Below are 57,671 nucleotides of genomic sequence, written 5' to 3' on the forward strand. Positions count from 1 at the left end.
TTCGTCATCCTGAATAAGGATGGGGCCTGTTTCACAGGCATGACGGAATGCCTTAGCACGCAGCAAGATGGTCGGCATCCCTGGGTTTGCTTTGACAACTTCGGTAACGGCGAGCGCACGGTAGATGGAGACGCTAGGACGCATCGTGAGATAGTTATTCCGTAGACGTTGCATTCGCGGCGTCAACCCCTCCATCACTGGCATATCGGCACTGGCGGCGAATGGGACTGCAGAGACGTGCTGCACTCCGCGAAAGAGGCGTACCGGCAGTTTGAGGGTGCTCAGGTTTTGTTGGGCGCAGAGGAACATCTCGGAGAGCGGGTTGATGCTCGCCTGCTCCAGGCTGGTGCCGTGTAGTAGGGCATCAAACATGGGGTAGCCGTCGAGGGCGCAGGTGGCGCGCACTTCACTCAGCTCTGCCAGCTTGAACCAGAGGCACTCGACGATTTCGTACGCCTGTTGTTCGGTGAGAGCGCCGTTGGTGATATCGCGCTGAAAGTAGGGCAACAGCGCTTTGTCGGCACCTTCCGGGTTAACCGCATAGCTGCCGTTATCGAGCTGGAGCGCCAGCTGGAACAGGTAGAAAGATTGACAAGCCTCTTTGAAGTTGCGTGCCGGGTGTGCCGGTACATGGTGCAAAATGGCGGCGCTGTCGCGCAGCTCGGCCTGGCGGAACGGGTTGGTTTCTGCGGCGGCCAAGGTTTCGGCGCTGTTGGCCAGGTTTTGTGCCAGTGCCATCAGGGCATCGCAGGCGTAGATGGCTGCTCGGCAGCCGTTGACTTCGTCCATGCCGCTGCGGCTGACGGCACTGCCCAGCGCGCGGGTTTTTTCTTCCAGCTGCAGCTTGATGGCGAGCACGCCCTTCTCCACTACCAGCTTGTAGTCGGGGGAGTCGATGGCGTTGTTCAGATTCAGGAACTGAAAGGTGGACGGACGCTGCCCAGCACTTTCATCGTGAAATATGGCGCCGTGGGGGGTACGGGTCTGGTTGCCGACAATCAGTTCGTCGGCACTGATAGTCAGCGGCAGTTGGCGCATCAGTTCGTAAAAACGGCGTGCCGGTTTGACTGCGGCGGGAATGCCCGCGATGTCACCGTCCAGCCTGCTCAGAATCGTTGCGTGTTCGCTGCACAAGGTGCTGCTGTGCGCTAATAAACGTTCAGCCAGCACGTTTACGCGCGGTGTTAAGCTGTAGTGTGCCATGAGGTAAGTTCTCCTGTTCTTGTTCTTAGTGGCTGGGGGCTGTGTTGCCATGCCATGCCTTACGATAGAGTTCGGTTAATGCCCACTCATCCGGTGTGCGCGGGTTGGTTGGGGTACAGTTGTCGCGCAGCGCCTGACTGACCATCTCCGACAGCCGCAAGTCGAAATCGGCAGCGAGGAGGCCGGTATCGCCAATGCTGGCCGGCATCTTCATCTCGTCTTTGAGTGCCTGGATGGCCACCAGCAGGCTGTTTACCCCCTCGCGCGGCGTATTGGCTGGCAGGTCCAGCAGGTGGGCCAGGCGAGCATATTTGTGGGCTGCCGGGGTATCACACTGCCCCTCATAGTCGGCGTTCCATGCCACGACCTGCGCCATCAGGAGCGCGTTGGCTCGTCCGTGCGGGACGCGGAACACGCCGCCGAGGGCATGAGCCAGGCTGTGGGTGATGCCGAGCGAGGCGTTAGTGAAGGCCATGCCAGCCATGCAGGAGGCGTTGTGCATCTTCTCCCGTGCCAGCAGATCGTGACCGTTGCGCCAGCAAGCGGGCAGGTAGCGAAAGACCTGTTGCACCACCTTCTCCGCCAATGCGTCGGAAAAATCGCTGGCCGCCCGGGAGACATAGGCCTCCAGCGCATGGCACAGCACGTCCATCCCAGTGTCGGCGGTGATGGCTGGCGGTACCGATGCAACCAGCGAGGGATCGAGAATGGCGATATCCGGCAGCAATGACGGGTCGACCAGCACCAGCTTCTCGCTGCGGGCCTTGACCACCGAGAAGCTGGTCACTTCCGAACCGGTGCCGCTGGTAGTCGGGATGGCCACGAAGCAGGGGCGCTCGCGCCCCAGATTCGGGCGAGTTTGCGCCAGAGCGAACATGACCGCTTTGGCTGCATCAATCACCGAACCGCCACCCAGGGCGATCACCAGATCCGGATAGCAGCTGTCCATGAGTTTCATGCCGCGCACTACCGTTGTTATGTCCGGATCAGCCACAACATCGTCCCAGAGCTGGAATGCGATGCCGCGTTGGCGCAGGATCTGCGTCACCCGGTCGGCCAGGCCAACTTGCACCATCACCTGATCGGTGACCAGCAGCGCCTGGCGGGCCGGCTGTTCGGCTAGGGCAGACAATGCGTCCTGACCGAAGCGGATCCGGGGTTTCAGCAAAAATTCACTCATTGGGTCATTTACTCCTCAAGCGTCCCGAAACACCTTCTCGACAATGGCGACCACCGACATGGCCTTGTAGCGGTCTCTGTTGAGCGCGAGGTACTCCTCGGCCAGAACGATGTCGTGCATGCCTGCGCCGACACTATCGATGGCGACCCAAGAGCGGTCCTTCATCGGTTGTTGCTGATCGTCCAGCTGGGTGATCAACAGCAGGTTGCTGCCGCGCAGCTCATCGCACTTCTGCGTGGCGACGACATGTCCGGTTACCTTTGCGAGAATCATGGTTTTTATCGCCTTATCTCAATGGGTTACTTGCCAAGACGCTCAAGCACCTGACGGATGACCCGCTCCACGTTCTGCTCGCTGATCTCGCCGCCGACCTCGGCGGTGGCGCCGGCAAAGCGGTTGTCGGCGCTGTGGCAGGTTGGCGTCAGGGCACTGAAGCGAGCGTCGTCTAGGATGCTGCAGTGCTGGGGCGCTGCCGGGGCGGAGCTTGCGGGCTGCACCGCAACCGGTTGAATGGGGGCTCGCAGCTCTTCGATGGTGCGTACGCCGTAACCCACCTTGCGGATGTTGAGCAGGTTCATCGGGCCGACGTTGTCGGAGCTGGAGCCTCCGCCAACGGCTCCGCAGCCGAGGGTCAGTGCTGGCGTTAGGTTGGTAGTGGCCCCAATGCCACCGAGGGCGGCTGGGGTGTTGATCAGGATTCGGTGGACCGGTTTTTCTAGGCTGAACTGGCGGATCACATCCTGGTTGCGGGTATGGATCACCAGGGTGTGGCCAAGGCCTTCGTTGGTCAGCAGCTCAACCACCCGATGACAGGCGGCTCTCCACTCCTCTTCCACGTAGAGGCCGAGCACCGGGCACAGCTTTTCACGGGAGTAGGGGTTACTGTGGGAGACGGTGGTCTGCTCGGCCACCAGCACGCGGGTGCTGGGTGGTACGCTGAAACCGGCCAGCTGGCTGAGATGAAATGCGGTCTTGCCCACAACTTTCGGGTTGATGGTGCCGTTCGGGCGCAGCAGCAGGGCGGCCATCTTGGCGGCCTCGTCTTCGTTCATGAAGTAGGCGCCCTGGGCTGCCAGCTCGCGATGAACCTCGTCGTAGATACAGCGTTCGACGATGATCGACTGTTCGGAGGCGCAAATCACGCCGTTGTCGAAGGTCTTGCTGGTGATGATGTCCTTCACCGCTTGGTGAATGTCGGCACTGCGTTCGATAAAGGCCGGGCCGTTGCCCGGGCCGCCGCTGATGGTCGGAGTGCCGGAGGCATAGGCCGCGCGCACCATGCCTTCGCCACCGGTTGCAAGGATCAGTGATACGTCCTTGCTATGCATCAGCTCGGAGGTCGCCTCCAGGGTCAGCTGGGTGACGCCGTCCACGATACCCGCCGGAGCCCCGGCGGCTTCGGCGGCACGCTTGACGATTTCAATGGCTTTCCAGCTGCACTGGCGTGCGCCCGGATGCGGCGAAAATATGATGGCATTGCCTGCCTTGAGGGCGATCAGTGTTTTGTAGAAGATGGTGGAAGTCGGGTTGGTGGAGGGTACCAGCGCACATATCACGCCCAGCGGCACGCCCACGTCCATCACTTTTTTCACCTGATCGTCATGAATGATCCCGACGGTCTTCATCTCTTTGATGGCATCGTAAACGTGTAGCGAAGCGAACCGGTTTTTCAACACCTTGTCCTGCCAGTTGCCAAAGCCTGTTTCTTCTGCGGCCATTTTTGCCAGCGTTTCGGCATGGCGCGCGGCTTCTTCGGCCACGTTCTTCACGATGGCGTCGATTTTCTGCTGCGAAAAGGTGGCCATAATCACCTGTGCCTGCTTGGCGTTGCGCACCAGTTCTCTCGCGTTCTGGCGGGAGAGCAAATCGGTATCGAGTTCAATCATGAATCTATCCTTCATCAGACTAAAAAAGTGCGGGCGGGGCGTGCCCTCTCAGGTTATGCCTTGTGCTGCGCCGCTATTTTTTCGATGTCGTTGTGCGGGCGGGCGATTACGCGAGAGGTGACCACTTCGCCAATGCGTTTCGCCGCTTCCACACCGGAATCCACCGCCGCATTGACCGCGCCGACGTCGCCTTTCACCATGGCGGTGACCAGGCCTGAGCCGACGTTCTCATAGCCGATCAGCTCGACGTTGGCGGCCTTGCACATGGCATCAGCCGCTTCAATGCAGGCCACCAGACCTTTGGTCTCAATCAGACCAAGTGCTTCTTTCATCATGTTCTCTCCCGTTATTCGGAAATTTTGTAGTGGGCGACAATCTTACTGATGTCGTTGTGCGGACGGGCGATGACCAGCGAGGTCACCACTTCACCGATGCGCTGTGCGGATTCCACGCCGGAGTCCACCGCGGCTTTCACGGCCCCCACGTCGCCTTTCACCATGGCGGTGACCAGACCAGAGCCGACGTTCTCATAGCCGATCAGCTCGACGTTGGCGGCTTTGCACATGGCATCCGCCGCTTCAATGCAGGCCACCAGGCCCTTGGTTTCAATCAAACCCAATGCATCACCCATTTGCGATCTCCCGGCCTCAAGCCTTGTGTTTAATGACGATTTTGTTGATGTCGTTGTGCGGACGGGCGATGACCAGCGAGGTCACCACTTCACCGATGCGCTGTGCCGACTCCACGCCGGAATCCACCGCCGCTTTCACTGCGCCGACATCCCCCTTCACCATGACAGTGACCAGGCCGGAGCCGATGTTTTCATAGCTGATCAGCTCCACGTTGGCGGATTTGCACATGGCATCCGCGGCTTCAATGCAAGCCACCAGACCTTTGGTTTCGATAAGCCCCAATGCATCACCCATGGTGATCTCCTCAGAACAGATATGTGTGGTGTGGTTAAGGAACTCCGTCCGTGTCACGGCGTTGAGCCACGGTTGCGGTGTTCAATCGCCACTATAGGTACTGGCGGTATTTGTGGAATTTGAATCTGTAAAAATGAAATATTTAGTTTGTTGTTCTGAATCTATTGTTTTTATAAGCCGCATTTATCTATTTATGCTGCGGCCACGAGACTGTTTTATGCCTTGCATAAGGCCGAATTCAGGCCCGGGAAAAGATCGTTGGCTGATGTTAATGGGTTGTTGTGTTATGGGGGCCGAGAGGTAATTTGGCCGGCAGCTAACTGTGGCGGAGCTCATGTTTTGCCGGCGACGCTAAATGTAAAAAGTGAGCCGGGTGTGACGGGAAGGAGAGATAAAGGTAGTGACGGCGGGCCAGACGGGGGAGGTTGCATTGAGAGCGGGCGCGAGTCATGTGGATGCCGGCGTGAGGGGGGATGGTACGGGCTGGAAAAGTAGCGGGAACCGGTCCTGCCTGGTGATGCGCAAGGGGCGTCTTGTCGGCACGGATGTGTAGTCGGGGGAAGGGGGGCCGGCAGTCACCACGGCACTGCCTTTAGGGCAAACAGGCGGACAGGTCGCATTGGGGTGGCGTCATAGGGGCTTGCGCGGGTCAGCTTGTGGGGCAGGGCGATATGTGCGCGTCGTCGACGCTTGGGTCGGGATTGCCGCCGTATTGCCGGAACTAGTTCAGTTTGCTGCCGGATTTGAGGGTGCAGATCCAGAGCGGCGAGTTGATGGAGCTCAGCAGTATGGCCTGCTGATTGAGCCGCTGGGCACTCAGAAACAGCCCATCGTGACTGTCGGACATCTCGCGCATGAAGTAGTCGAAGATCACGTCCGGCGACTGATCGATGGAGGAGGCGCTCGCTTCCCATTTGTTGATGCGGTATTGACGCTCGGTGGAGGAGACCCGGTTGCTGCTGTAGGTAAACGTGACGTAGCGCTGGAGGTAGAGCCAGCCTGCGGCCGAATCGGTATAGCCTTCAACCACCATGGAGCCTTTCCCCTGGCGGCCGAAATTGAAGTGGATGTTGCCGTTGACGTTCTCTTTGTTCATGTCCTCAAAGCGCATGATGCCTTTGGTGGCGCAGCTCATGATGCCATCATTTTCGGTCGGCAGCTGGTAGCAGGCATAGAGTGCCGCAGCGAGGAACAGGGTGCAGGAGAAGAGAAAAAAGGGACGCGGCGCAAGTCTCATCACGGCTTCCAGGAGTAGTAGAAATAGTTGTCGCAGTAGCTGAACGGGTTGTCTTCGTGCATGGCGCAGTGGGCCAGAAATACCCGGCCCAGGCCGTTGGTTTCCAGTCTGTCCCCGTAGAAAAACAAAAAACGCTCGCCGGGTTTGCAACTGATGTTCAAACGCTGGCGCACCTGCTCGAAATGCTTACCGTAGGTCGTGGCGCTGACCGATCGCAGCATCTCGTCGCTGGCCAGCAATTCGCACTGGTTATTGGGGATCTGTGTCATTGAAAGGGGGCGGGGCTCACGGTCATTCAACAGACCGAATGCCACCAGTAGTAGGGCAAAAACGAGCATGCAGCCACCAGCGATATACCAGCATATTCCTCGGGAGTGTGGAGTGAGGGGAAGTTGCCACTCTGCAGGCTCAATTACCGGTTCGGCGGTTGCCACCATGGCTGGCGGGGTCGCTATTTCATTGGGTGGCGCGGGAGCATCATCGATAGGTTCAATTATGACGTCTGGATTCAGCTGCAAATAACCGCGCGATACCGTGATGATGATATTGTCTATATCGTACTGGCGAAAAGCCTTGCGCAATATGCTCAGGTATTGGTTGAGATTGCTGTTCGATGAAGTTAATCCGTTATCATCCCAGACTTTTTTAAGCACCTCGTCTCGGCTCACGATCCCTGTATTTCGTAAGAAAAAATAAAAAAGCGCATTGGCGGTAATGGATAATTGACTGTCCGGCTCAACACTTTCCCGCTGAGTCAAGGAACCATCTGTCGCATCATAAATGAAGCGGGCATTGATGAAGTAGCGCATCTCGGCCTCAATCCATGTGCTTTATATGGGGAGCGTCATATTATGCAAAGTTTCAACCAGCGCCTGACGGTGCGTTGCAATCATGGTGCGCCCTTCGGTTAACTCCGATAGCCAAATACCGTCCGCGGCATAACGTACCAGCGTACCAGTATGGCTATTGTCCAACTCATCACCTTGCTCTAGATGTGCCTGCATCCAGTCACGCCAACATTTTCGCAACACTGGTTCATCCGGCATGGCCAATGAAAGTACCATTAACTGGCGACTCTCCTGGGTGTCCGTTAATTCAGGGGCAGAAAGATAGTGCAGGTAAGCACGAGTAAAACGGCCATATTCAGTCTTGTCAGCAGCCATCAGTGCTGAGATAGCCTCTTCCATAATTGCCAGTAGACGAGCAAAGAGAGCAAAGATCAGTGATTGCTTATTAGGGAAATGGTGTAGTAATCCACCTTTGCTTACACCGGCTTCAGTGGCTACGGCATTCAAAGACAGAGCTGCGATGCCGTCTCGAGCAGCGATTGTGGCTGCTGACTCCAGCAGTTGTTCCTGCAAACGGACAGGATCTTTTTTACGGTGTGCTGTTTCCATGTTCATTACTGAATCATACCGACCAGACGGTATGATTTTGTTTGATCGCTATCAACTCAGAAGATGTGTTCCAAGACGAGATGCCATTCTTGTGTATTAGGTCACATTTACCCATGTGCCTTGAGGCCGGCTATCAGCTCACAAGTCCAGATAATGATTAGCGACTGCGGTAGGGCAGATTGCCAGGTAAGGGGAAGTCGATGAGGGCCTATGTGCTGGATGAAAGAGTATTGGGTGATGAAGGAGATGACGTAGGGGGTGAATAACCCCAGTGAGCAGGAACCAAGGGCCACGGGTATGCCATTTCGGCGTTGTTAATGAAAGAAGCAAAAATGGTGGCTACAGTGGCGACAAAAAGGGGCTGTAGCCACCCAGTAAGAGGCGTGTAGCCACGTGTAGCCACCACTTTTTTGAGTAGTGGCTACACGACAAACACAGCAATGGCGCGCTCTAGAAGGGAGTTGTAGCCGCGTAGCCACTGTAGCCACCGATTTTTCATATATACAATGCAATCAGTCGATCGAGATCACACGTTTGTCGTTGGAGGCGCATTACTGGGCAAGAAGATGTGAGTCACTTTGATGACTGGCCCTGTATAGGATGATGAGTCAAATGACGACAACCAGTAAGCAATGGCCTAACGAGAGTTCCTCTTGTTTCCTGCTGCTTTTTAAGTGTGGTCTTTATCATTTGATTAATGTGGCACGCCCCGAATCATGTAGTTCAACCGTGGTCAGCTTAACTCCGTGGGAGAGAAGGAGTTCTTCTGCTGCCAAGGGTAAATTCTTATCAGTGATAACTTGGTCGATCACCTCCCAGCTAGCTACATTAAATGTCCCCACTTTGCCATATTTTGATGAGTCGCAAACGAGAACCCTCTTGGCTGCAGCATCTATTACTGCACGCTTAACAGGCACTTTCTGTTCACTTGGTGTAGAGATGCCTGTTGCATCCCATGAGGAGGTTGAGAGGAAAGCAATATCAAGATGCAGGTTTCGCAAAAAATGAGCAGTGGCTTCACCGGCACAAGACTGATTGTCACGGACTACTAATCCACCTGTGTGATATAGACGATTGCACATTCCAAACTCAATCAGATAGCCGCATACCATGAAATCATTGGTCACAATCATCAGGTCATCACGCGAGGCCAGCAGACGAGCGAGCTCAAGGGAAGTGGTACCTGCATCGAGATAGACAGAACTTCCATGCTCGATAAGTTCAACAGCCGCGTGTGCTATCGCGACTTTAGCATCTTGCATTAACGTTCGTTTGTCCGCATGAGAGGGCTCGCTTCGAATACGCTGAGTCAGACTTACTCCACCAGAAACAGACAGAACCCTGCCTTGTTCCTCAAGCTTCTGAATATCCCGCCTTACGGTCATATGGGAGACCTGAAGCCACTCAGTGAGCTCCGTAATACTAACTGCCCCACGTTCTGCCAGTAGATGCAGAATTCGTTGCTGCCGCTCTATCGGGATCATGGATATCTCCAGTTCAAAATACTGGAGCCATCTTAGCCCAGGTGAATGGGAAAAAATGGTAAAAACTCTTAAAAAGCATCAGGAATCACATTTATTCACAATGAGAATCGATGTTTAGTGAGATGGAAATCCTACAAACTTGATTAATCACAAATATTAACATCAAAAAGTTAATTTATGTGATGGATGGTTGATATTTGATCGCCTCAAGCCCCTATCATGGCCTCATCCGTAGTTATTGAGGAACTAACAGATGAGCAAACCATATCACGTTGCCGTCATAGGCCTAGGGGCCATGGGTATGGGTGCAGCTCGCTCCTGCCTGCGGGCCGGGCTTGTCACCTATGGCATTGACCTTTGCGAGAATGCTCGAGAGCAACTGCAGGCCGCCGGGGCTGCTGCTGTTATGGCCGACGCCCGCCCCTTAGCAGAGACGTTGGACGCAGTCCTACTGCTAGTGGTCAACGCAACCCAAGTACGCAGAATCCTGTTTGGCGAGAACGGTTTGGCCGCTCATCTCAAACAGGGAACGGGCGTAATGATTTCCTCCACTATCTCAGCAGATGAGGCTGCCACTTTTGCTCGCGAGTTGGCAGGGTTCGGACTATTGATGCTGGACGCCCCAGTCTCAGGCGGTGCAATTAAAGCCGATGCGGGTGAGATGACTGTAATGGCGGCTGGTGCCGACGCTGCCTTTGCACACTTGCGGCCGGTTCTCGATGCTGTGGCTGGAAAGGTCTACCGGATCGGCAGCGAGCCAGGACAAGGCAGCACAGTCAAGATTATCCACCAGTTGCTGGCAGGTGTGCACATTGCGGCCGCCGCCGAGGCCATGGCACTCGCAAGCCGTGCCGGCGTCTCACTGGACCTGATGTATGACGTTGTGACCCATTCCGCCGGTAACTCCTGGATGTTCGAAAACCGCATGGCCAGGGTACTGACCGGTGACTATCAGGCTCGCTCGGCAGTCGACATCTTCGTCAAGGACCTCAATCTGGTTGCTGATACAGCCAAGGCGCTGAACTTCCCGCTGCCGCTGGCTAGCACTGCTCTCAATATGTTTCTCACGGCTAGCAATGCCGGTCATGGGAAGGAGGACGACAGCGCTGTCATCAAGATCTTCAACGGCATAATCCTGCCGGAACAGGAGGGCGCAGCATGAAACTTGGTGTTATTGCAGACGATTTTACCGGCGCAACCGATATCGCAGGTTTTCTAGTGGAAAACGGCCTCGCCACAATCCAGTTCTCCGGTATCCCTGCAACGGTGGACCTGACGGGAGTTGATGCTGTGGTGATAAGCCTCAAGAGCCGTTCCTGCCCGACTGACGAGGCGGTGCGCGATACCTTGGCTGCCCTAGACTGGCTCAAGGCGCTCGGTTGTCCACGCATCTACCAGAAATATTGCTCTACCTTCGACAGCACGGCAGCCGGCAATATCGGTCCGGTCACTGACGCTCTGCTGGGGGCGTTGGAAAGCAGGTTCACGCTTATCTGCCCAGCGCTGCCGATAAACGGGCGTACCGTCTATCAAGGAAACCTCTTTGTTGGTGCCCAGCCGCTCGCTGAATCTGGTATGCGACACCACCCCATCACTCCTATGACAGACAGCAATTTGCTGCGACTGATGGAGGCACAGGCCGCGGGGCGTGCCGGACTGGTGCCGTTCGCCATCATCGAGCAGGGCCCTCGTGCCATTACTGACGCTTTTGAACAACTTAAACAAGATGGTGTGCGTTACGCCGTGGTAGATACCCTTACCGAGCAGCATTTGTTGGACATTGCCGAGGCCGCTATCGATATGCCGTTGGTCACTGGTGGTTCCGGACTCGCCATCGGTTTGGCCCGGTTGCTCGGCAGCGGTAATCTGGCCGCTGCCCGCGAGGCAGGACGGCCAGTCGGTACCCGCGCTGTTGTGCTGTCGGGCTCCTGCTCCGAAATGACCAACCGCCAGGTCGCACACTATCGATCTGTTGCGCCGGCACTGGCCCTTGATGTGGCTGCTTGCCTGACACAAGCAGACTATCCGGCCGAGCTGGCCCGTTGGGTCCTGAACCAACCGGTTTCTCCTGCCCCTATGATCCACGCTACGACCAGCCCGAACGAGCTAGCTGTCATTCAGGAACGCCATGGCCGTGACGCGGCAAGTAAAGCGGTGGAGCAATGCTTTGCACAAGTGGCCGTGCTGCTGAAAGAGGCCGGCGTGGATAACTTCATCATCGCTGGCGGCGAAACCTCAAGCGGCATTACCCAGGCATTGGGCATCTCCGCTTTCCACATAGGCCCCCAGATTGCTCCCGGCGTGCCATGGGTTCGAGCTACCGACGCACCGCTTTCGCTGGCGCTTAAATCGGGCAACTTTGGTGACGACACCTTCTTCAGCCGGGCACAGGAGTTTTTCCATGACTGAACAGGCTCTGCGCAACACCATGGTGATGCTGGGCGCATCTCTTTTCGAACGGGGTTATGCCACAGGCGGTGCTGGCAATCTCTCGGCCAAACTACCGGATGGCACGTTGCTTGCCACCCCAACCGGCTCCAGCCTTGGCAGGCTCGATCCGACTCGTCTCTCAACCGTGAGCATGAGCGGTGAACACCTCGGGGGGGACCGCCCTTCCAAGGAGGTAGCTTTCCACCTCGCTATCTACCACAACAATCCGGACTGTCAGGCAGTGGTACATCTGCACTGCACCCATCTAACCGCCCTCTCTTGTCTAGAGGGGTTGGATCCGACCAATGTGATACGTCCCTTTACCCCTTATTACGTGATGCGAGTTGGCCAGCTGCCGCTCATTCCCTACTACAAGCCTGGGGATGTACGCATAGCTGAGGAACTTGGTCGCCGTGCTCCTGATGGCAACGCCTTCCTGCTGGCTAACCATGGTCCCGTGGTCACTGGCAAGGATCTGGTCGAGGCGGTCAACAACATGGAGGAACTGGAAGAGACGGCTCGCCTGGCCCTGCTGCTGCAAGGCAGGCAGATCCGCTATCTGAACGAACCAGAAATCAAGGAATTAAGGAGTCTGAAACCATGAGCAAATTTGCCGCCAATCTCACCATGCTGTTTACCGAGTTACCGTTTCTGGAACGTTTCGCTGCGGCCCGTGAGGCTGGCTTCGAAGCGGTGGAGTTCCTGTTCCCCTACGAGTGGCCCGCCGCCGAGCTCGCCCGCCAGTTACAGCAGTTCGGCTTGACGCAAGCGCTGTTCAACATGCCGCCGGGAAACTGGGCGATGGGGGAGCGCGGCATGGCTGCCATCCCCGGCAGAGAAGCCGAGTTTCGCAGCCACCTATCAACAGTGCGTGACTACGCCTTGGCGCTTGGGTGTCGCAAGGTACACGCCATGAGCGGCATCGTAGATCCGGCCCACAGCTTTGCCGCCCATCGCCAGACCTTGATAGAAAACATCCGCTTCGCCGCCGACTTTTTGGCAGAAGACGGCATCAAGGTGCTGCTGGAGCCGCTGAACGATCGGGACGTGCCCGGCTATTTTCTGGCTCACCAGCTCTACGCATTGGCGCTAGTAGATGAGATAGACAGACCGAACGTAGGGGTACAGCTTGACCTCTATCACGCTCAGATCATGGACGGGGATCTCACCCGTCTCATCGGCAAGCTGGGCTCGGCTATTGGCCACGTCCAGATCGCCTCAGTGCCGGATCGCCACGAGCCGGACGAAGGGGAAATCGCCTACCCGCACCTGTTCAAGGTACTGGAGGAGGTGGGCTACCACGACTGGATCGGCTGTGAATACAACCCCAGAGGCAATACCCGGCAAGGACTGACCTGGCTGACAAAGCAATAACGACCCTATACACGAATGAGTCTGAGGATAACGATATGCAGATAATTATCACCGGAGGCGGCGGCTTTTTGGGACAAAAGCTTGCTCGTGCCCTGTTGCAGAGTACAGTCTCTTTCAGCGAGTTACTGTTGGTAGACATTCAGGAGCCACAGCGCCTGCCCGATCCACGCGTACGCTGCCTGCAGGCAGACCTGACTACCCCAGGGGTGGCCGAATCTCTGATATGCGAACGCACTGCCATTGTCTATCACCTTGCTGCCATCGTCAGCAGCCACGCCGAGCAGGATTTTGATCTCGGCTGGAAGGTCAACCTGGACACCACCCGCAGCCTGCTGGAGGCATGCCGTCATGCCCATCCTAGCATCCGCTTTGTATTCACCAGCTCGCTGGCTGTCTATGGCGGTCCACTGCCTGAGATTGTGGACGACAGCACCGCGCTTACCCCGACTTCTTCTTATGGCGCGCAGAAGGCGATGGGGGAATTACTGGTCAACGATTACAGCCGCAAAGGTTATGTGGATGGGCTGGTTCTGCGGCTACCCACTATCTGCGTACGACCAGGCAAGCCGAATCGCGCCGCCTCATCATTTGTCAGCAGCATTATCCGCGAGCCTCTGCAAGGGGAGAGCGCCATCTGCCCGGTGAGCCCCGAGCTTCGTCTTTGGCTCTCAAGCCCCGCCACTGTAGTTGATAACTTCCTGCGGGCCGCCAGGCTTACCGCCACAGGCGATTTCCGCAGCATCAACCTGCCCGGCATCAGCGTTACCGTGGGCGAGATGATGGAAGCCCTCGCTCGAACGGGTGGTCAGGCTGCTCTGGATCGGGTGCAGTTTGCTGCCGATCCTGCCATCGAGCGCATCGTCGCCAGTTGGCCTGGACAGATTGACAACAGCCGGGCATTGGCATCCGGCTTCATGGCAGACAGGACGTTTGCTGAGATCATTGACAGCTTTATAGCCCATGACCTGCAGGAGGCATTATGAGCACCATTCCTACCCCTATCATTGGCCTTATCATTGCGGTTTTCGTATTGGTGTTTCTGGTTATCCGCACTCGGGTGCATGCCCTGATTGCCATGTTGGCGGCGGCCTGTATCGCCGGGATCACCGGAGGCATGAGCATCGACAAGACCCTTACCGTCATCACCCAGGGCTTTGGCTCCACCCTTGGCAGCATTGGTATCGTCATTGGCCTCGGTGTCATGATGGGCCGCCTATTGGAAGTGTCCGGAGCAGCAGAGCAGATCGCTTATAGCTTCATCAAATGGCTCGGCAAGCGTCGCGAGGAGTGGGCACTAGCCATTACCGGCTACATAGTCAGCATTCCTATCTTTGTCGATTCCGCCTTCGTCATCCTATACCCGGTTGCCAAGGCGCTGGCGAAAAGCGGCAAGCGCTCCCTGCTCACCCTGGGAGTTGCACTTGCTGGTGGCCTGGTAGTGACCCACCACACCGTGCCGCCAACACCGGGCCCACTCGGTGTTGCCGGTCTGTTTGACGTGGATATTGGCGCCATGCTTTTGATGGGCATGGCCCTGGCCATCCCCTGCGTGATAGGCATCGTCTTCTACGCTCAGTGGCTAGACCGCAAGTACCCCGAGTTTTCTCAGCAGGCGGAAAAAACGCCGGATGAGTTGCAGGTCACCTACGAACAGTATCTCAAGGAGAAGGAGGGCAAGCCCTTGCCAAGCCTGACCTTGTCGCTGCTGCCGATCTTGGTGCCCATCGTGCTTATCTTCCTGAAGGCCATCTTCACCACGCTCGCCACCCTGGATGGAATGAATGGTCTGATGGAGAACCCGTTGGTTCAGGGCGTCAACTTCATTGGCACACCGATAATCGCACTCGCTATCAGTGTGCTGCTGGCGGTCTATACCTTGGTGCCGCACATGGATAAGCACGCCACCGCTGAGCGCCTTGAAGAGGGGTTGCAATCGGCCGGTATCATCCTGCTGGTGACCGGTGCCGGGGGGGCGTTGGGGGCAGTTCTACGCGACAGCGGCGCTGGCCAGCAGCTTGCCGAGCAGATCGCTTTGCTGCCAATCTCCCCAATCCTGATCCCCTTCATCGTGGCAACCTTGGTACGCATCATCCAAGGTTCTGGCACAGTCGCCATGGTGACGGCAGCCTCCATTTCGGCACCAATCTTGGCGCAGATCCCCGGGGTCAACATGTTGCTGGCTGCCCAAGCTGCCACCATGGGCTCGCTGTTCTTCGGTTACTTCAACGACAGCTTGTTCTGGGTGGTTAACCGTATGATGGGGGTATCCGACGTGAAGCAGCAAATGGTGGTCTGGTCTATTCCTACCACTATCGCCTGGGCTATCGGCGGTACTTGCGTAGCCCTGCTCAACCTGCTGTTTGGCTCCGGTGGCACCTGGCTTGATCCTGTTCTGCCATTACTGGTACTGGCGCTTATTATCTGGATTGTTCGTCGTCAACCTGTTCCGGTTCTCAGTGACACTGTGACGGAAAATAAATAGCGACTAGCTCACATAGCTACACCGACGTTCACTGAGAGAGCCGCACTAACAGAGCGGCTCTCTTTCTGTTCCTGGCACTGAAGAACCAACCAGCCCTGACTCATTGATTAAAATCTCAACGTTCGGTAATTGCTCGTGTACTTTTTGAGACCTTTTGAGTCCTGATTCAAACAAATTGGAACGGTTTTATGGGATTATTACATCCCATGTCGTGTCGAACCCTGCTAATTCTCCATGAGTGACTCCATACCAAGCTATGAGCGCATGATGCCTGTGGTGCTCTCTGTACTGCAAAATGGCGAAAGCTTCCCATTGCGTCAGGTCTATCAGGCCGTCTGCGATCATTACGCTTTCACCCCTGAGCAATTGGCTCACACCCTGCCGAGCGGGCGGCAAACCACGGTTCGCTCCCGGGTCGGCTGGGCCAAGACCTATCTGGTCAAGGCAGGGCTCATCGAGCAACCCAAGCGGGGCGTCTGCCTTATTACCGAACGGGGTAAGGCTGCTTTGGCATCGGGTCAGAACATCGATAACCACTATCTGGCTCAGTTCAAGGAGTTCGTGACCTTTACTCTGGCGTCCAGTGAAAGCACAGGTAAGTTGACACAAGGCACAACCGATGCCGCGGACGAGCCACATAACGTGCAAGCCAGCACACCACAAGAGCAGATTGAGCAGGCGCTGGCTGCCATCAATCAGTCTCTTGCCGATGACCTGTTGACCGAAATCCTTGGCCTTTCCCCTCGCTTCTTTGAACAGCTGGTGGTCGATCTGATGGTGGCCATGGGCTATGGCGGCAGCCAGCAGGATGCGGCCCGCACCACTCGCTACAGCAGCGATGGCGGGATCGACGGCATCATCAAGGAAGACCGGCTGGGTCTCGACTCCATCTACCTGCAGGCCAAGCGCTACACCGATAAAACAGTTGGGCGTCCCGAGATCCAGTCTTTCGCGGGGGCACTGGATTTGCACAAGGCCCGCAAGGGGGTCTTTATCACAACCTCCAGCTTTAGCCGTGAGGCACGGGAGTATGTCGGACTGATTGAGAAGCGCATCGTGCTGATCGACGGCGCCCGACTCGCAGCCCTGATGGTCGAATATGGCGTCGGCGTCACCACCCGCCAGACCCTCACAATCAAGACCCTGGATTCGGATTACTTCACGGAAGAGTAACGATGGAACTGCAGAGCAACTTCGATTTTCTTGAATGCCACGATGAACTGCTGGTACGCCTAGCCAAGACTGCAGAGATCTGTTTCGTCCCTGACCCCAATACGACGCTAATCAAGATGCGTCAATTGGCCGAGGAGTTAGCCAAAACAATTGCATCTCGTGTCGGCGTTGATAGCGGCCCAGACATTAGGCAGGTTGATCTACTACGAGAACTGGATCAGGTATTGCGGCTCGACAAGCTGGTCAAGGATGCATTTCATACCCTGAGAAAACTCGGTAATGCAGCAACCCATGACGTATCTTCCTCCTCACACCGTGATGCATTAGTTGCCCTACGTATTGCTCATGCACTGGCTGGCTGGTTCCATATCACTTTTGGTGGCAGCAAGGCGAAAGAATTCAAACTTACCGCATTTATCGAGCCGCGCGACCCTTCGGAGAAATTGCGCCAGCTAGAAGAAGCCTTGCTGGAACAGCAAAAACTGGCTCGTTCCACTGAAGATCGTCTTTCCCATGCCGAAACATTACGCCAGATAGAAGCGCAAAGAGCCCAAGCCGAAAAGGAACGGGCGGATACGATGGCCTCGGAGAGTCAAGTATGGGAGCAATTGGCTACCGAACACGAAACCAAGCTTGCCGAATACCGAGCCAAGATGGATGCGGCAAATATCCTATACATTCAAAAGTTTGTCGGTTTGGGTAAAGAGCGTCAGGCTTCCGAGATTCGTCGCATCGAGAAAGCATCACTCGAGCTGAACGAGAAAGAGACCCGGCTTATCATAGATCAGCAGCTCACCGAAGCAGGATGGGAGGCTGACACAGTTAACCTGCGCTTTTCCAAAGGGGCTCGTCCACTCCCTAACACGAATAGAGCCATCGCTGAATGGCCAACCGCATCCGGCCCCGCTGATTATGTGCTCTTCTGCGGCCTCACCCCCGTTTCGGTCATCGAGGCCAAAAAGAGTGCCCGCAACGTCTATGGAGCCATCGATCAGGCCAAACGTTACGCCACAGACCTACAAGAACGAGGGGCTTTCCTCATTGAAACGACCTACGGAGCCTTCAAGGTTCCTCTGGTGTTTGCCACTAATGGGCGTCCCTACCTGAAACAGTTGGAACTAGAGAGCGGCATCTGGTTCCTTGATGTCCGGGATAATGCCAACCGTCGGCGCTGCTTAAAAGGCTGGTTTTCACCAGCAGAGTTGCAAACCTATCTTCGACAGACCACACAACAGGCTAATACAGAGTTGGAGCAGATGGGCTTCGACTACGAGCTAAAGCTGCGAGACTACCAGGTCAGCGCTATTCAATCCGTGGAAAAGGCCATCAAAGAGGGAAAATCATCGGCACTGATTGCCATGGCAACGGGCACCGGCAAAACCAAGACCGCGATAGCCATGGTCTATCGTCTGCTTAAAGCCGAACGCTTTCGACGCATACTGTTTCTGGTAGACAGGTCCGCTTTGGGAGTACAGGCCACGGATGACTTCACAGCGGTACGGCTGGAAAGCCTCAGTACCTTTGCCGACACCTTTGAGGTGTTGGGAATGGTGCAGAATAAACCGCCTGTTCCGGAGCCAGAGGATTCAACCAAGGTTCACATGACCACAGTCCAAGGGCTGGTCAAGCGTCTCCTTTATCCCGGCGATAACAGCAAACCGAGCATCGGCCAGTACGACTGCATCATCGTGGATGAATGTCATCGTGGTTATCTGCTGGATCGGGAACTCAGCGATACCGAAATCCTGTTTCGCGATCAGCAAGACTATCAATCCAAGTATCGTGCGGTGATCGACTATTTTGATGCCTTCAAGATCGGCCTTACCGCCACCCCAGCCTTGCACACCACCGAGATATTCGGTGCTCCGATCTTCACCTATAGCTATACCGAAGCTGTGCTGGATGGTTACCTAAATGATCACGAACCACCGATTCGATTGCATACCAAGCTGACAGAACAAGGGATCAACTACGCAATCAACGAAGAGGTCAAGGTCTACCACGAGACCGACAACAGTATTGAAACCTATCAGACGCCGGATGAACTCAATTTCGATGTCGGGGATTTCAATCGCAAGGTCATTGCCCCCGAGTTCACCAAGACAGTGACAAAATGGCTTATCGAGAGTGATTCCATCAATCCGTATTCTGATGCCAAGACGCTCGTATTCTGCGTCACGGACAAACACGCCGATGAGGTGGTAGAAGCCTTCAAGTCTGCTATCGAGGCCTATCACGGCGAGGTAGAGGATGATGCGGTGCAGAAAATCACGGGGGCAAGCGACAAGCCCATCGAGCGGATACGCCACTTCAAAAATGATCGCTTACCCAATATCGTCGTCACCGTAGATCTGCTGACTACAGGCGTAGATGTCCCCCGGATTTGTAATCTGGTATTCCTGCGCCGAGTCAACAGCCGCATCCTATTTGAACAGATGCTAGGGCGTGCCACTCGACTCTGTCCGGAGATCGGCAAAGGTCCGTTCCATATCTATGATGCGGTGGATATCTATAAGCAGCTCGAGTCGGTCAACACCATGAAGCCTGTCGTCACCCAGGTCGATATCAGCTTCACCGAGCTGGAGCAGGAGTTGCGCCAGGAACATGCGCCGGATCTCCTGCAACTGGCACGTAACCAGTTTATCGCGAAGCTGCAGGTCAAAAAGCAGCACCTCACGCCTGGCCAGCTGGATGCCTTTCAAACCATCGCCGGACAATCCCCCACCGAGTTGGCCAAATACCTCAAGCGCCTGCCGCTGGCCGAGGTGGCCGACTGGTTCCAGCATCATCCTGGGCTGGGAGCAATCCTGGATGCCAAGCTACAAGGCGGTGGTCGCCTGCGTCCAGGCCTCGTCATCCACGAGGGGGAAGATACCTTTATCAAAACCACCAAGGGCTATGGTGATGGCCAGAAACCGGAAGACTACCTCGGAGCCTTCAAGGCTTTTATCAACGCCAACAGCAACCGCCTGCCTGCGCTCCAGGTCATAGTGCAGCGCCCCTGGGAGCTGGACCGCCAAAGTCTCAAGGCCCTGGCCGTCGAACTGGAACGCCACCACTTCCGCGAAAAGGATCTGCAGACCGCCTGGCATGAAGTCACCCAGCAAGATATTGCGGCGCGCATTATCGGCTTCATCCGCCAATCTGCGCTTGGCGAGCCACTGGTTCCCTGGGAACAAAGGGTGGACAGGGCACTGGAAAAGCTATTGAATGACCGCCCATGGTCGACACCGCAAAAACAGTGGCTGGAGCTGATCGCCAAACAGGCCAAGGCTGCGACGCTGGTGGACGCGAACGCCCTCAATCAGGGGATCTTTAGCGCCCATGGGGGGAGCAAGCGGGCCGACAAGCTGTTCCAGCAACCGGTGACCAACATACTGGAAGAATTTAACCGTGCACTCTGGGCCTGAGCGGCCCTTTTTTCTCTGAGATCCTATGAGCACCCAAGACCTAATCGACAAACTCTGGAACCTATGTCACCTGCTGCGTGATGACGGTGTCACCTATCACGAGTACCTCAATGAACTGACCTTCCTTATTTTCCTGAAAATGGTGGAAGAGACCGGACAGGAGCAGCATCTGCCGGAGGGCTATCGTTGGCAGGATCTCAAAGCCAACAACGCGGCAGACATACTCACCGAATACAAGAAGCTGCTGCTGCATCTGGGCGGTCACGGCTCCCTCATCACCCGCTCCATCTTTCTCAATGCCAGCACCGTGATTCGCAAACCAGTGACTCTGAACAAGCTAGTCAGCGAGATCGATAAGCTCGACTGGTACAGCGCCAGGGAGGAAGGGCTCGGCAACATGTACGAGGGGCTGTTGCAGGTCAACGCCGAAGAGAAGAAATCCGGCGCCGGCCAGTACTTCACCCCTCGCGTGCTGATCAATGTCATGGTCGATTTGATGAAGCCAAGCTTGGACGATGTGGTGGTGGACCCCACGGCCGGTACCGGCGGGTTTCTGATAAGCGCCCACCACTACCTCAAGCAGCACCATGATATCGCCAGCCTGGACCCAGTCGCCTACAACCGCTATCAGCACGAACTCTTCTTCGGCATGGAGCTGGTTCCCGATACCCGCCGTCTGGCCATGATGAACCTGATGCTACACGATCTGGCCATCGATGACCAAAATGCCGGCATTCTCTACGGCGATACCCTGACCGAAGAGGGCCAACAGCTCCCCAAGGCCACTCTGATCCTGGCCAACCCGCCCTTTGGCACCAAGAAAGGCGGCGGCGTGCCCACCCGTGATGACCTGCTGTTCTATACCAGCAATAAGCAACTTTCTTTTCTGCACCTGATGTATCACGTCATGCTGATGCCTGGTGGTCGGGCGGCCGTGGTGCTGCCCGATAACGTGCTGTTTGAAGACGGGGTCGGTAAACAGATCCGTCAGGCGCTGATGGAAAAATGCAACCTGCATACCATACTGCGCCTGCCCACCGGCATCTTCTATGCCGCCGGGGTGAAGACCAATGTGCTCTTCTTCTCTAAACCCGCCAATCCACGTCAGGACAAGGGCAATACCAAGGCGGTCTGGGTCTACGATCTGCGCACCAATATGCCACGCTTTGGCAAGCGCACCCCCTTTACTGAGGCATATCTGACCCCCTTTATCCGCTGCTTTGGTGACGATCCCCACGGTCTAAGCCTGCGCACCGAAGGCGACTGGTCCTTTGGGGCCGAAGAGGTCGAGCTGGCGGAGGATGCCGCCAATCAGCAGGTTGATAGCCGTCTGGCCCATAGTCGCTGGCGCTGCTTTAGCCGGGAATGGATCCGCGACCACAAGGGCGATTCGCTGGATATCAGTTGGCTTAAGGATCAAAACAGCATTGATGTCGCCGATCTGCCCGAACCGCTGGCGCTGGCTAACGAGGCCAAGGAGGAGCTGGAGGCTGCGTTCTCTGAGTTGCAGGAGTTGGTTAAGGCGCTGGAGGAGATGGAATAATGACAGCCTCCTGCGTACCAAATGATTGGATTCATATTACCCTCGGCGCTGTTGTTCGAGTGAGTAGTGGTATGGGTTTTCCTCACAAATATCAGGGTAAGCAAGAGGGGATATATCCTGTCTATAAAGTTGGCGATATATCCAATGCTGTTATAAATCACAAAGGAAAAGCATTTCTTGCAGGGAATTATGTAGGAGAGTTAGAGGCTAAGGAACTTAAGGGAGAAGTATTCAGTGAAGGTACCACGCTATTCGCAAAAATAGGTGAAGCAATAAAGTTAAATCGCAGAGCATTTGTTACGAGGGCTGGTTTAGCCGATAACAATGTGATGGCGGTAATACCTGAAAAGCTGATATCAAAGCGATTCATACATTACTTTATGCGCACTGTGGATTTGACTGACGCTTCTAGGTCTACAACAGTGCCATCAATTAGAAAGGGTGATATTGAATGTCTACCTTTAAATATCCCTTCACAAGCAGAGCAAAAAGAGATTGCCGACCGGCTTGATAAATTGCTGGCTCAGGTGGAGGCCACCCAAGCCCGTCTGGCCCGTATTCCGGATATTATCAAGCGTTTCCGCCAATCCATACTTGCTGCTGCGGTGAGTGGCAAGCTGACGGAGGATTGGCGAGGAACATCTTCTATTGATATTTCTCATCCATCCATGTCGATTGGTTCTGAGTCAGAGTTAGCACCAAAAGGTTGGAAATGGGAGAAACTAACTAGACTAGCGATATTAGAGTCTGGTCATACTCCACGCAAATCAGTTTCAGAATATTGGGAAAATGGAAATGTATATTGGTTGAGTCTTCAGGATATTCGTGAAGCTAACGGAACAATAATTAAAAACACTAAATTCAAGCCCACAATGAAAGGCATCGAAAATTCAAGCGCTCGTTTACTTCCTGAAGGGACAGTTTGTTTTTGTCGTGATATCTCTGTCGGTTATGTAACGATCATGGGTAAGGAGATGTCTACGACTCAACACTTTGCAAACTGGATTTGTGGTGATGAGCTAAACAATAAATTTTTAATGTATTCATTTATGGCGGCTAAAGATCATTTATTAAACTCTGGGCAAGGTACAACCGTAAAAACAATTTACATGCCGGCATTAAAAGATCTCCGGATTTTGTTACCTAAAGTGGAAGAACAAACCGAAATCGTCCGTCGGGTGGAACAGCTATTTGCCTTTACCGATAACCTCGAGCAGCAGGCCAAAGCCGCCAAGGTGCGGGTCGATAACCTGACCCAGGCCATTTTGGTCAAAGCATTTCGTGGCGAGCTGACTGCCGACTGGCGTGCCGCCAACCCGGATCTGATCAGCGGTGAGAATAGCGCAGCCACCCTGTTGGCCCGCATTCAAACCGAGCGGGCTGCTAATGGTGGCAAAAAGAAAAAGCGCACGTTAAAACAATAAAAATGACAAAGCACGGGTTACAACATATCCATTTTCTGGGCGTAATATGTTGTAACCCTTTTTCGAGGGATATATGAAACTTATCGCTAATGGCATCAACAACAATTATTTAAAATCCTGTCTTCCTAATGCTACCGAGCATGATGTTGATGGGGTACTGGCCGCCATTGCCTACGGTAGTGATCAGCAGACCTTGTTAAAAAACTGTCTGGATAACAAATGGAATCTTGATATCTGGATGCGTTATGACCATACCGTGCCTGTCAGTCCCGCTCTCTTGAGTGCCCTTCTCAAGAATATGAAAAACAATGTTTTTTGTTTTCTAGTACCGGATGTCTTGCATGCCAAAGTGATCTGGTGGCGTGGTTATGGTGCTTATATCGGTTCTGCCAATCTGACTGATCGCGCTTGGTATAGCAATATCGAAGCTGGTCTTTTTATGACCGAAGATGAGCTGAATGGCAGTAACATGCTTAACCAGCTAGAGCAGTTTTTCGATAACCTGCGCACAACAGAGGCAGTGGTTCCTCTGAGTCAAGGCATCATTGATGAACAAATTGCTATCGCCAAACTAAAAGAGAATCCACATTATAAATATCAGGAAGAGCAAGCTAAGAAAAAGCGTAGCCTGCCTGTTTTTGAAGGTTTGAAGAGTGTCGATATCATGCGTGGCAAAGACCGGCGTAAAGAGACATTCAGAAAAGAGTGGTCATCTGCCATGTCCTATATTGACCACATAGCCAGTCAGATCAACGACTTCAGGCCGAGCTGGATAGGTAGGGACATCCCAGTATATTGGCAAGTTGATCAGATGTTGCATGCCTATTACTACAATAAGGTTCACCAAAGAGAGAGCAACACTTATCCCTTTGAAGAGTTTTACTCTCGCAACAAGAAAGACCCAGGTAGTGCGCTACATGCTGTATTTCTGTGGTGGCAATCTCTTCCTGATGCCCCGTCAGGGGAAACCGATAACTTGTATCACAGTGCCCCGAGATTAAAGGCATTGCTCTCCAAAGAGAAGTTATTGACCCTCACTGAATCAGAGCTGGAAGAGGTGTGCCGTTATACCCACGCAACCAAAGATCATGTGATAAAAATGAGCACAGCCTCATTGGGTCGACCCGATGTAAAGACATTGACTCGTGATGAACGCTTGCCACTGTTTGCACATTGGCTTTATCAGCAGCGCAATGCCAAAGGGCAGGATATTCGTCAGGTGCTGTTCGAAATCCTTTATACAGGCAAGCAAAGTGATATCTGGGAACGCATTTACCACGCCAGTAAAACCGATGATCTCTACATACCGCATTATGGACTGAACTCCATTGCTGAAGTGATCGGCTGGGCACGGCCGGAGCTCACCCCACCGCGCAATGGTCGAACCAACAAAGCCTTGAGAGCGTTGGGGTACGACATCAAGGTCAACCCCTGATGGCATTTGGATAACGTTCACAGCTCGGAACTGGCGGGAAGTTTGACATCCGACTGAATATAAAAACTCCAAATTAGAGGGACTGCATAGTGGAAGTCCGCTATGCTTTCTGCCGCCACCTGGTGGGCCCTGTTCATGCGGCGCCATTCCCTGGCCATTAGCTGTGTTCACCAGGTGGTTCCTTGCAAGTGATCGTGTCGGCTACTCCCTGACACAACCCTATAAATCCAAAACAGTTATTTGGTATCTACTGTGACTGCTTTGCGTTGTAGCTTCTGGATGAACCCGTTTACTCGGTTGCCCCTCTGAGCATCTGCGCAATTCTCATTGAGATGCGCACTACAAACTGCGCAAATTGCGCACTTATTTGCGCATTGGAACTGCGCAAAATCGAAATACAAAGGACTGCGCAATTCTCATCAATCCCTTATATGGCAAGCCTTTGGAGGGAAATCTAGGGCGCGGGAGAATGCGCAATTGCGCAGAAGTGCGCAAAACGAAATACAACGGTGTGAAAAACAACTCGGTGGGTGTGAAGCTAGGAAAGTGGGGACAATCGGGAGCTGCTTGCCAGCTGTTTTTGGTGACGCTGGTGACCTGACCCGATATTTCGCAGGGTTAGCTCGGTACGCCGGTGTTGGTCGATAGGGAGCTGACCGGCTCGACACTTTACTTTCCCTCCAACAAGACAATTTCCTCGAGATAGAGCTGGGGTTTAATCTTGAAATATCCCCTCATGCTCCAGAGGTACAGATGCCACCGCCACTGTGGTGGGGGTACTTTTGGGGGTATAAGCAACATTCACATTATAAATTTACATTTAAAATCATGTGGATAGGTTGATGTTTCGAGAGAGGCCTCGGCACCATTAAAATCAAAGAGTTACGAAAGGCCACTAGAAATAGTGGCCTTTTTATTTTGCCTGAATGGCGACAAAGTGGCGACAGCGATTGTGTTGAGTCCACAGCCTCATAACAACAAAGCCTGCTGAAGGCAGGCTTTTATAGGGTCTGTATATAGCCGAGGAATTTACCGCGTGGGGTAGGGTATGGCCGATTACTTCCACCACTCCTTGCTTGGTAAGTTATTCCATTCTCCAACCGGGTATTCATGGCCATTGAAGCGCAGTGTTGTGCTCAATGTTCTCTTACTGGTGGTTTGAGAGGTGCCGTCCTGCTCTACAGTCTCTGTTTTCGCTTTGGTTACCACTCTCAGATCGTGCAGCCCATTAGATATCCCTGGCAGGACTTGGATGTACGATATTCCTCGTTCTAAATCAATCTTCTCTGGTGAGCAAGGCACGCCTTTTCGGATGTAGGTGTGCAGCATAGGGGCGCCGTTCATTACGCATTGAATGGTTCCATGATGTTGTCTGAATAGATGTAAGAATCTGGATCTAAAACCGTCTGCACAGGAGGGGCCATCGCCGATATCCAATCTTACGCCAAAGGCCCGTTCTCCTTTGGCCAGTAGGTAAGGAGCTGTGTCGAGCCATATACTGGAACTTCCAATTCTGATGCTGGCATCTTCTTCAATAGGCTGCTCAAACCGCTGTTGTACTTTCCCTTGGGAAATGAGTTCTACTCGCCAGACACTCGTGGGTAGAGACATTTCATCATGGCGATCTGCACTGTCTGGGAAAATGTAGGAGGTCAATGTCACTTCTGGCTGGTTTGGTAACGTTTTACATGCGCTGGCAGTCAGTTCGGTGCCTGAAGGCAAACTTGCCTTGATAGCTGCTAGTTGTTCTGAAGAGCAAACTTGCTCCCCGTCAGCCCATGCGCCAAAACTAATCCCTTGTAACAACAGCGTGGATATTGCTGCACTCACTTTCCACGCGAGTGATTTTGTTATCACTATCACTTTCTCCCTGCTAAGGAAGCATATTGGTTGTTGAGTTTTATGAGGGCTGGCACTGTAACAATATTTTGGGGGCCGTGCGAGTCGGCATCATTTGGACGAACAGACCCCACGACCATAGGAGGGGGAGGACATCAAGACTGATCAACGCCTATCAAAATTTCAGTTATCAGATCAGCCATCATTGCAACTAACTAGTTGAAACTAAATGCCTTTTTGCTGTTCCCCTACAGAAAATTAGATCCTACCCCACAACTTAAAATCCCACGAAAATCACTAATATTTCAAATTATTCAATTTGTTACGTTTTTATCTCGGTTCTCCAGAGCCCCTCAAAAGTGTAAAAACCGCAAAAAGGCACCTTCTTTGCAGATTCTAACCCCGCTTCAGATCCTTGATTTGGTACGGTCTGAGAGGGTGACGGCTTTGGCTGCCCATAGCCATCTTTGCGGGCCGCAGTGGCCCATGAGTATGCTGGTCGCGGCGTTATCGTATCGTGATGATTGACGGAGAGGTGCCAGGTATCGCACAGCCAAGTAGCCATGACTTTCGCGGGACTCAGACCTTTTATCATCGCTGTGATGTGGACGATAGGGGGCAGATCAGGTTGTGGATCAACAGTGTGGTTAACCGGACTGGCGGGCTATCAAGCCTCTGCCAGCGCCCGTATTTCCAGCCGCTGCTCGCTGGGGCGGCAGACCAGCACCGAGCCTTGCTCGAACCAGTCTCCCAGCACGATGCGGCGGGCGGGCTGGCCATCGAGGGTGAAGTCGTGGATGGCGGGTCTGTGGGTGTGGCCGTGGATCATCATCCGGCAGTCGTGGGCGCGCAGGGTGTCGTCTACCGCCGCTGGCGTCACATCCATGATGATCTGGCTCTTGTGGGCATTTTCCATCTGGCTTTGGCCGCGCATCTTGCAGGCGATGGCCTGACGGCGGGCGAGCGACAGTCGCAAAAAGAGCCAGCGCAGCCACTTGAGCTGGGTGATGCGGCGAAACTTCTGATACCCCTCATCCAGGGTGCAGAGCAGATCGCCGTGGCTCAGCACTACCCGCTCCCCATAGAGGTCGATAACGCAAGGGTCACCCAGCAATGTCATCCCCGCGCGCTTGGCAAACTGCTGGCCCAGCAGAAAGTCGCGGTTGCCGTGGATAAAGTAGATGGGCACGTTCTGCTGGCTCAGGGCCAAAAAGGCATCGGCCATCTGTTGATGAAGCGGATTGGGGTCATCGTCGCCAATCCAGAATTCGAAGAGATCCCCCAGCACATAGAGGGCATCGGCGCCGGGGGCGTCGTGCTCGAGAAAGCGCACCAGTGCCGCGGTCATATCGGGCCGCTGGGCAGAGAGGTGAATGTCACTGATAAAGAGGGTGCTCATGATGTGGAGGTCGGGCTCTCGGTCGAAACAGGGCAAATGGGGGTGGCAGAGATAGTAGAAACAACAGCGGACGAATAGTGCGCTGCAGGCGCCGCCGCGTCAGTTGAGGTATGGATATCGTCACGGGATGGCGGCTGCCATGCTAGCTCGGCCAGATTGCATCCCTCCAGCGTCAGCAGCGCTTCATAAGGATCGCCCGCCAACCCCAGCAACCGGCACATGGCCGCTTCCCCTTTCAATCCATCTTCAAGGCGCAGGCGCAGCACTTCGTGGTAGAAGGCATCACCAAACCGCTCGAGCAACGCGGCCATCAGGGTGAGGTGGCGCCAGCCATTCAGCGTCTCGATGGGGGCGGGGGTGACATAGAGCTCCAGCGGCCAGTTGGTGATGCGGTTATCACAACCGTTATCGGCACTACTATCGGCACAGCTCTGGTCGAGGCAGGAAAAGGTGCGCTCCAGCAGCCAGATATTGTCGCCCTTGGGGCTCGCCTGCCAGCCTTGCTCTGCAAAAATAGCGGCAAATGCCGCCGGATCAGCATGCTGGCAGAGGATATCGAGATCGCTGCCCGGCCGATCCAGCCCGATGGCGAGCGTGCTCACCAGCGCCAGATCGGCGCACTGCGCGCCCAGCTCATCCCACATACCGGCGGTGAGCAGGGCATGGGCCGAGCGTTGGCGCGGGTTGCCGTGGGCCAGATAGTCGAGGCGGCGCCAGTTCGGACTGGCAGTGGGGGAGGCAGATGGAAAAACTGCGGCCGGGGCCGCAGTTTCGTCAGTGCCGAGTCGGCAGAGATCAGTCAGCAAGGGTCACCTTGGTGATAACTACATCTTCTACCGGCACGTCCTGGTGGATGCGGCCGTAGTTACCGGTCTTGACGCCCTTGATCTTGTTGACCACGTCCATGCCGGCGGTCACTTCACCGAATACGCAGTAGCCAAAGCCCTGAGTGGTGGCGGATTTGAAGTCGAGGAAGTCGTTGTTGTTCACGTTGATAAAGAACTGGGCGCTGGCAGAGTGCGGCTCCATGGTGCGGGCCATGGCTATGGTGCCGATCTTGTTGGACAGGCCATTGGCCGCTTCGTTCTTGATGGGGGCGCGGGTGTCTTTCTCTTCAAAGCCCGGGGCATAGCCGCCGCCCTGGATCATAAAGCCGTCGATAACGCGGTGGAAGATGGTGTTGTCGTAGTGACCGTCACGGCAGTATTGCAGGAAGTTGGCCACGGTTTCCGGGGCTTTTTCAGCGTTCAGGGTGATGGTGATGTCGCCGTGATTGGTGTGCAGAGTGACCATGATATGTCCTTTCATTTGATGCGGGCGACCAAGTGCCCGCAGGTGTATGGCATAAAGTGGTGGCAATTCTAGCCCATCAGGGGCTGGCGGCATAGTCTCTCTGGCGCCGTAACCGTGCTGGCAGGCTTGATTGGCCACGTTTTCTGCCTCGTTTTCTGCCCCTGAACGGGGTATTATGACCAACCATTTTACTCACAGGCAGTGGTTAGAAGATGCTGAAGATATACAACACACTCACTCGTCAAAAAGAAGAATTCAAACCTATCCACCCGGGCAAGGTGGGCATGTATGTGTGTGGTGTCACCATCTACGATCACTGTCATATCGGCCACGGCCGCACCTTCGTCGCCTTTGATGTGGTGGCTCGCTACCTGCGTTACGCCGGTTACGACCTGACTTACGTGCGCAACATCACCGACGTGGATGACAAGATCATCAAGCGCGCCGCTGAAACCCGCGTCACCTGCGACGAGCTGACCGAGCGTCTGATTGGCGACATGCACGCCGACTTCGACGCCCTCGGCATGGTGCGCCCGGATATCGAACCGCGCGCCACCCAGCACATCGAAGAGATCATCGAGCTGGTGCAATCCCTGCTGGAAAAAGAGCACGCCTACGTGGCGGATAACGGCGACGTGATGTTTATCGTCGAATCCTATGCCGACTACGGCAAGCTCTCCGGCCAGGATCTGGAGCAGCTGCAAGCCGGTGCCCGCGTTGACGTGGTGGATGCCAAGCGCAACCCCTTGGACTTCGTGCTGTGGAAGATGTCCAAGCCCGGCGAGCCGACCTGGGAAAGCCCCTGGGGCCCGGGCCGTCCTGGCTGGCACATCGAGTGCTCCGCCATGAACTCCAAGCACCTTGGCAACCACTTCGACATCCACGGCGGCGGCTCCGATCTGCAGTTCCCGCACCACGAGAACGAGATCGCCCAGTCCTGCTGCGCCCACGGTGGCGACTACGTCAACACCTGGATGCACAGCGGCATGGTGATGGTGGATAAAGAGAAGATGTCCAAATCCCTTGGCAACTTCTTCACCATCCGCGACGTGCTGGCCCACTACGACGCCGAAACCGTCCGTTACTTCCTGATGTCTGGCCACTACCGCAGCCAGCTCAACTACTCGGAAGATAACCTCAAGCAAGCCCGCGCCGCGCTGGAGCGCATGTACACCGCCCTGCGCGATCTGCCGGTGGCTGCTGCTGCCGGTGGCGACGAACAGGTAGCGCGCTTCAAGGAAGCGATGGACGACGACTTCAACACCCCGGAAGCCTACTCCGCCCTGTTCGATCTGGTGCGCGAGATCAACCGCCAGAAAGCGGAAGATATGGCCGTTGCCGCCGCGCTGGGCGCCCGTCTGCGCGAGCTGGGCGCCGTGCTCGGCATCCTGCAGCAAGACCCCGAGGCTTTCCTCAAGGGTGACGAAGCGGACAAAGAGGTTGCCGAAATCGAGCGCCTGATCGCCGAGCGCAATCAGGCCCGTGCCGACAAGAACTGGGCCGCGGCGGATGCCGCCCGCAACCGTCTCACCGAGATGGGCATCGTGCTGGAAGACAGCGCCGGCAAGACCAGCTGGCGCCGTGCCTAAGGCCGGTTGGCCTTGTTGGCGTCTGGTGCCAACAGGTTGAGCCAATAAAAAACCGCAGCCCTTGGGCTGCGGTTTTTGTTTGGGCATTTTCCCTCGCCACCGCTCAAGCCTCGGCGGCCTGAGTCCTGATCCCCTCTCCCCTTGTGGGAGAGGGCTAGGGTGAGGGGGGGCTAACGTCATTCCTCAGTTGAATGCCCTCCAACGCCTTAATGGCATGGCTTCGCCATGCAGGACGCGAGGGCGCTGCCCTCGAAGAGGTTTCGCAGCCGCTACGCGGCTTGGCGAGTGACTTTTGAAAGACCAAAAGTCACCAAAGGTCTTCTCCCAACTAGTTGAATGGTGTACTGCACTGGGCATATTTCTGTACCGGTGCTTAATTTTTCACAGACCTGTTGAACTCGAGCAGCCGATTTGCTGAGGGAGACACTAACACCTTAGTGAGTTATTGAAGTCGTTAACACGGTTTAAGCCCTCTACGGGTTTTTAGCAAATGAACATCCTTTTTATTAGTCTTGTGATTTAGTCTACTTAGTATTTTTTGCTGTGTTTCTGGTGTCCAGAAAATTTTAAGTTTTTCTCTAGCTCTCGTAATTGCCGTATAAAAAATACTATGACTTATATCATCTTCATTAGCGTCAGTTATTACTATTTTCACCGAGTTATACTCAAGGCCTTGCGCCTTATGAATTGAGCTAGCGTAGGCTACCTGAAATGGAATAACAGTATTTAATGAGTCATCATCATCATCACTAACATTAGGGAAATCATAAACTGTGAATTGAATGGTTGACTCTCTAATCCATGTTAATCCATCAATGTCAACATCAAACTCACTTAGTGGGCGGTCAAGTTTTACATCAAATCTAATCCAGCCAGGTTGCTGAACGATATCTACAATCCAACCTTTTAGATTATTATAAATGACGGGGCGAAAAAGTTCGGCATTTGAAAATAAAACAGGATCTCCGACTTTATAAGTTAACTCTCGCCAAGAAAAGCTTTCATTATTGTTCCTGCTTTGTAGGAAACGATTAATGTTATTGATTCCATACAGACCGTCATAATTCAAACACAATATGATTTCATCATCAGAGTGACTATCAAAAAGTGAATTATTTAACAGGGTTGAATATCCATTCTTAGCAATGATCTCTGCAATATCATCTTCATTTTGTCTTACTTTTGTCCAAAATGCTAATAGCTCTTTGTTGTTAGTTCTGTAAGGAGTGGTTAATTCAAATACAGAGTTTTTATTTATGAAATGCCGTATTAGTTCAAACCAATTGCCAAACTGGATAGATTCAATTTGGTAAATATCTCCTACCAATACTAGTAATTTAAATGAGGTTTTATCAAGAACAGTTAAAAGATCAGTGTTGCTAACAGTACTACATTCATCAATTATCAGTAAGTCATAACTTTTATTAATTTGGCTCTTAGATGCATGACTTCGAATTGTCCGAAACTCTGAATTTCTGGCTGCTATCTTCCTTTGAAGGTTGTCTATTGCTGGATTGGTATGTGCTAAGAATAATTTTTCTTTGTCGTTAAAATAACGAGCTATATGATCTAGCATCGTTGATTTTCCAGTACCAGCTGCACCATAAATGAGAGCGATACGAGACTTTTCAAAGAGTCTTTGAAGAGCTTCTGATTTTATATGGTCATCTATTCTATATTGACTTTCGCTTAGCCACTGCTCTACAGAAGCTGCATACCCTGAAATACCAGATGATGCTTTGCTTTGAAGCATCTCAATAATGGAAACAATCTCATTTTCATATTCACTTATGGATATATGCCCCCTGTCAATGAAAATCTTACGGCCTTGATGCTTATAGTAGAGCTTAGAGTTATATTGATTAATTAAATGTTGTACGTTACCAAATCCAGCTAGTTCACTTTCAGGTGTATATAATATTCCATTGACTTCGATATTATTTTTTACTTTTCTAGCTAATAGTTCATTTTGTCTACTCTCTGACTCAATACAGTTGAGAAGATCCCAATACCGTGGATTGTGTCCAGGTAAAGAAGTACAAAATGGCATGCTGTCAAAAGGAATGCATCCAAACTTTATTTTTAGGCCTGATAATAAACTGCATGTATCTCGTTGATATTGAGATTTTATAATCTGATTGTTCATATGGAGCATGAGGTAGCGGATTACATTATGTCCAGAATAGGAGTTTTTTATTATGGCTCGAGCTTTATCCAAAACATCAAAAATTTGTGTGTTAGAGCCACTTTGCGTAGATAATGCTCTTAATGTAATATATTTGTCATCGTTAAGGGTTACAACATCCAACAAACTTTCTGATCGTTCCGTTAAATACTGCATTAAAAATTTATATTCATCAGAACTTGTTCTAGCCTTTAATTTTACACTAAAAAGCTTGGCGAAATTATCAAGCTCACAAGGCCTAATAGATACTTCCCAGCTTCTTATAACTGTTATTGGCATATTATATCCAATAACCTCTATAGAGTCGTGTTGTAACTTGAGCATGGCCGCATGATCATTCGATATATCAATGTCGGTAAATGCAATAACTCTATCAAATTTGTTTGCTAGATTTGTTGCACGGAAAAATGTAACTTCATAAAAAACCCTACCATTACAGAAGAAAGGACACACTTTATGAATATAGTATCTTTCTGAATGAGCGTTGTTGTCTTTTCTTGATTTCCATTTATCTATCACTTCTACAATTTTTTGATGATATTCAAATAGTGCAGGATCAATATCTATAGGGAATTTTTCTAAATTGCTTAATATTTTTAAATCAGTTTCTTTCTCAACCAGACTTCTTATTCTATGAAGATACTCATAGTACTTTAGCATTAACCTCTCTGAGTTATCGCCATCTAATGTATAGTGAGAAGCACTCTTCTGGATCAGTTTGTGAAACTTCCCTATAAAATTTAATTTCCCGCTTGACTTTACATACTCAATGGATGGTCCGACACAGTCGTAGTTGAAAGTACTTTCTGATGAACCACTCTGTAATCTTACTGCAACACCTTCAACTAAATTACGCAGTTGAGAAAGAATATTTTGAGATAGAAGCCCTCTCTGCTTTGATAGTAAGTCAATATTGTTGCATATAACATTGTCAGCACTGGTTATTTGATTTCGGACTGTCGTCATAATATTCCCCAAAGTGTGTACTGTTATTCATTGCTTTAGCTCACAAGTGCGATTAACAAAGCGCAATATGGCGTTATAGAAAAAGGTTTTATTGCGGTGAAATAGGCACTTTTGGGTATCCAAGATAAAGCTATTTTCCGATAGGGATATGTGCCGTTTGCCGTTGTAATCACCATGATTTTTCCACCTATGCAACCATGTCGATGACACCTGTTGTATCGGAGCGACAATCTGAGCTCGCCACGGGGTGGGCGAGGGGTTGGTTCTGAGATAAGGGTTCCCCAATTGTTATCCCGATAACACTTGGACCGGAGCAGTACACGAAGTACATTGCCCCGCTATTTCTAAGTACGGTTTTCAACTTTCCAATGGTCACCTTCACTAGATGGTTTGTTATTTTTATCGTCATCCATACATCGAGTCACTTTATTTTTTCCTGTGCCCATTAAAAGCGGGAACCAAATAGGATTTTTATCTTTGGTAAGCATAAAATAGACTGGATCTTCAATGGTTACGTTCTGTGGCTCTTTTGGGCTGCAAAGTAAAAAGTGAGGCTTTACATTTGGCCAAGTATCTTCATCGCCGAAAATAGCCTTGAATCGTTTGTTTTTACTGTTTAACTGAGCGTTGGTAAAATAGCTGTCGCCTTTAGCCTCAATCATCACAATATGGGTTGTGTTTTCGTGATCAACAAAGGCAAGAAGAAAGTCGACATCCTCTTGAGTACCTGATATTTGATAGTCTATCTTAACACCGTCATTTTCTATCGAATTCCGTTTGAAGGCTGTGTTGGCATCATTTTGGGTTAGGAACAAGCTGGCATAAATCCAGTCAAGGTGGTAATCCATTGCAGCAAAGTATTTTCTGGGGATGGTGAGACCGATTAGGTTTGATATCTTATCAAGCTGGTTGTCATCCATGCGAAATTCTGGGTTTCCCAGCATTTGGCCAATTAGGTAAAACCGCTCTTTGCGGTTAAACGATTTCAAATTATCAATTAGGTTATCGCTCATACAAATCTCGAAAATGTATCTTGTCTGATAGGAAATAATGCAATGGAAATCGGTGTATATCGTAGGGTGTAATGAACGAAGTGAATTACACTCTCAGATCGGCATGAATCCTGTATCTGATATTTTCCTCAGGGCTATGGGTCGGGTGTTGCCCCCTGTTGTTCGCCGAGGTGAGCCCGTTTGCCAGGCCGCCGAGCGAGCGCCGCTGTGCCATGGGACAAACGGGTGAACCGAGGGAACCCGACGCAGGAGGGCGAACAAGTGGGGGAGAAGACTTTTGGTGTTATTTGCCAAAGAGAGCGGGTCTTTCCAAAGTCACTTGCCAAGCCGCGCAGCGGCGGCGAAACCCCGTCGAGGACGGAGTCCTCGTGTCCTGCATGGCGAAGCCATGCCATTTAGGCTGGCGATATTCCGCTATGCAATGACGTTACCGACCCCCTCACCCTAGCCCTCTCCCGCAAGGGGAGAGGGGACGGTTACCGCGGACGATTACGCTTCGCTAATCGACCCTACTGGCGAAGCCATGCCAATACCTTGTTGCAGGGCAAAGACGTTACCGACCCCTCACCCTAGCCCTCTCCCGCAGGGGGAGGGGATGGTTACCGCGGACGATTACGCTTCGCTAATCGACCCTACGCTAAAGTGGCTACCGCCCCTGACTGTCGCTACCAGATTGCGCCGTTGACCATTGATCTCGGAAAAGGGGTCAACAGACGCCCGTCGCCATATTACGGAGCCAGAGTGGTCTTATCTATGGTTTTGATGAGCTAACTATCAGAAAAGAGTGATTTTTTGCGCTGGCACAAACTTTTATTAATTGGTGATTAGTTGTTGGTTACAGGGGGTTGGTCGTGGCGGTGGGTTGACGCCGCGAGAGGAGCGCAAAGGGAAAAAAGCGAAGGGGCCCGCTGTGGGCCCCTTGTTGTTGGCGCTCGACGCCGCTATTTGGCGGCGGGGGTTGGGAAGTATTTGCTGTGCAGCAGCGGGTATTCGCTGCTCGCCAGCACCTGGGTCAAGCCGGTCTGGAACTCCTTGACCAGCTCGTCGCTCACCGGATGGCTGAAGGCGAAGCAGAACTGCTCCGAACTCAGTACCCACTGCTCCTTGAAGCGGGCGGGATCGAGTTTTTGTTCGACGATCAGCTGCTCCATGGTGGTCTTGTTGGTGGAGACCAGATCGACCCGGCCGGAGGTGAGCATCTTGAGCGCCTGTGCCAGCCGGTTGGCGGCCATCAGTTTGGTCTCGTCAAAGCCGTTGTTGAGCAGCAGTTGCTCCCCCACATCGGCCCGCACCGCCCCGATATTGAACGCCTTGGCATCGTCGAGCTTGGTGATGGTGATATTGCGATCGGCCAGCCCCACCAGCACGATCTCGGCATACCCGATGGGGCAGGCCCACTTGAACAGGGGGTCCCGCGCCTGGGTGCGGGCGGTGGAGAAGAGCACCGCATTGGGCTTTTGGGTCAGCAGGTAGTAACCGCGCGCCCACGGCATGATGGTGATGGGCTGCGCCGGCGTGTTGGTCTTTTTCCACACCAGTTGCAGCAGCTCGACCGCGAGGCCGGTGGGGGCGCCGCTGGCATCGGCGTAGTTGTAGGGTTTGTACTCTTCGGTGATGTAGTGCAGTTTGCCGAGCTCAGGACTCGCCTGTGCGAGGGTGGCCAGCAGCGCCCCGGCCAATCCAATCCATGGTTTCATTTTTGCCATCCTGATCAAGGGAATATCTGCTCAAGTGTGACCAAGCTGGCCGATTTCGCCAAGGCGACGGAGCATGTTTGGCAAAAAAGCGCGGCTGCACAGTCCCATCCCGCGTCCAATGTCGGCGGCGATCGGGGCGTTAGCGCAGCGGCAGGTATTTGGCTTGCAGGGCCGAGAAATCCGCCGAGGCGACGACCTGGGTCAGCGCCTGCTGAAAGAGGGCGACCTCGCTGTCGGGCACCTGACGGCTGAAGGCGTAGCAGAGCGGTCTGGCATCCAGCACGAAGGCGACATGAAAGTCATCCGGCTTGAAGCCCAGTTGTTGCAGGGTTTGATAGCCCGCCAGCTTGTTGGTCGCAAAGAGATCGGCGCGACCTGAGGTGAGCATTTTGGCCGCCTGGGTGAGGCGGTTGGCCAGCATCAGCTGGCGCTCATCGATACCGCGTTCGAGCAGCAGCTGTTTGGAGACGGTGGAGCGCACCACGCCGACCTTGTAGCGGCTGATCTCGGCCTCCGAGCCGAGGGTGATGTTGTCCGCCTTGCGCCCCAGCAGCACAAACTCAGAGTGATCGATGGGGCAGGCCCACTTGAAGAGCGCTTCCCGCTGCGGGGTGCGGGCGGTGGCAAACAGCACCACATTGGGTTTTTGTTGCAGCAGGTTGTAGCCTCGGGCCCACGGCAGAATGCGGATTGGCTGGGGCGACACGCCGCGCGCTTTCCAGATAAGCTGCATCAGCTCCACCGACAATCCGGTCGGCATCCCTTGCTGGTCGCTGAAATTAAACGGGGGAGAGATTTCGCTCAGATACTCGAGCTTGCCCGGATCGGCCTGCGCGAAGGTGGCCCACAAGAGCAGCAGCAGATGAGGTAGGTGCCATGTCCGCACGGGAAAGATCCTTCGCAATCAACTATGTAGCCCAGTTTGACTGCTTGCGGCGGGAATAGCTAGCCACCTCTATTGCATCTTTCATCAATAAAATGGGCAGCGAACTGCTGCCCATCGGGTGAGTGAGTACTCAGCGCACCGGCAGGTATTTGGCCTGCAATTTGCGAAACTCTTCCGAGGCGAGGGCGCGAGTCAGGCCCTGCTGAAAGAGGGTTATCTCGCTGTCTTGCACCTGACGGCTGAAGGCGTAGCAGAGCTGCTCGGCGCTCAGCACCATGGCCACATTGAAGTCGTCGCCATTGAGCTTCAGTTCGCGGATAGCGTCATATCCCGCCAGCTTGCTGGTGGCGAGCAGGTCGGCGCGGCCGGAGAGCAGCATCTTCAACCCCTGCGACAGGCGGTTGGCCGGGATGATGTTGTTGTCATCCATGCCGTTGTTGAGCAGCAACTGCTCGGCGGCGTCCGAGCGCACCGCGCTGATCTTGTACTGGCTCATCTGTTCGAAGGCGGTCAGGGTGATGTTATGCGCCTTGCGACCCAGCAGTATGTACTCCGAGTAGCCGATGGGGCAGACCCACTTGAAGAGATCCTCCCGCGCCTGGGTGCGGGCGGTGGAGAAGAGCACCACGTTGGGCTTCTGGGTTAGCAAGTAATAACCTCGCGCCCAGGGCAGGATGCGCACCGGCTGGGGTGTCACGCCGCTGTGTTGCCAGACCATCTGCAGCAGATCGACCGCAAGGCCGGTGGGCTGGCCTTGCGGATCGCTGAAGTTGTAGGGGGGGTACTCTTCGGTGAGGTACTCGAGCTTGCCCAGATCAGCCCGGGCCGTCGAGGCCCAGCAGAGCAGCAACAGATGACAGATCAGCCATATCCTCATTGGGAACATCCTTAGCGATCAACCTTCCCTTGAGTGTGACCATGAACAGAGTAAATAGCCACTCACGGCCGTTACCAGCGGGCGCGGATCTGCCCGATGGGCTGGTAGGCCTCGTCCCTCAGCCCCACCAGCAGGGTCTTGCCATCCGCTTGCAGACGGAACTCGCCGTAGCGGGCCGCTTCGTACTGCTCCCCCGTTCCCTCTTCAAAGAAGTAGGCATCGGGGCCGATCTGCCACTGCCGCTCGCTCTGGTGCACCTGCAATAGCCGCTCATCGCTGGCGAGCCGATCCGGTTTGCCATCAGCCACCAGAGTGGCTACCTGATGGGCATCGAGGCGGATCACCAGGGTGTCGCTGCCCTTGTTTTGAGTAGTTTGGGCGTCGCGGCTGGTCAGCTCGCGGGCAATTTCATAGTTGAGCCGCATGTAATCCCCCTGCATCAGAGAGCGGGGATCGACCGGAGCGAGCCGCAGCAGCACCACTTCGCCGCTGCTCATGGCGTGCTCATAGCGCCAGACGGTGGCATTGATGCCTGCCAGGATGGCGAGGCCGCTCAGCAACAGGGCGAGCTGTCGGGTGACGGGTTTCATGAGTCGCTCCTTGCCGCGAAGGTGGTGAGCAGCTGGCGGGCACCCAGCAGCAGGATGCCGGAGCCCAGCAGCAGCCAGGATTTGGTCATCAGGGTGAGCCCAAGATCGTAGTAATAGAGCGAGCCATAGCCGAGCAGCAGCAGGGCCGAGAGGGTCATCAGCCCCAGACTGCCGGCATAAAACCCGAGGATCAGCACCAGTGCGCCTGCCCCCATGCCGGGGATGATGGCACTGATCAGCACCAGCGGCAGGCCAAACAGCAGGGGGAGCCTCAGTTTCACCATCACCGCCAGCAGCAGGGCGGCGCAGATCAGCGGATTGAGCCAGAGCGGCAGGCGAGACAGCCCCAGTTCGTCCAGCACGCTGCTGCCGCCATCCCACAACGGGTGGTGCAGACGACCCAGCACCAGCAGGGAGAGGGCCAGCCCCAGCGTGATGGAGTGGTAGAGCTGGTGGCGCTCTGGATCCCTATCTGCCCGCAGCCAGCAGAAGGTGATGGCCGCCATCACCAGCGGCAGGGCCAGCAGTTGCAGCCCGAGGCAGGCAAGGCCAAGGGTGAGCAGCAGGGCCGCCGCCACGCTGTGAAACAGCCGCACCAGCCAGTGATCGAACAGCACGGCGATGGCAAGGGAGAGCAGGCACAACCCAAACCAGAGCTGGGCGTGATGAAGGTCCAGCTGATCGAGCAGACCATAGAGCAGCCAGGCATCGGCCGCCAGGGTGAGGGCCAGCACGAACTGATCCCAGAGATCGCCGCGCTGGCTGCGATTGAGGGCGTAGGCCCCCGCCAACAGCACGGCCCCGAGCAGCAGGGCACTGTTGGCCTCGCGGGTCAGCTGCTCGAAGGTGAGAAACAGGAAAAAGAGCAGGAACAGGGCGGCAATCCAGCCCACCAGCCCGAGCAGAAAGCGGCTCGACCAGTGGGGCTGGGTATCACGGGGCTGATCCCCTTCCACCAGATTGGCCTGTTGCAGTGCTTGCCAAAGGGTCAGATCACTCATGAGACCTCCGTTGTTGTTGCAGCCAGCGGGCGGCGGTGACAGAAAGGCCGATGGCAATCAGGCTCAGCAGCAAAAAACCGTTGATGTCGGGCTCCATCCACTTGCCCAGCACCGCGAGGATGACGGCAATCAGACTGAGGCACCCCATGGCGAGTCCGGCGATAAATCTGTGATGCCAAAGGGCATAGGCCGCGGCGAGCCAGCCAAGCCAGAGCGGCCACACCAGCGGGGAGGCGGCATCAAACAGCGCCAGCAGGGTGAGCAGGGTAGCCCCCAGACCTGCGGCCAGGCCCGCCAGCCAGCTTGGCAGCAGGCGCCAGCGGTTTGGCGCCAGCAGAAGCAGACCCCAGAGGGCGGCGTTGAGCAGGGTAAGGCACCAGCCCAATCCCTCTTCATCGAAGGTAAAGAAGAGCGTGAACAGGCCGAGCCGCCAGTAGAGCACCAGCGCCAGCTGGCCGAGCAGCCAGCTTAAGGTCCAGAGCAGGGGGCTTTGGCCAAATGCCGCCAGCGGCACCAGCATCAGCGCCCAGGTGGCGAACAGCTGCCAGGGATCGGCGCCGGTCTGGTAGGTCTGACCCACCAGCGCCAGCAGGGCGCCGATATTGAGGGCGATGGCGAGCAGCAGTGCCTGACGGGGGGTCTTCCCAAGGGGCTTGCGCCACAGCAGAAGCAGCATGGCGAGCAGCGGCGCCTCCAGCAGGGCAAGGCGGGAGACCCGGCCCAGCTCTTGCCAGTTGAAGGCGACGAAGAAGATGAGGCCAGCCCCGATGCAGAGGGCACCGAGCCAGAGCAGCAGCCGGTCAAACAGCCACTGCCAGCGCGCTGGATGGGGGGGAAGATCGGCGAGGGTCAGGGCGTCCGCCAGCTTCTCTGGCGCCAGCCGTCCCTGTTTGACCCATTCGAGAAGCGTCTCTCTTGATATGTTGTGCATGGGGGGACTCCACGAGGTTTGCCCCATTATGGCATGAGGTCCCCGCAACCGTGCACTGCCCCTTGGCTGTAGGGCAGGTGGTTGCGACAGCGGGTTACGCACTAGACAAAGCAGTAAACAAAAAGCCCTCCACAGGGGAGGGCTTGAGCAGCGGAAAAGGCGATCAGGCAAAGATCAGGGTGCTCACCCCGAGGCCGACGAAGAGGATGGCGCAGGCGATGCGGATCCCCTTGAGCGGCAGCTTGTCTGCCCCCAGCTTGCCGATCAGCACCACAGGCACGTTGGCCAGCATCATGCCGAGGGTGGTCCCGGTAATGACCTGCACCAGCGAGTCATACTTGGCGGCCAGTAGCACGGTGGCAATCTGGGTCTTGTCGCCAATCTCGGCAATAAAGAAGAGCACGAAGGTGGCCATAAAGGGGCCGTATTTATCCAGCGAGCTCTCCTCGTCATCCATCTTGTCCGGTACCAAAATCCAGATAGCCATGGCGATAAAGGCGATGGCGACCAGCCAGGTCATTATCTTGGGATCGAGCCAGCGGCTGATGAACTCGCCAATCCAGGCTGCGCCCGCATGGTTGAGCAGGGTAGCCGCCAGCATGCCGGCGATGATGGGCCAGGGCTTGCGAAAACGGCAGATGAGCAGCAACGCCAACAGCTGGGTTTTATCGCCGATTTCGGCAATAGCGACGCTGAGGGTTGAGGTTAACAAGGCTTCCATAAAAATGACCGGGGGACGGAATTGTTATAAACCAAAGACAAGCCTGCGCCATCCGTCCCCGGTATTGGCACTGGCCCGTCAAAGGTCTTGTCAAATCCATGGCTGGCATGGATCACCCTGACCATGGTGATTTGGCACCAAGTATGTTGATCAGGGTCGCAAACCGGCATTCATGCAATGGATGGCACCGGCGTGCGAGACTACTCCCCCTCGATGGGAGCGGGCATTCTAGGGAAAAACCGCATGAGTGACAAGGGGATCAGCCACCCACCAGCTTGACGCTGAAACCGGCTTTCTCCAGCTCGGTTTTGATCAGGTCCCGTTTATCCCCCTGGATCTCGATCACTCCCTCCTTGATTCCGCCTCCGGTGCCGCACTTTTTCTTGAGCAGGGTGGCCAGGGATTTTTGCTGTTCGGCGGGTACGCCATGAATGGTGATCACCCCGGCACCCTTGCGCCCCTTGGTCTCGCGGCGAATGCGCACGGTGCCGTCGGTGGGGAAGGGGGAGGCGGATTGGGGAGCGCTCTGCTCCTTGATCATGCCGCCATCTGTGCTGTAAACGAGGCGGCTGTTGTTGTCGTGACTCATGGCAATACTTTATGGGTTAGCTAAGCGGAGTTTGATTTTACTCAAATAAAAGTTGAAGACACAGCTTATAATGCCCCAAGTAAAAGCGAATTATTATTGTTTAACTTCAGGAGTCAGTCATGGTACTCACGCAGTTGTCACCGGGACAGAGTGCTCGCATCAAGAATATGAATCAGCTCGCCCGGCCGCTGCGCCGCAAACTGATGGTGATGGGCCTGTTGCCCCAGACTGAAGTCATCTATCTGCGCTCCGCTCCCCTGGGGGACCCGCTCCAGATCCAGTGCCAGGGGATCTGTCTCTCCATGCAAAAGAGTCTGGCCCAGCAAATAGAAGTCGAGCCGGTATAACCCGCTGCTCGGCTGCCGCTCCGGTCAAGAAAGTCACCGGGAGCGGTTCAGAGACAAGAAGTCGAACCTGCAAAGCGGCTTGCCACACGCACGCGGCGGGTTCAGAAGAAAAAAGAGGTAGAGCTGGTATGAATTATTCCCTGGTAACGGTAGGTAACCCCAATAGCGGCAAGACCTCCCTGTTCAACGCCCTGACCGGCGCCCGCCAGCAGGTAGGCAACTGGAGTGGTGTCACCGTCGACAAGAAGATGGGTGAGTTCAGCGCGGGTGGGCATCACTTCAAGCTGATGGATCTGCCCGGCATCTATAGCCTGGCCAGTCAGGATGGCAGTCTGGACGAGCAGATCGCCAGCCGCTTTGCCCAAGGCCAACAACCCGACCTGCTGCTCAACGTCATCGACGCCGCCAATCTGGAGCGCTCCCTCTACCTCACGCTGCAACTGCGCGAACTGGGTCTGCCTATGGTGGTGGTGCTCAACAAGCTGGATATCCTGCAAAAGCGCCGCATCGTCATCGACGAGAGCAAGCTCGGCAAATCCCTCGGTTGCCCTGTAGTGGCCCTCTCTGCCCACAACAGCAAGCAGGTTGCCGCCTTCAAACAGCAGATCCGGCAGTTTATCGGTCAGCCGCAAGCCGCCTTGCAGCTCGATTACGGCCACGCGCTTGAAACCGATCTGGCGGAGTTGGAGACCCTGCTCGCCCCGCATCACCTCACTACCCGTGGCCGCGCCCTGCGCCTGCTGGAAGAGGATGCGGTGATGCAGGAGACTCTGCTGCCCGGTCAACAGGCGGCCGCAGCCAATGTAGTGGCTCGCGCCCATCAGGGACAGGATATCGACCTGCAACTGGCGGATATTCGCTACGGCCATATCCACCAGTGGGTACAACAGGCGCGTCAGCAGAAGGGCAAGCTCACCGAGGCCCAGAGCGAGTGGCTGGATCGGGTGCTGCTCAATCGCTGGATTGGCATCCCCTTCTTTCTGTTTGTCATGTACCTGATGTTCCTGTTTGCCATCAACGTCGGCAGCGCCTTTATCGACTTCTTCGACATCATGGGCGGCGCCCTGTTTGTCGATGGGGTGCACCACCTGCTGGGGCTGATCAATGCCCCCGAATGGTTGGGCGCCATTCTGGCTGACGGCTTCGGGGTTGGTTTGCAGACCGTGGCCACCTTTATTCCGGTGATTGGTTGCCTCTATCTGTTCCTCGCGGTACTGGAGAGCTCCGGCTATCTGGCCCGCGCCGCCTTCGTGGTGGATGCCCTGATGCGCCGCCTCGGCCTGCCGGGCAAGGCGTTCGTGCCGATGCTGATGGGATTTGGCTGTACCGTCCCCTCGGTGATGGCGACCCGTACCCTCAACTCCGAGCGGGAGCGGCTGATGACCTCCGCCATGGCCCCCTTCATGTCGTGCGGTGCCCGTCTGCCGGTTTACGCCCTGTTTGCGGTGGCATTCTTCCCCGAGTCAGGTCAGAACCTGGTGTTCGGTCTCTACCTCATCGGCATTCTGGTGGCGGTGCTCACCGGCCTGTTGCTGCGCAGCACCCTGCTGCCGGGCAAGAGCGACTCCATGCTGATGGAGATGCCGGATTACGAGTGGCCGCGTCCGGTCAACGTTGCCATCAAGACCTGGCAGAAGCTCAAATCCTTCGTCTTTGGCGCCGGTAAAACCATCGTACTGGTGGTTGCCGTGCTGAGCGTGCTTAACTCCCTGGGTACCGATGGCAGCTTTGGCCATCAGGAGCAGGAGAGCTCGGTCCTGAGCAAAATCAGCCAGGCGGTGACCCCGGTGCTGCACCCCATCGGTGTACGCGATGACAACTGGCAGGCCACGGTCGGTATCGTCACCGGTATCTTCGCCAAAGAGGCGGTGGTCGGAACCCTCAACAGCCTCTACGCCGGTGGTAGCGATGCAGAGGAGGAGAGCGAGTTCTCGCTGGTGGCCAGTTTCCACGAAGCGATCGATGCCGTGGCGGCCAATCTGGCGGAGATCAACCCGAGCGACCCCATGGGGCTTGATGTTGGCAACCTCGACGACCAGAAAGCTGCCGCCGAGGCGCAGGAGGTCGATGTCTCCACCTACGGCAACATGCAGACCCACTTCGACGGGGCGGCCGGTGCCTTTGCCTACCTCTTGTTCGTGCTGCTCTACATGCCTTGCGCCGCCGCTATGGGCGCGCTGGTGCGGGAAACCGGTCGTCAGTGGGCGCTGATGACGGCGGTATGGTGCAACTATATGGCCTTTATGTGCGCGACCCTCTTCTATCAGGTGGCCACCTTTGCTGCTCATCCGGAGCAGAGCCTGTTCTGGATCGTCAGCTACGGCCTCTCTCTGGTACTGCTCTGGTGGGCCGGTCGCCGTCACGGTGACATCGTTGCCCGCAAGGTGGTGACCTTATGATCCTGCGCGAGCTGGGGGATTACCTCGCCGTGCAGCAGAAGGTGAGCCGGCGTGATCTGGCTCGCCACTTCCACACCTCGGAAGATGCGGTGGAGGCCATGCTCGGCGTCTGGATGCGCAAGGGGCGGGTCATCAAGCGTGAAAGCCGTGTCTGTGGTGGCAGTTGCTGCGGCAAGAGCGAGGAGGTGATGTTCGAGTGGTGTGACGCGGGCCAGATTGGCATCAAGATCCGCTAAACGACTACCCAACCTCATCACCAAACATCGAACAATAAAAAACGGCAGACCCTGCGCAAGGGGCTGCCGTTTTTATTGCTGAAAACAGGCGAGGTCAGGCGCTCTGGCGGGCCTCGCTCAGCAGTGCCAGCGCCGGTTGGGCGTTGTCCGGCATCAGCCGGTAGGCCTTGTGATGTTTGACCAGGGTGGTCTTCTTGTTGCCCTGGCTCAGCAGCAGACCGTGCTTGAAGGCCGCCTCGGCCAGCACCTTCTCGTCACCGCGCACATAGAGGTTGAGGGGGTTGACAAGCTCACCGCCTTCAATATTCCCTTTATATTCGCTGTGGCTGATCACCAGACTCGCCTGACCGCCCGATTGCAGGCGCAGCTTGGCGTGCACTTCGCTCTCGGTCAGCACCAGCCAGCCTGCCGCTGAGAGCTCCTCCAGCAGCGCCGCCAGCTTGGCCCCCAGTTGCTGCGGATTGGTCATGGCGCACTGGTATTGGAAGGCGATGCGCTCCAGCAATCCCTTGAGATCGGCGCCCGCACCCAGCGTGCGGCCAAGCTGCACCCAAGCTTTCAAATCTTCCATCACCAGACGGGAGAAGCGCTTCTCCTTGAGGGAGTCGGCCATCCAGGTGCAGAGAAAGTGGCTCTCTTGGGCCGGAGTGCGCTTGCCCGCCTTTTGTTCGGCGGTGCGGGCCAGTTCGGCCAGGCTTTGAGTAGCCATCTCGAGCAGGGCCTGATTGTAGGTAGGAGAGGTCATAAGCAATCCTTGAGTTGACCACCAGGGGTCAACACCGATGACAGAGATGGCAAAGGCGCCAGTGGCGCCTTTGCGGTTCAATAGAGCAACTGCCCGCCTTATTTCGGCTGGCGGGGCTTCTTGGCTGCAGCCAGACGCTTGAGGCGCTGACCCTGCAGCTTGGCTTCGGCCATCACCTGGGCCACGGCGTTATCTTCACGCTGCGGGCGCTTGCCGAAGCGGCGACGCTCCTGCAACTGCTTGATCAGCTCGTCACGGCTGCTCACCTCATAGCCCGGCACCATGATGCGGCGGATCTTCTGGCCGATCAGGGCCTCGATCTCCAGCAGGGTACGCTCCTCTTCACGGCTGACGAAGGAGATGGCCATGCCGCGCTTGCCGGCACGACCGGTACGACCGATGCGGTGCACGTAATCTTCCGCCAGGAACGGCAGATCATAGTTGACCACGTATTCCAGATCCGGAATGTCCAGACCACGGGCGGCCACTTCGGTGGCGACCAGTACCCGTACCTTGCCTTCCATGAATTCGCGCAGGGCGCGGCGACGGTTGCCCTGGGCCTTCTCGCCATGGACCACGGCGGACTTGATACCGTCTAGGTTCAGCTCCTCGACCAGCACATCACAGCTCTCGCGGGTACTGGCGAACACCAGCACCTGCTGCCAGTTCTGCTTGCCAATCAGCTCTGAGAGCAGCTCGCGCTTGCGCTTCTGCTCGACCGGATAGACGGTGTGGCTGACGGTGTCGGCGGTGGAGTTCTGCTTGTTGACGCTGACGATCTGCGGTCTGTCCAGCATCAGGTTGGCCAGCTTCTTCACCGCGTCGGAGAAGGTGGCGGAGAAGAGCAGGTTTTGACGGGTCTTGTTGACCGCTTGCAGGATCTTCTGCACATCGGCACTGAAGCCCATGTCGAGGATGCGATCCGCTTCATCCATCACCAGACACTCGACGCCGGAGAGGCTGAGGTTGCAGGCGGTGAGGTGCTCCAACAGACGGCCCGGGGTGGCCACAATGATGTGAGCGCCCGCTTTGAGCTTCTTGGCCTGCACGTCCTGTTTGCCACCGCCGACGATGGTGATGGTGGTGATATCGAGATACTTGGCGAAGTCATTGATGTTGCTCGCCACCTGAGCCGCCAGCTCGCGGGTCGGGGTCAGGATCAGCACACGGGCGTTGGAAGGCTGGACCGGAGCCGGATTGTCTACCAGACGCTGCAAGATGGGCAGGGCGAAGGCGGCGGTCTTGCCGGTACCGGTCTGGGCGCTGGCCAGCACATCGCGGCCACGGCGAATGGCCGGGATCGCCTGTTGCTGCACAGGGGTCATCTCCTGATAACCGCAATCTGAGACAGCACGCAAAATCTCGGGGGCAAAATCGAACGATTCAAATCTCATAATGGGTTCCTGTGTTCCAGCTGGGCTGTGTTTGGCTTGGTTAGCTCGGCATGAGCGAGACGGAGGTTGTAACCACCGACGGCTGCGCCTGACATCAAGTCAGAGAGTGAGCCGGAAAATGGCGGGCGCGAAGTATAACAGATAGACGTCACAAATTCTGCCTCAAATGGTTGTCCTTTTCTCATCCTTTGTGGTGTGAATGGCGGTTGAAAGCGGTCATTTGACTCCCAGATGCCAAGCTTAGATGCGTGGCTAATGGTTTTGGGTAAGGACGAAAGGGATATCGATGGAACTGGAACAGTTAAAACGCCAGCTGGAGCAGCTTGGCGAGCGCAATGACAGCATGCAGCAGGCTCGACACCGCAAGCTGCTCAATATCACCCGCGACACGGGGGAGTTGCTGTCAGTGCTGGTGCAGACCCGTGGGGCGCAGGCGGTGCTGGAGATTGGCACCTCCAATGGTTACTCCACACTCTGGCTGGCAGAAGTGGTGCGTCGGTTGGAGGGGCACGTGACCACCATTGAGCTGGATGAGGATAAGCGCGTGCTGGCCCATGACAACTTTCAGAGGGCAGGGCTGGCCCCCTGGGTAACCTTGCTGGCAGGGGATGCGAGTGAGCTGTTACCGACCTTGCCGCAAGCCGGCTATCAGCTCATCTTCCTCGATTCGGATCGTCAGCACTACCGGGCATGGTGGCCGCAGATCCGCCGCCTGCTGGCACCCCGTGGCCTGCTGGTGGTTGATAACGCCATCTCCCATCGCAGCGAGATGGTGGAGTGGATGAACGAGGTCGGGCAGGATCCGGCTTTTGCCACCTCGCTGGTGCCGGTCGGCAAGGGGGAGTGGCTGGTGGTGCGTTTGTAACAAGGTGATGGCCTGGATTTGGTATCGGGCTGGCAGTGTATGTTTATTCATCATGAATAAACAGTGTGTCCCGCAATCAGTAGCGAATGCGGGACTGCTTTTTCGTTATTCATTATCTCACTTAACATCTTCATATTTCATGGTTTGGTAACGGGAACCTTCGCGTTATTTTTTGCTGGTGCCGCCAAGTGCAATCGTTTATTGACTGTCATCGTATATGTGGCGTGAGCCGATTAAATGGTGCTGGTAGCAGTAGGATTCAAAATAATAATTGCATGGTAATCCGGATTATCGTTGGCAAGCGTGCTGGATGTTTACAAATATAACGAGGTGAATAATGAAAAAAATGCACTCCCTGTTTTTGCTGGCAGCCCTTCCACTGGCTTTGATGACATCGGCGCAAGCCGAGTCCAGCCTCGCCGCTATCCAGAGTGCCGGTGCGATCAAAATCGGCACTGAAGGCGCCTATCCTCCGTTCACCTATCACGACAAGAGCGGCAAGCTGGTCGGCTTTGATGTGGAGATTGGCGAGCTGATTGCAAAAGGCCTTGGGGTGAAGCCGGAGTTTGTCGAAGGCAAGTGGGATGGTCTCATCGCCGGGGTGGATGCCAAGCGCTACGATCTGGTGCTCAACGAAGTGGCCATCACCCCGGAGCGGCTGAAAAAGTATGATTTTTCAGATCCCTACATCACCTCCAAAGCGGTGATCGTGGTGCACAGCGATAATCACAGCATCAACAGCTTTGCGGATCTGAAGGGTAAGAAATCATCCCAGTCCCTGACTAGCAACTTTGCTCAGCTGGCGAAATCCTCGGGCGCCGAGGTGGTCGCCACCGAGGGCTTCAACCAGTCACTACAGCTGGTGCTGACCGGGCGAGTGGATGCCACCATCAATGACAGCCTCTCGTTCCTCGACTTCAAGAAACAGAAACCGGATGCCAAATTGAGGGTGGCGGCGACCGAGGCGAAGGGGGATCAATCGGCAGTGTTGCTCGCCAAGGGACAGCCGGAATTGCTGGCCGCTATCAATCAGGCACTGCGCACTGCCAAACAGGATGGTAGCTACCAGAAAATATCTCTTAAGTATTTTGGTACTGATGTCTCGCAATAATATTGCCGGAAAATAATAACTAGCGAGGTAATTAACGTGCCAGCCTGGTTGCAGTTAATGATCGACTCTTTTTGGCCCCTGCTTAGAGCGGGGCTTATTTTTACCGTGCCACTGACCCTGATCACCTTTGTCTTGGGAATATTGCTCGGCTTGCTGGTGGCGCTGGCCAGATTATATGGCCCGACACCATTGGTGGCACTGGTTCGTTTTTATGTCTGGCTTATTCGTGGTACGCCGCTGCTGGTGCAGCTCTTTCTGATTTTCTATGGCTTGCCGAGTGCTGGCATTGTGCTGGATGCCTTCACCGCCGCGGTGATCGGGTTCACCCTCAACATCGGCGCCTACAGCTCTGAGATCATCCGTGCCACTCTCGCGGCGATCCCGAAAGGGCAGTGGGATGCAGCCTATTCGATTGGCATGAACTGGCCCCAGGTGATGTGGCGGGTGATCCTGCCGCAGGCGGCGCGCATTGCGGTGCCACCGCTTTCCAACACCTTTATTTCGCTGGTCAAGGACACCTCGTTGGCGGCGGCAGTGACCGTGCCTGAGCTGTTTCAGGCGGCCCAGCGGCTCGCCTCTGTCACCTATGAGCCGCTGATCCTTTACATAGAGACGGCCATCATCTACCTGCTGTTTAGCTCGGTGCTCTCCACCTTGCAAGACCGGCTGGAGCGCAAGTTGACCCACAAAGAGACCCGGGAGGTCGCCCTATGATCCGGTTGCGTGGTATCGAGAAGCAGTTTGGCGGGCAGCGGGTGCTCAAGGGGATCGATCTTGCCATGGTGGCGGGCAGTGTGACCGCCCTGATTGGCCCCTCCGGCAGTGGCAAGAGCACCCTGTTGCGCTGTGTCAATGTGCTGGAGCGGCCGGATGCGGGGCACCTGGTGCTGGGGGGGGGCGAACTCGATTTTTCTCACCATCTGCCTCGCCAGAGCGTGCAGGCATTGCGCCAGCAGACCGGCATGGTGTTCCAGAATTTCCAGCTGTTCCCGCATATGACGGTGCTGGAAAACGTTATTGAGGGATTGGTGACCGTGTTGAAGTGGCCAAGAGCGAAAGCGGAGGTGCGAGGCTTGCAACTGCTCGACAAGGTGGGGCTCAGGCACAAGGCCGAGGCGGTGCCTGCCACCCTCTCCGGTGGCCAGCAGCAGCGGGTTGCCATTGCGAGGGCGCTGGCGCCATCGCCCAAGGTACTGCTCTGTGATGAACCCACCTCGGCGCTGGATCCCGAGCTTGCCCAGGAGGTGGTGACCGTGCTGCGCCAGCTGGCCCGCGAGGGAACCACCATGCTGATTGCTACCCACGATCTGCGGCTGGCAGCCCAGATAGCGCAGCAGGTGATCTTTCTGGAGGCGGGTGAGGTGGTGGAAGCAGGCAGCGCACGCCAGATGTTCACCACTCCCAAGCGGGCGCGTACCTTCGAGTACATCTCCACCCTCACCGAGCGGTTGCCGGAGAGCTGGAGCATCTAGCCGCTCCCCGGACGGGAGTGATAGGTGACAAGTCGCCAGCGAGAACTCCTAGCCTTAAATTCCGAGCCTTAAATTCCTAGCCTCAAAAGAAGAGCCCCGTACTGGCGGGGCTCTGTTTGGGTTGACTGCGGAAGTGCAGGTTAGACCGCCAGATAGTCCATGATCCCTTCGGCGGCTTTGCGCCCTTCGTAGATGGCGGTCACCACCAGATCGGAGCCACGTACCGCATCGCCACCGGCGAACACCTTGGGATTGCTGGTCTGGAAGGCGTATTCCGCCTGCTCGCGGGCCTTGATGCGATCCCGGTTGTCGAGCTCGATGCCGAACTCCGCCATCCAGGGCTGGGGGTTGGGCTGGAAGCCAAACGCCATCACCACCGCATCGGCGGCCAACACCTGCTCTGAGCCCTCAATGACCACCGGATTGCGGCGGCCATTGGCATCGGGTTCACCCAGCTCGGTGCTCACCACCTTGATGCCGACGGTGCGACCGTTGGCATCCAGCTCGACCGCCACCGGCTGCAGGTTGAACATGAACTCAACCCCCTCCTCACGGGCGTTTTTCACCTCCCGCTTGGAGCCCGGCATGTTCTCCTCGTCGCGGCGATAGGCGCAGATCACCTTGTCAGCCCCCTGACGGATGGCGGTACGTACACAGTCCATGGCGGTATCGCCGCCGCCCAGCACCACCACCTGCTTGCCGGCGAAGTCGATGTAGTCGGCTTGCGCCTTCTCAAAGCCCAGCAAGCGGTTGGCGTTGGCGATGAGGTAGGGCAGGGCGTCATAGACGCCCGGCGCCTCTTCGTTGGCAAAGCCGCCCTTCATGTACTTGTAGGTACCGACCCCGAGGAAGACAGCATCGAACTCGCCGAGCAGATCGGCGAAGGTGATGTCCTTGCCCACTTCGGTCTCGAGACGAAACTCCACGCCCATCCCCTGGAAGATCTCGCGGCGACGCTGCATCACCTCTTTTTCCAGCTTGAAGGAGGGGATGCCGAAGGTGAGCAGGCCGCCAATTTCGGGATACTTGTCAAACACCACAGGGGTAACGCCATTGCGTGCCAGCACATCGGCGCAGGCAAGGCCCGCAGGGCCGGCACCGATGACGGCGACCCGCTTGCCGGTCTTGACCACGTTCGAGAGATCGGGCTTCCAGCCCATCTCGAACGCCTTGTCGGTGATGTATTTTTCGATGTTGCCGATGGTGACGGCACCGAAGCGATCGTTGAGAGTGCAGGAGCCTTCACAGAGGCGATCCTGCGGGCAGACCCGACCACACACTTCCGGCAGGCTGTTGGTCTGGTGGGAGAGCTCCACCGCCTCCAGAATGCGCCCCTCTTTGGCGAGTTTCAGCCAGTTGGGGATGTAGTTATGGACCGGACACTTCCACTCGCAGTAGGGGTTGCCGCACTCGAGGCAGCGATCCGCCTGCATCTGTACCTGCGGCTGATTGAAGGACTCGTAGATCTCCACAAACTGGATTTTGCGGATCTTGAGCGGCTTCTTGGGCGGGTCGACCCGCTGGACATCGATAAACTGAAATACGTTCTGGCTCATAGGGTTCCCTCCTTATTGCGCCTGGATTCTGAGTTCTGCACTGGAACGGCTGGTGTGACCCAGCAGCGATTTCACGTCGCTGGACTTGGGTTTGATCAGCCTGAACTTGGGCACATAGGAGTCGAAGTTGGCCAGGATCTCCTCGGCGCGTGAGCTGCCGGTCTCATTGAGGTGCGCCGTGATGATGCCGCGCAGGTGTTCCTGATGGATGGCGAGATCCGCCACGTCCAGCAGTTCCACCAGTTCGGGGTTGGTACGCTTGGCGAAGTTGCCGCACTCGTCGAGCACGTAGGCAAAGCCGCCGGTCATGCCCGCCGCAAAGTTGACGCCGGTCTGACCGAGCACGGTGACGATGCCGCCGGTCATATATTCACAACCGTTGTCGCCAATCCCCTCGACTACCGCCAGGGCACCGGAGTTGCGCACCGCGAAACGCTCGCCAGCAGTGCCTGCAGCGTAGAGTTTGCCGCCGGTGGCGCCGTAGAGGCAGGTGTTGCCGATGATGGCTGCCTCGTGGGATTTGAACGCCACGCCGACATGGGGCTTGATCACCAGCTTGCCGCCGGTCATCCCCTTGCCCACGTAGTCGTTGGCATCGCCAGTGAGGATCATCTCAAGGCCACCCGCGTTCCAGACGCCGAAGCTCTGGCCTGCGGTGCCGTTGAAGTGCACCTTGACCGGATCCGCCGCCATTCCCTGATTGCCGTGACGTTTGACGATCTCGCCCGAGAGGCGCGCACCCACCGAGCGGTCGGTGTTGCGAATGTCGTAGCGGAACTCGCCACCGCTTGAGGTCTCGACCGCTTCCAGCAGATCTTCCACCATCTTGAGGTTCAGTGGCCCCTTGTCGAAGGTAGGGTTGTGCTGCTGGCTGAACAGGCTGGAGCCTGCCGGTGCCACCGGACGGGCCAGAATACCGGAGAGATCCAGCTTGGCCTGACGGGCGGTGAGGCCGGGCAGGGCTTCCAGCAGATCGGTGCGGCCAATCAGGTCGGTCAACTGGGTGACGCCGAGCTGAGCCATCAGCTCGCGGGTCTCCTCGGCGATGAACTTGAAGTAGTTCATCACCATCTCCGGCAGGCCGGTGAAGTGCTCGCGACGCAGCTTCTCATCTTGAGTGGCAACGCCGGTGGCGCAGTTGTTCAGGTGGCAGATCCGCAGGTATTTGCAGCCGAGCGCCACCATGGGGCCGGTGCCAAAACCAAAGCTCTCGGCGCCGAGGATGGCCGCCTTGATGATGTCGAGGCCGGTCTTGAGACCGCCATCCACCTGTAGCCGCACCTTGTGGCGCAGACCGTTGGCGACCAGCGCCTGCTGGGTTTCAGCCAGACCCAGTTCCCATGGGGAGCCGGCATATTTGACCGAGGTGAGGGGGCTCGCGCCAGTGCCGCCGTCATAACCGGAGATGGTGATGAAGTCGGCATAGGCCTTGGCCACGCCGCAGGCGATGGTGCCCACGCCGGGTTCGGAGACCAGTTTCACCGACACCAGACAGCTCGGGTTGATCTGCTTGATGTCGAAGATGAGCTGGGCCAGATCCTCGATGGAGTAGATGTCGTGGTGCGGCGGCGGCGAGATCAGGGTCACGCCGGGCACGGAATAACGCAGCTGGGCAATCTGGGCAGTCACCTTGTCACCGGGCAGTTGGCCACCCTCGCCGGGCTTGGCGCCCTGCGCCACCTTGATCTGCACCACATCGGCGTTCATCAGGTAGTGGGGGGTGACGCCAAAGCGACCGGAAGCCACCTGCTTGATGCGGGAGTTCTTCTCGGTACCGAAGCGCTTGGGATCTTCGCCACCTTCGCCGGAGTTGCTCTGACCGCCGAGGCGGTTCATGGCGACAGCCAGCGCCTCGTGGGCCTCAGGGCCGAGGGCACCGATGGACATGGCGGCGGAGTCGAAGCGGGGGAACAGCTTGTCAGCTGGCTCAACCTGATCCAGTGCGACCGGATTGTCGGCCTTCTTCAGCGCCAGCAGGTCACGCAAGGTAGAGACCGGGCGTTCGTTGACCAGACGGGCGTACTCCTTGTAATCGGCATAGTTGCCGGAGCGCACCGCGGTTTGCAGGGTCTGCACCACATCCGGGTTGTAGGTGTGGTACTCGCCGCCGTGGACGAACTTGAGCAGGCCGCCGTGGGCGAGGGGCTTGCGGGCCAGCCAGGCCTGACGGGCCAGATTGTGCTGATCCTGCTGGATGTCGGCAAAGTCGGCACCCTGAATACGGCTCGATACGCCGCGGAAGCAGGTATCGACCACCGACTTGGCCAGACCCACCGCTTCAAACAGCTGGGAGCAGCGGTAGCTGGCGACCGTGCTGATGCCCATCTTGGACATCACCTTGTAGAGCCCCTTGTTGATGCCGTTGCGGTAGTTGACCATCGCCTGGCGCAGGGACATGGTGAGCACGCCCTCTTCAACCTGTTTGGCCAGGGTTTCGTAGGCGAGATAGGGGTAGATGGCGGTCGCGCCAAAGCCCAGCAGCACCGAGAAATGGTGCGGGTCGCGGCAGCTTGCAGTCTCCACCAGAATGTTGGCGTCGCAGCGCAGGTTGTTGTCCACCAGGGTGCGCTGCACTGCACCCACCGCCATGGCGGCCGGGATCGGCAGGGTGTCGGCGCTGATATCGCGATCCGACAGCACCAGCAGCACGGTGCCACTCCTGGCAGCAGTTTTGGCCTCGTCGCAGATGCGCACGATGGCCGCTTCCAGCCCCTCTTCGGGCTTGAAGTTGAGGCTGATCACCTGATGGCGGTAGTACTCACCTTCCAGTGCCAGCAGCTGGTGGAAGTCGGAGTAGAGCAGGATCGGCGACTGGAACAGCACCCGGTGGGCGTGGCCGAAGGTCTCGTTGAAGACGTTCTGCTCGCGACCGATACAGGTGGCGAGCGACATCACGTGGTTCTCCCGCAGCGGATCGATGGGCGGGTTGGTCACCTGCGCAAACATCTGGCGGAAGTAGTCATAGAGGGTACGCGGGCCGGAGGAGAGCACCGCCATCGGGGTATCATCCCCCATGGAGCCCACCGCTTCCTGACCATTTTCACCGAGCACCCGGATGATCTGATCCAGCTCCTCGAAGGAATAGCCAAACAACTTCTGATAGGTTTTCAGCTGGTCATCAGAGAACTCGCGGCTACCGGTCTGGCTGTCGTCCATCTGCTCGAAGGGGACCAGTCTGCGGCAATGTTTATCCATCCACTGCTTGTAGGTGTGGCGGTTTTTGAGATCGTCATCGATCTCAAAGCTGGTCCACACCTTGCCGTTGCTGGTATCCACCACGAACAGCTCGCCCGGGCCGACCCGGCCTTTCTCCAGCACTTCGTCCGGGGTGTAGTCCCAGGTACCGACTTCTGAGGCGAGGGTGATGAACTTGTCTTTGGTGATGACGTAGCGGGCCGGACGCAGACCGTTGCGATCAAGTGCGCAGGTGGCGTAGCGACCGTCGGTCATGACGATACCGGCCGGGCCGTCCCACGGCTCCATGTGCATGGAGTTGAAGTCGTAGAAGGCGCGCAGGTCGTCATCCATGTTCGGGTGCTTTTGCCATGCTGGCGGGATCAACAGGCGCATGGCGCGGAACAGGTCCATGCCACCGGCGAGGAAGAGATCCAGCATGTTGTCGAGACTGGAGGAATCCGACCCCGTGGTGTTGACGAAGGGAGCCGCTTCCTGCAAATCGGGGATCAGCGGCGTCGCAAACTTGTAGCTGCGCGCCTTGGCCCACTGGCGGTTGCCGGCGATGGTGTTGATCTCGCCGTTGTGGGCCAGATAGCGAAACGGCTGGGCCAGCGGCCAGCGCGGGCTGGTGTTGGTGGAGAAACGCTGGTGGAAAACGCAGATGGCCGCTTGCATACGGATGTCGGCGAGATCCAGATAGAAGCGCGGCAAGTCCACCGGCATGCACAGTCCTTTATAGACGGTGACCAGATTGGAGAGGCTGACCACATAGAAGTAGTCGTCGTTGACGCGCTTTTCGATGCGGCGGCGCACGATATAGAGGCGGCGCTCGAGATCCTTGTCGACCCAGCCGGGTGGGGCGTTGACAAAGACCTGTTCAATGCTGGGCAGGGAGGCTTTGGCGATGGTACCGAGTACGTTGGTATCGACAGGCACCTTGCGCCAGCCGACCAGACTCAGGGTCTCTTTTTCCAGCTCTTCGTCGATGATGTCGCGGGTCTGCTGGGCCAATACGGGGTCAGGGTTGAGAAACAGCATGCCGACCGCATAGTTGCGGCCAAGGTGCCATCCCTTCTCCTCGGCGACAGCTCTGAAGAAGCTGTCCGGTTTTTGCAGCAGCAGACCGCAACCATCGCCGGTCTTGCCATCGGCGGAGATCCCGCCGCGGTGCTGCATGCGAGCCAATGCTGACATCGCGAGACGGACAAGCTTGTGGCTGGCTTCCCCTTCCATGTGGGCCAACAGGCCGAAGCCACAGTTATCCCTCTCCAGCTTTGGATCATATAGTGACATTGCATTTCTCCCTTGCTCGGCCTTGTATCGCACAGTCATCACCTGACTGCATAAATTGCGATTGGCTCTTGTGGTTCCGTCTGCCTGACGTGGCGAATCTCCAAACTAATGGGATTTTCTGGCGAGGTCAATCGCAGGTCAGGTTTGTCTTCATGGTTACATTCGCATAACAAAATGTCGGGTTAGGGGGATTGGCTCGCAGTTATGGAGTGTTTATTCTGTGTAGTTTGATTTTGTTGGTTAAATATATCGCCATTGACGGGCTCAATGGTGTGCTCGGCGACGATGGGCGAATGTAGTAATTTTACCAACTCTATGCTACCGAGAGCGGAAGGGATCACATTTTCAATATCCCATGCTTGCAATTGTGTGCTGTCGGGTCTCTTTGAATTTTTCATTGTTCAACAGTGGGTTATCAGGTCTCATTTTCATATGGATGTTTACTGTTTAAATCATCAAATAACTGTAAAAATCCTTTTTTTGCGCTTTTTCTCTATATTTATTCAAAATTGGTCGGGTATTTATATGTTTTACCCTCTCTGCTAGCTTGATCCAGCTCAGCCCCTGTTTTGCGCAAGCTCGTACAATGGCGCTCCTTTAGCGGAGGTGTCATGCAGTTACACGAACTCGTCAATACATTCGGTCAGGATCTCAAGCAGCGTCATGGTCAGAAGATCCACAAACTCTCCATCCACGGGGCCTTCACCTGCCCGAACCGTGACGGTACCCTGGGCCGTGGCGGATGCACCTTCTGCAATGTCTCTTCCTTCGCCGATGAATCGGCCCAACAGCTCTCTGTGGTGCAACAACTGCTGGCCCGTCGGGACGAGGTGACCCGTGCCAAACGTTATCTTGCCTACTTTCAGGCCTATACCAGCACCTATGCCGAGGTCGAGTATCTGCAGCGGATGTATGA

The 57,671-nt window shown here is 55.7% G+C and carries 49 protein-coding genes (2 of these 49 cut by a window edge); 20 read left to right on the forward strand and 29 right to left on the reverse strand.

Annotated elements, in window-relative coordinates; all coding sequences use genetic code 11:
• From cutC to ACW5XC_RS03985, 11 genes are all read right to left on the reverse strand, one after another.
• On the reverse strand, positions 1–1,203 hold the 5' portion of the coding sequence (gene cutC / locus ACW5XC_RS03935; protein ID WP_042056268.1) for a choline trimethylamine-lyase. 2,184 nt of this gene lie to the left of the window's left edge; only the first 1,203 of its 3,387 coding nucleotides appear in the window; the start codon lies at positions 1,201–1,203; the stop codon falls past the left edge of the window.
• A gap of 25 nt (positions 1,204–1,228) precedes the next feature.
• Entirely contained in the window at positions 1,229–2,383 is a 1,155-nt protein-coding gene (locus ACW5XC_RS03940) for a 1-propanol dehydrogenase PduQ (protein ID WP_042056266.1), read from the reverse strand.
• A gap of 15 nt (positions 2,384–2,398) precedes the next feature.
• Positions 2,399–2,656: a EutN/CcmL family microcompartment protein gene (locus tag ACW5XC_RS03945; RefSeq protein WP_042056263.1), complete on the reverse strand. Its 258-nt coding sequence runs from the start codon at positions 2,654–2,656 to the stop codon at positions 2,399–2,401.
• 26 nt (positions 2,657–2,682) lie between these two features.
• Positions 2,683–4,269, reverse strand: coding sequence for an acetaldehyde dehydrogenase (acetylating) (locus ACW5XC_RS03950; RefSeq protein ID WP_052451240.1), 1,587 nt, complete (start codon positions 4,267–4,269; stop codon positions 2,683–2,685).
• Between the two features lie 53 nt (positions 4,270–4,322).
• A complete protein-coding gene (locus ACW5XC_RS03955; RefSeq protein WP_017408466.1) occupies positions 4,323–4,604 on the reverse strand; it encodes a BMC domain-containing protein in 282 nt (93 codons plus the stop codon).
• 11 nt (positions 4,605–4,615) lie between these two features.
• Entirely contained in the window at positions 4,616–4,900 is a 285-nt protein-coding gene (locus tag ACW5XC_RS03960; RefSeq protein WP_042056260.1) for a BMC domain-containing protein, read from the reverse strand.
• Between the two features lie 16 nt (positions 4,901–4,916).
• The gene (locus ACW5XC_RS03965; protein WP_010634659.1) at positions 4,917–5,195 is read right to left on the reverse strand and encodes a BMC domain-containing protein; all 279 of its coding nucleotides are present in this window, start codon (positions 5,193–5,195) and stop codon (positions 4,917–4,919) included.
• 721 nt (positions 5,196–5,916) lie between these two features.
• Positions 5,917–6,432: a FidL-like protein gene (locus ACW5XC_RS03970; protein WP_042056259.1), complete on the reverse strand. Its 516-nt coding sequence runs from the start codon at positions 6,430–6,432 to the stop codon at positions 5,917–5,919.
• The gene (locus tag ACW5XC_RS03975; RefSeq protein ID WP_042056257.1) at positions 6,432–7,241 is read right to left on the reverse strand and encodes a transcriptional regulator; all 810 of its coding nucleotides are present in this window, start codon (positions 7,239–7,241) and stop codon (positions 6,432–6,434) included. The genes ACW5XC_RS03970 and ACW5XC_RS03975 overlap by 1 nt, the downstream gene beginning before the upstream one ends.
• Before the next feature lie 21 nt (positions 7,242–7,262).
• Complete coding sequence (locus tag ACW5XC_RS03980) at positions 7,263–7,835, reverse strand: TetR/AcrR family transcriptional regulator (RefSeq protein WP_042056255.1); 573 nt, start codon at positions 7,833–7,835, stop codon at positions 7,263–7,265.
• A 680-nt stretch (positions 7,836–8,515) separates the two neighbouring features.
• Positions 8,516–9,313 carry a DeoR/GlpR family DNA-binding transcription regulator gene (locus ACW5XC_RS03985; RefSeq protein ID WP_042056253.1) on the reverse strand — a complete coding sequence of 266 codons (798 nt, stop codon included), beginning with the start codon at positions 9,311–9,313 and terminating at the stop codon, positions 8,516–8,518.
• A 253-nt stretch (positions 9,314–9,566) separates the two neighbouring features.
• On the opposite strand from ACW5XC_RS03985, the gene ltnD reads away from it, so the two are divergent.
• From ltnD to ACW5XC_RS04040, 11 genes are all read left to right on the forward strand, one after another.
• Positions 9,567–10,475 carry an L-threonate dehydrogenase gene (gene ltnD, locus ACW5XC_RS03990; RefSeq protein ID WP_042056251.1) on the forward strand — a complete coding sequence of 303 codons (909 nt, stop codon included), beginning with the start codon at positions 9,567–9,569 and terminating at the stop codon, positions 10,473–10,475.
• On the forward strand, positions 10,472–11,722 hold the full coding sequence (gene otnK / locus ACW5XC_RS03995) for a 3-oxo-tetronate kinase (protein ID WP_042056248.1): 1,251 nt from the start codon (positions 10,472–10,474) through the stop codon (positions 11,720–11,722). Before ltnD ends, otnK begins: the two co-directional genes overlap by 4 nt.
• A complete protein-coding gene (gene otnC / locus ACW5XC_RS04000) occupies positions 11,715–12,347 on the forward strand; it encodes a 3-oxo-tetronate 4-phosphate decarboxylase (protein ID WP_042056247.1) in 633 nt (210 codons plus the stop codon). Before otnK ends, otnC begins: the two co-directional genes overlap by 8 nt.
• Positions 12,344–13,117, forward strand: a complete 774-nt coding sequence (gene otnI, locus ACW5XC_RS04005; RefSeq protein ID WP_042056245.1) for a 2-oxo-tetronate isomerase — start codon at positions 12,344–12,346, stop codon at positions 13,115–13,117. The genes otnC and otnI overlap by 4 nt, the downstream gene beginning before the upstream one ends.
• Positions 13,118–13,152: 35 nt before the next feature.
• Positions 13,153–14,100, forward strand: coding sequence for a D-erythronate dehydrogenase (gene denD, locus ACW5XC_RS04010; protein ID WP_042056243.1), 948 nt, complete (start codon positions 13,153–13,155; stop codon positions 14,098–14,100).
• On the forward strand, positions 14,097–15,599 hold the full coding sequence (locus tag ACW5XC_RS04015; RefSeq protein WP_042056241.1) for a GntP family permease: 1,503 nt from the start codon (positions 14,097–14,099) through the stop codon (positions 15,597–15,599). Before denD ends, ACW5XC_RS04015 begins: the two co-directional genes overlap by 4 nt.
• 234 nt (positions 15,600–15,833) lie before the next feature.
• Positions 15,834–16,772, forward strand: coding sequence for a restriction endonuclease (locus tag ACW5XC_RS04020; RefSeq protein WP_042056238.1), 939 nt, complete (start codon positions 15,834–15,836; stop codon positions 16,770–16,772).
• Between the two features lie 2 nt (positions 16,773–16,774).
• Entirely contained in the window at positions 16,775–20,182 is a 3,408-nt protein-coding gene (hsdR, locus tag ACW5XC_RS04025; RefSeq protein ID WP_042056236.1) for a type I restriction-modification system endonuclease, read from the forward strand.
• A 25-nt stretch (positions 20,183–20,207) separates the two neighbouring features.
• Positions 20,208–21,725: a class I SAM-dependent DNA methyltransferase gene (locus tag ACW5XC_RS04030; protein ID WP_042056234.1), complete on the forward strand. Its 1,518-nt coding sequence runs from the start codon at positions 20,208–20,210 to the stop codon at positions 21,723–21,725.
• Entirely contained in the window at positions 21,725–23,149 is a 1,425-nt protein-coding gene (locus tag ACW5XC_RS04035; RefSeq protein ID WP_074042632.1) for a restriction endonuclease subunit S, read from the forward strand. Before ACW5XC_RS04030 ends, ACW5XC_RS04035 begins: the two co-directional genes overlap by 1 nt.
• A 73-nt stretch (positions 23,150–23,222) precedes the next feature.
• Positions 23,223–24,584: a phospholipase D family protein gene (locus ACW5XC_RS04040; protein WP_042056232.1), complete on the forward strand. Its 1,362-nt coding sequence runs from the start codon at positions 23,223–23,225 to the stop codon at positions 24,582–24,584.
• Positions 24,585–25,640: 1,056 nt separating this feature from the next.
• Here the strand turns inward: ACW5XC_RS04040 and ACW5XC_RS04045 are convergent.
• From ACW5XC_RS04045 to ACW5XC_RS04060, 4 genes are all read right to left on the reverse strand, one after another.
• A complete protein-coding gene (locus tag ACW5XC_RS04045) occupies positions 25,641–26,441 on the reverse strand; it encodes a PA3715 family protein (protein WP_143182542.1) in 801 nt (266 codons plus the stop codon).
• 649 nt (positions 26,442–27,090) lie between these two features.
• On the reverse strand, positions 27,091–27,822 hold the full coding sequence (lpxH, locus tag ACW5XC_RS04050) for a UDP-2,3-diacylglucosamine diphosphatase (RefSeq protein WP_042056230.1): 732 nt from the start codon (positions 27,820–27,822) through the stop codon (positions 27,091–27,093).
• Positions 27,819–28,628, reverse strand: a complete 810-nt coding sequence (locus ACW5XC_RS04055; protein WP_042056228.1) for a DUF4269 domain-containing protein — start codon at positions 28,626–28,628, stop codon at positions 27,819–27,821. The genes lpxH and ACW5XC_RS04055 overlap by 4 nt, the downstream gene beginning before the upstream one ends.
• A complete protein-coding gene (locus ACW5XC_RS04060) occupies positions 28,618–29,115 on the reverse strand; it encodes a peptidylprolyl isomerase (RefSeq protein WP_042056377.1) in 498 nt (165 codons plus the stop codon). The genes ACW5XC_RS04055 and ACW5XC_RS04060 overlap by 11 nt, the downstream gene beginning before the upstream one ends.
• 212 nt (positions 29,116–29,327) lie before the next feature.
• Here ACW5XC_RS04060 and cysS point away from each other — a divergent pair, with 212 nt between their 5' ends.
• On the forward strand, positions 29,328–30,704 hold the full coding sequence (gene cysS / locus ACW5XC_RS04065) for a cysteine--tRNA ligase (protein ID WP_042056227.1): 1,377 nt from the start codon (positions 29,328–29,330) through the stop codon (positions 30,702–30,704).
• Positions 30,705–31,158: 454 nt separating this feature from the next.
• Here the strand turns inward: cysS and ACW5XC_RS04070 are convergent, their stop codons facing one another.
• The 10 genes from ACW5XC_RS04070 to ACW5XC_RS04115 form a co-directional block, all read right to left on the reverse strand.
• On the reverse strand, positions 31,159–33,855 hold the full coding sequence (locus ACW5XC_RS04070; RefSeq protein WP_074042631.1) for an ATP-dependent DNA helicase: 2,697 nt from the start codon (positions 33,853–33,855) through the stop codon (positions 31,159–31,161).
• Between the two features lie 344 nt (positions 33,856–34,199).
• Positions 34,200–34,868, reverse strand: a complete 669-nt coding sequence (locus ACW5XC_RS04075; RefSeq protein WP_042056225.1) for a hypothetical protein — start codon at positions 34,866–34,868, stop codon at positions 34,200–34,202.
• A 941-nt stretch (positions 34,869–35,809) separates the two neighbouring features.
• On the reverse strand, positions 35,810–36,565 hold the full coding sequence (locus ACW5XC_RS04080; protein WP_042056222.1) for a substrate-binding periplasmic protein: 756 nt from the start codon (positions 36,563–36,565) through the stop codon (positions 35,810–35,812).
• A 139-nt stretch (positions 36,566–36,704) separates the two neighbouring features.
• Positions 36,705–37,451, reverse strand: coding sequence for a substrate-binding periplasmic protein (locus tag ACW5XC_RS04085; RefSeq protein ID WP_042056220.1), 747 nt, complete (start codon positions 37,449–37,451; stop codon positions 36,705–36,707).
• Positions 37,452–37,581: 130 nt separating this feature from the next.
• Positions 37,582–38,328: a substrate-binding periplasmic protein gene (locus ACW5XC_RS04090; RefSeq protein ID WP_042056217.1), complete on the reverse strand. Its 747-nt coding sequence runs from the start codon at positions 38,326–38,328 to the stop codon at positions 37,582–37,584.
• A 71-nt stretch (positions 38,329–38,399) separates the two neighbouring features.
• The gene (locus ACW5XC_RS04095; RefSeq protein WP_042056215.1) at positions 38,400–38,918 is read right to left on the reverse strand and encodes a GDYXXLXY domain-containing protein; all 519 of its coding nucleotides are present in this window, start codon (positions 38,916–38,918) and stop codon (positions 38,400–38,402) included.
• Positions 38,915–39,919, reverse strand: a complete 1,005-nt coding sequence (locus ACW5XC_RS04100) for a DUF4401 domain-containing protein (protein ID WP_042056213.1) — start codon at positions 39,917–39,919, stop codon at positions 38,915–38,917. Before ACW5XC_RS04100 ends, ACW5XC_RS04095 begins: the two co-directional genes overlap by 4 nt.
• Positions 39,912–40,850, reverse strand: coding sequence for a DUF2157 domain-containing protein (locus tag ACW5XC_RS04105; RefSeq protein WP_042056210.1), 939 nt, complete (start codon positions 40,848–40,850; stop codon positions 39,912–39,914). Before ACW5XC_RS04105 ends, ACW5XC_RS04100 begins: the two co-directional genes overlap by 8 nt.
• A 163-nt stretch (positions 40,851–41,013) precedes the next feature.
• The gene (locus ACW5XC_RS04110) at positions 41,014–41,571 is read right to left on the reverse strand and encodes a TMEM165/GDT1 family protein (RefSeq protein WP_005337386.1); all 558 of its coding nucleotides are present in this window, start codon (positions 41,569–41,571) and stop codon (positions 41,014–41,016) included.
• Between the two features lie 259 nt (positions 41,572–41,830).
• A complete protein-coding gene (locus ACW5XC_RS04115) occupies positions 41,831–42,160 on the reverse strand; it encodes a translation initiation factor (protein ID WP_005350971.1) in 330 nt (109 codons plus the stop codon).
• Positions 42,161–42,279: 119 nt separating this feature from the next.
• Between ACW5XC_RS04115 and ACW5XC_RS04120 the strand changes: the two genes are divergently transcribed.
• The 3 genes from ACW5XC_RS04120 to ACW5XC_RS04130 all read left to right on the forward strand — a co-directional run bounded on the left by ACW5XC_RS04120 (position 42,280) and on the right by ACW5XC_RS04130 (position 45,142).
• Positions 42,280–42,507, forward strand: a complete 228-nt coding sequence (locus ACW5XC_RS04120; protein WP_005337384.1) for a FeoA family protein — start codon at positions 42,280–42,282, stop codon at positions 42,505–42,507.
• A gap of 128 nt (positions 42,508–42,635) precedes the next feature.
• On the forward strand, positions 42,636–44,906 hold the full coding sequence (gene feoB, locus ACW5XC_RS04125; protein WP_042056207.1) for a Fe(2+) transporter permease subunit FeoB: 2,271 nt from the start codon (positions 42,636–42,638) through the stop codon (positions 44,904–44,906).
• Complete coding sequence (locus tag ACW5XC_RS04130; protein ID WP_042056204.1) at positions 44,903–45,142, forward strand: FeoC-like transcriptional regulator; 240 nt, start codon at positions 44,903–44,905, stop codon at positions 45,140–45,142. The genes feoB and ACW5XC_RS04130 overlap by 4 nt, the downstream gene beginning before the upstream one ends.
• Before the next feature lie 94 nt (positions 45,143–45,236).
• On the opposite strand, the gene ACW5XC_RS04135 is transcribed toward ACW5XC_RS04130, so the two are convergent.
• Positions 45,237–45,887 carry a DUF2913 family protein gene (locus ACW5XC_RS04135; RefSeq protein ID WP_042056202.1) on the reverse strand — a complete coding sequence of 217 codons (651 nt, stop codon included), beginning with the start codon at positions 45,885–45,887 and terminating at the stop codon, positions 45,237–45,239.
• A gap of 98 nt (positions 45,888–45,985) precedes the next feature.
• The gene (locus ACW5XC_RS04140) at positions 45,986–47,281 is read right to left on the reverse strand and encodes a DEAD/DEAH box helicase (RefSeq protein WP_005337380.1); all 1,296 of its coding nucleotides are present in this window, start codon (positions 47,279–47,281) and stop codon (positions 45,986–45,988) included.
• 286 nt (positions 47,282–47,567) lie between these two features.
• On the opposite strand from ACW5XC_RS04140, the gene ACW5XC_RS04145 reads away from it, so the two are divergent.
• The 4 genes from ACW5XC_RS04145 (at position 47,568) to ACW5XC_RS04160 (ending at position 50,729) form a co-directional block, all read left to right on the forward strand.
• Positions 47,568–48,146: an O-methyltransferase gene (locus ACW5XC_RS04145; protein WP_042056200.1), complete on the forward strand. Its 579-nt coding sequence runs from the start codon at positions 47,568–47,570 to the stop codon at positions 48,144–48,146.
• A gap of 337 nt (positions 48,147–48,483) precedes the next feature.
• Positions 48,484–49,257 (forward strand): amino acid ABC transporter substrate-binding protein, encoded by a 774-nt coding sequence (locus tag ACW5XC_RS04150; protein ID WP_042056196.1) that lies wholly within the window; start codon positions 48,484–48,486, stop codon positions 49,255–49,257.
• A gap of 57 nt (positions 49,258–49,314) precedes the next feature.
• Positions 49,315–49,971, forward strand: coding sequence for an amino acid ABC transporter permease (locus tag ACW5XC_RS04155; RefSeq protein WP_178378368.1), 657 nt, complete (start codon positions 49,315–49,317; stop codon positions 49,969–49,971).
• The gene (locus ACW5XC_RS04160; RefSeq protein ID WP_042056191.1) at positions 49,968–50,729 is read left to right on the forward strand and encodes an amino acid ABC transporter ATP-binding protein; all 762 of its coding nucleotides are present in this window, start codon (positions 49,968–49,970) and stop codon (positions 50,727–50,729) included. Before ACW5XC_RS04155 ends, ACW5XC_RS04160 begins: the two co-directional genes overlap by 4 nt.
• Before the next feature lie 140 nt (positions 50,730–50,869).
• On the opposite strand, the gene ACW5XC_RS04165 is transcribed toward ACW5XC_RS04160, so the two are convergent.
• Entirely contained in the window at positions 50,870–52,285 is a 1,416-nt protein-coding gene (locus tag ACW5XC_RS04165) for an FAD-dependent oxidoreductase (protein WP_042056188.1), read from the reverse strand.
• Between the two features lie 12 nt (positions 52,286–52,297).
• A complete protein-coding gene (gltB, locus tag ACW5XC_RS04170; protein ID WP_042056185.1) occupies positions 52,298–56,755 on the reverse strand; it encodes a glutamate synthase large subunit in 4,458 nt (1,485 codons plus the stop codon).
• A gap of 611 nt (positions 56,756–57,366) precedes the next feature.
• Between gltB and ACW5XC_RS04175 the strand changes: the two genes are divergently transcribed.
• Positions 57,367–57,671, forward strand: the 5' portion of a protein-coding gene (locus ACW5XC_RS04175) for a TIGR01212 family radical SAM protein (protein WP_042056182.1). 625 nt of this gene lie beyond the right edge of the window; the window shows 305 of its 930 coding nt (coding positions 1–305); it begins with the start codon at positions 57,367–57,369; its stop codon lies off the right edge, out of view.

This window comes from Aeromonas sp. 25-AL00135, assembly GCF_054052385.1.

What these genes read in the sequence shown, in the direction of transcription:
- ACW5XC_RS04105 (WP_042056210.1), bottom strand. Translation starts at nt 40,850, where the DNA reads ATGCACAACATATCAAGAGAGACGCTTCTCGAATGGGTCAAACAGGGA.
- ACW5XC_RS03975 (WP_042056257.1), bottom strand. Translation starts at nt 7,241, where the DNA reads ATGCGCTACTTCATCAATGCCCGCTTCATTTATGATGCGACAGATGGT.
- ACW5XC_RS03940 (WP_042056266.1), bottom strand. Translation starts at nt 2,383, where the DNA reads ATGAGTGAATTTTTGCTGAAACCCCGGATCCGCTTCGGTCAGGACGCA.
- ACW5XC_RS04030 (WP_042056234.1), top strand. Translation starts at nt 20,208, where the DNA reads ATGAGCACCCAAGACCTAATCGACAAACTCTGGAACCTATGTCACCTG.
- ACW5XC_RS04070 (WP_074042631.1), bottom strand. Translation starts at nt 33,855, where the DNA reads ATGACGACAGTCCGAAATCAAATAACCAGTGCTGACAATGTTATATGC.
- ACW5XC_RS04140 (WP_005337380.1), bottom strand. Translation starts at nt 47,281, where the DNA reads ATGAGATTTGAATCGTTCGATTTTGCCCCCGAGATTTTGCGTGCTGTC.
- ACW5XC_RS04130 (WP_042056204.1), top strand. Translation starts at nt 44,903, where the DNA reads ATGATCCTGCGCGAGCTGGGGGATTACCTCGCCGTGCAGCAGAAGGTG.
- feoB (WP_042056207.1), top strand. Translation starts at nt 42,636, where the DNA reads ATGAATTATTCCCTGGTAACGGTAGGTAACCCCAATAGCGGCAAGACC.
- ACW5XC_RS04075 (WP_042056225.1), bottom strand. Translation starts at nt 34,868, where the DNA reads ATGAGCGATAACCTAATTGATAATTTGAAATCGTTTAACCGCAAAGAG.
- ACW5XC_RS04160 (WP_042056191.1), top strand. Translation starts at nt 49,968, where the DNA reads ATGATCCGGTTGCGTGGTATCGAGAAGCAGTTTGGCGGGCAGCGGGTG.
- ACW5XC_RS03950 (WP_052451240.1), bottom strand. Translation starts at nt 4,269, where the DNA reads ATGATTGAACTCGATACCGATTTGCTCTCCCGCCAGAACGCGAGAGAA.
- otnK (WP_042056248.1), top strand. Translation starts at nt 10,472, where the DNA reads ATGAAACTTGGTGTTATTGCAGACGATTTTACCGGCGCAACCGATATC.
- ACW5XC_RS03955 (WP_017408466.1), bottom strand. Translation starts at nt 4,604, where the DNA reads ATGATGAAAGAAGCACTTGGTCTGATTGAGACCAAAGGTCTGGTGGCC.
- ACW5XC_RS04060 (WP_042056377.1), bottom strand. Translation starts at nt 29,115, where the DNA reads ATGGTCACTCTGCACACCAATCACGGCGACATCACCATCACCCTGAAC.
- ACW5XC_RS04080 (WP_042056222.1), bottom strand. Translation starts at nt 36,565, where the DNA reads ATGAAACCATGGATTGGATTGGCCGGGGCGCTGCTGGCCACCCTCGCA.
- ACW5XC_RS03965 (WP_010634659.1), bottom strand. Translation starts at nt 5,195, where the DNA reads ATGGGTGATGCATTGGGGCTTATCGAAACCAAAGGTCTGGTGGCTTGC.
- ACW5XC_RS04135 (WP_042056202.1), bottom strand. Translation starts at nt 45,887, where the DNA reads ATGACCTCTCCTACCTACAATCAGGCCCTGCTCGAGATGGCTACTCAA.
- ACW5XC_RS04110 (WP_005337386.1), bottom strand. Translation starts at nt 41,571, where the DNA reads ATGGAAGCCTTGTTAACCTCAACCCTCAGCGTCGCTATTGCCGAAATC.
- ACW5XC_RS04035 (WP_074042632.1), top strand. Translation starts at nt 21,725, where the DNA reads ATGACAGCCTCCTGCGTACCAAATGATTGGATTCATATTACCCTCGGC.
- gltB (WP_042056185.1), bottom strand. Translation starts at nt 56,755, where the DNA reads ATGTCACTATATGATCCAAAGCTGGAGAGGGATAACTGTGGCTTCGGC.
- ACW5XC_RS03980 (WP_042056255.1), bottom strand. Translation starts at nt 7,835, where the DNA reads ATGAACATGGAAACAGCACACCGTAAAAAAGATCCTGTCCGTTTGCAG.
- ACW5XC_RS04155 (WP_178378368.1), top strand. Translation starts at nt 49,315, where the DNA reads ATGATCGACTCTTTTTGGCCCCTGCTTAGAGCGGGGCTTATTTTTACC.
- ACW5XC_RS04095 (WP_042056215.1), bottom strand. Translation starts at nt 38,918, where the DNA reads ATGAAACCCGTCACCCGACAGCTCGCCCTGTTGCTGAGCGGCCTCGCC.
- ACW5XC_RS03945 (WP_042056263.1), bottom strand. Translation starts at nt 2,656, where the DNA reads ATGATTCTCGCAAAGGTAACCGGACATGTCGTCGCCACGCAGAAGTGC.
- hsdR (WP_042056236.1), top strand. Translation starts at nt 16,775, where the DNA reads ATGGAACTGCAGAGCAACTTCGATTTTCTTGAATGCCACGATGAACTG.
- ACW5XC_RS04040 (WP_042056232.1), top strand. Translation starts at nt 23,223, where the DNA reads ATGAAACTTATCGCTAATGGCATCAACAACAATTATTTAAAATCCTGT.
- denD (WP_042056243.1), top strand. Translation starts at nt 13,153, where the DNA reads ATGCAGATAATTATCACCGGAGGCGGCGGCTTTTTGGGACAAAAGCTT.
- ACW5XC_RS03970 (WP_042056259.1), bottom strand. Translation starts at nt 6,432, where the DNA reads ATGAGACTTGCGCCGCGTCCCTTTTTTCTCTTCTCCTGCACCCTGTTC.
- ACW5XC_RS04145 (WP_042056200.1), top strand. Translation starts at nt 47,568, where the DNA reads ATGGAACTGGAACAGTTAAAACGCCAGCTGGAGCAGCTTGGCGAGCGC.
- ACW5XC_RS04150 (WP_042056196.1), top strand. Translation starts at nt 48,484, where the DNA reads ATGAAAAAAATGCACTCCCTGTTTTTGCTGGCAGCCCTTCCACTGGCT.
- ACW5XC_RS04020 (WP_042056238.1), top strand. Translation starts at nt 15,834, where the DNA reads ATGAGTGACTCCATACCAAGCTATGAGCGCATGATGCCTGTGGTGCTC.
- ACW5XC_RS04115 (WP_005350971.1), bottom strand. Translation starts at nt 42,160, where the DNA reads ATGAGTCACGACAACAACAGCCGCCTCGTTTACAGCACAGATGGCGGC.
- otnI (WP_042056245.1), top strand. Translation starts at nt 12,344, where the DNA reads ATGAGCAAATTTGCCGCCAATCTCACCATGCTGTTTACCGAGTTACCG.
- cysS (WP_042056227.1), top strand. Translation starts at nt 29,328, where the DNA reads ATGCTGAAGATATACAACACACTCACTCGTCAAAAAGAAGAATTCAAA.
- lpxH (WP_042056230.1), bottom strand. Translation starts at nt 27,822, where the DNA reads ATGAGCACCCTCTTTATCAGTGACATTCACCTCTCTGCCCAGCGGCCC.
- ACW5XC_RS04090 (WP_042056217.1), bottom strand. Translation starts at nt 38,328, where the DNA reads ATGAGGATATGGCTGATCTGTCATCTGTTGCTGCTCTGCTGGGCCTCG.
- otnC (WP_042056247.1), top strand. Translation starts at nt 11,715, where the DNA reads ATGACTGAACAGGCTCTGCGCAACACCATGGTGATGCTGGGCGCATCT.
- ACW5XC_RS04120 (WP_005337384.1), top strand. Translation starts at nt 42,280, where the DNA reads ATGGTACTCACGCAGTTGTCACCGGGACAGAGTGCTCGCATCAAGAAT.
- ltnD (WP_042056251.1), top strand. Translation starts at nt 9,567, where the DNA reads ATGAGCAAACCATATCACGTTGCCGTCATAGGCCTAGGGGCCATGGGT.
- ACW5XC_RS03985 (WP_042056253.1), bottom strand. Translation starts at nt 9,313, where the DNA reads ATGATCCCGATAGAGCGGCAGCAACGAATTCTGCATCTACTGGCAGAA.
- ACW5XC_RS04100 (WP_042056213.1), bottom strand. Translation starts at nt 39,919, where the DNA reads ATGAGTGATCTGACCCTTTGGCAAGCACTGCAACAGGCCAATCTGGTG.
- ACW5XC_RS04165 (WP_042056188.1), bottom strand. Translation starts at nt 52,285, where the DNA reads ATGAGCCAGAACGTATTTCAGTTTATCGATGTCCAGCGGGTCGACCCG.
- ACW5XC_RS04015 (WP_042056241.1), top strand. Translation starts at nt 14,097, where the DNA reads ATGAGCACCATTCCTACCCCTATCATTGGCCTTATCATTGCGGTTTTC.
- ACW5XC_RS03960 (WP_042056260.1), bottom strand. Translation starts at nt 4,900, where the DNA reads ATGGGTGATGCATTGGGTTTGATTGAAACCAAGGGCCTGGTGGCCTGC.